The following is a 55092-nucleotide window of genomic DNA, read 5'->3' as shown; positions in this document are numbered from 1 at the left end:
ATCACCAAGCAAATTGATGGCATGTTGCTGCTGGGTTCAAGGCTGCCGTTTGATGCCAGCATAGAGGAGCAACGTAATCTGCCGCCTATGGTGATGGCGAACGAATTTGCGCCGGAGCTGGAGCTGCCGACGGTTCATATCGACAACCTGACCGCGGCATTCGATGCGGTAAATTACCTGTATGAACAGGGACATAAACGGATTGGCTGTATTGCTGGTCCAGAAGAGATGCCGCTGTGTCACTATCGCCTGCAAGGCTACGTTCAGGCGCTGCGTCGCTGCGGAATTATGGTTGATCCGCAATATATCGCCCGAGGCGATTTCACCTTCGAAGCCGGAAGTAAGGCCATGCAACAGTTGCTCGACCTTCCGCAGCCGCCTACTGCCGTCTTCTGTCATAGCGATGTGATGGCGCTCGGCGCACTTTCACAGGCCAAACGTCAGGGGCTGAAAATCCCTGACGACCTTTCCATCATCGGTTTTGATAACATCGACCTGACGCAATTCTGTGATCCGCCGCTGACAACCATTGCGCAGCCGCGTTACGAAATCGGTCGGGAAGCTATGCTGTTATTGCTTGATCAAATGCAAGGGCAAACGGTCGGCAGTGGCTCACGTTTAATGGACTGCGAGCTTATTATCCGGGGATCGACGCGCACATTGACTTAAAGTAAACCTTTAAGACTTCCGTGACTGGTCAAAGGCCCGCCGCTTAAGTAACATGGCGGGCTGACGAACGAATAAATACAGCGAAACGATAGTGGCACAACGAGATTATGTACGCCGCAGCCAACCGGCACCTTCGCGGCGAAAAAAGAGCACCTCACGGAAAAAGCAACGAAATCTGCCTGCGGTTTCTCCCGCAATGGTCGCTATTGCTGCCGCCGTTCTTGTGACCTTTATCGGTGGTCTGTACTTCATTACGCATCACAAGAAAGAAGAGTCCGAGACGCTGCAAAGCCAGAAAGTGACCGGAAATGGACTACCTCCGAAACCGGAAGAACGCTGGCGTTACATAAAAGAGCTGGAAAGTCGCCAGCCTGGTGTGCGTGCGCCAACAGAACCTTCTGCCGGTGGTGAAGTGAAAACGCCGGAACAACTGACACCGGAACAGCGCCAGCTTCTTGAGCAAATGCAGGCCGATATGCGCCAGCAGCCAACGCAGCTAATTGAAGTTCCGTGGAATGAGCAGACGCCGGAACAGCGCCAGCAAACGCTACAACGCCAGCGTCAGGCGCAGCAGTTAGCAGAACAGCAACGTCTGGCCCAGCAGCCACGTGCGACAGAACAAAGCTGGCAGCAACAGACACGTACTGCGCAAGCCGCGCCAGTACAGTCTCAGCCGCGGCAGTCTAAACCTGCGTCCACTCAGCAACCGTACCAGGATCTGCTGCAAACGCCTGCGCATACTGCTGCACAGCCGAAACCGCAGCAGGCTGCGCCCGTTGCTCGTGCCGCAGACGCGCCAAAACCGACGGCAGAGAAAAAAGATGAACGCCGCTGGATGGTACAGTGCGGTTCGTTCAGAGGCGCGGAACAGGCAGAGACGGTGCGTGCTCAACTGGCGTTCGAAGGTTTTGACTCGAAAATTACCACCAACAATGGCTGGAATCGTGTGGTCATTGGCCCGGTGAAAGGCAAAGAAAACGCAGACAACACCCTCAATCGTTTGAAGATGGCGGGTCACACAAACTGTATTCGGCTCGCCACCGGGGGTTGAAACCCTCAAAATCTCCCCCATCTATAATTGCATTATGCCCCGTACTTTTGTACGGGGTTTGTACTCTGTATTCGTAACCAAGGGGTCAGCTCGTGACAACTATAGTAAGCGTACGCCGTAACGGCCATGTGGTCATCGCTGGTGATGGCCAGGCCACGTTGGGCAATACCGTAATGAAAGGCAACGTGAAAAAGGTCCGCCGTCTGTACAACGACAAAGTCATCGCGGGCTTTGCGGGCGGTACTGCGGATGCTTTTACGCTGTTCGAACTGTTTGAACGTAAGCTGGAAATGCATCAGGGCCATCTGGTTAAAGCTGCCGTTGAACTGGCAAAAGACTGGCGTACCGATCGCATGTTGCGCAAACTTGAAGCACTGCTGGCGGTCGCGGACGAAACTGCATCGCTTATCATCACCGGTAACGGTGACGTTGTGCAGCCAGAAAACGATCTTATTGCTATCGGTTCCGGCGGCCCTTACGCCCAAGCGGCGGCGCGCGCGCTGTTAGAAAACACTGAACTTAGCGCCCGTGAAATTGCTGAAAAGGCGTTGGATATTGCAGGCGACATTTGCATCTATACCAACCATTTCCACACCATCGAAGAATTAAGCTACAAAGCGTAAGGATCTCCCATGTCTGAAATGACCCCACGCGAAATCGTCAGCGAACTGGATAAGCACATCATCGGCCAGGATAACGCTAAGCGTTCTGTGGCGATTGCACTGCGTAACCGCTGGCGTCGCATGCAGCTCAACGAAGAGCTGCGCCATGAAGTGACCCCAAAAAACATCCTGATGATCGGCCCGACCGGCGTCGGTAAAACTGAAATCGCCCGTCGTCTGGCGAAGCTGGCGAATGCGCCGTTCATCAAAGTTGAAGCCACCAAATTCACCGAAGTGGGCTATGTCGGTAAGGAAGTGGATTCTATTATTCGCGATCTGACCGATGCCGCCGTGAAAATGGTACGCGTCCAGGCTATCGAGAAAAACCGTTATCGCGCTGAAGAACTGGCAGAAGAGCGCATTCTCGACGTGCTAATCCCTCCGGCCAAAAACAACTGGGGACAGACCGAACAGCAGCAGGAACCGTCTGCAGCACGTCAGGCATTCCGCAAAAAACTGCGTGAAGGCCAGCTCGATGACAAAGAAATCGAGATCGATCTTGCCGCAGCACCGATGGGTGTTGAAATTATGGCACCTCCGGGAATGGAAGAGATGACCAGCCAGTTGCAGTCTATGTTCCAGAACCTGGGTGGTCAGAAGCAAAAAGCGCGTAAGCTGAAAATCAAAGACGCCATGAAGCTGCTGATTGAAGAAGAAGCGGCGAAACTGGTGAACCCGGAAGAGCTGAAGCAAGACGCTATCGATGCCGTTGAACAACACGGGATCGTGTTTATCGACGAAATCGACAAAATCTGTAAGCGCGGCGAATCTTCCGGTCCGGATGTTTCTCGTGAAGGCGTTCAGCGCGACCTGCTACCACTGGTAGAAGGTTGCACCGTTTCCACTAAACACGGGATGGTCAAAACTGACCACATTCTGTTTATCGCTTCTGGTGCGTTCCAGATTGCTAAACCGTCTGACCTGATCCCGGAACTGCAAGGTCGTCTGCCGATCCGCGTTGAGCTGCAGGCACTGACCACCAGCGACTTCGAGCGTATTCTGACCGAACCGAATGCCTCTATCACCGTGCAGTACAAAGCACTGATGGCGACTGAAGGCGTAAACATTGAGTTCACCGACTCCGGTATTAAGCGCATCGCGGAAGCCGCATGGCAGGTGAACGAATCTACCGAAAACATCGGTGCACGTCGTTTACATACCGTTCTGGAGCGTTTGATGGAGGAGATCTCCTACGACGCCAGCGATTTAAGCGGTCAAACTATCATCATTGACGCAGATTATGTGAGCAAACATCTGGATGCGTTGGTGGCAGATGAAGATCTGAGCCGTTTTATCCTATAATCGCGTTCAATCATTTTCATCATTGTTTGATGGGGCTGAAAGGCCCCATTTTTATTGGCGCGTATTATGACTGAACAACAAATTAGCCGAACTCAGGCGTGGCTGGAAAGTTTACGACCTAAAACCCTCCCCCTCGCCTTTGCTGCAATTATCGTCGGGACGGCGCTGGCATGGTGGCAAGGTCACTTCGATCCGCTGGTCGCTCTGCTGGCACTGATTACTGCCGGGCTGTTACAGATCCTCTCTAACCTCGCCAATGATTACGGTGATGCAGTTAAAGGCAGCGACAAACCTGACCGTATCGGACCACTACGCGGGATGCAAAAAGGGGTCATTACCCAGCAAGAGATGAAACGGGCGCTCATTATTACCGTCGTGCTCATCTGTCTCTCCGGGCTGGCACTGGTTGCAGTGGCGTGCCATACGCTGGCCGATTTTGTCGGTTTCCTGATTCTTGGCGGGTTGTCGATCATTGCCGCTATCACCTACACCGTGGGCAATCGTCCTTATGGTTATATTGGCCTTGGCGATATTTCCGTACTGGTGTTCTTTGGTTGGTTAAGCGTGATGGGGAGCTGGTATTTGCAGGCGCATACCCTGATTCCGGCGTTGATCCTTCCGGCTACAGCATGTGGCCTGCTGGCTACTGCGGTACTGAACATTAATAATCTGCGTGATATCAATAGCGACCGCGAGAATGGCAAGAACACGCTGGCTGTACGCTTAGGTGAAGTGAACGCACGCCGTTACCATGCCTGTCTGCTGATGGGGTCACTGGTGTGCCTGGCACTGTTTAATCTCTTTTCGCTGCACAGCCTGTGGGGTTGGCTGTTCCTGCTGGCGGCACCGTTGTTAGTGAAACAAACCCGTTATGTGATGCGTGAAATGGACCCGATGGCGATGCGTCCGATGCTGGAACGCACTGTTAAAGGGGCATTACTGACTAACCTGCTGTTTGTTTTGGGGATATTCCTAAGCCAGTGGGCAGCATAACTGACAAATATCAATTAACAATTGATGATTTTGCCAACAACCCACATAGCGCGATATACTGAAAATTCTCGCAGCAACTGAATGTTAAGCCTATGAAATACGATACTTCCGAGCTTTGTGACATCTATCAAGAAGATGTCAACGTCGTGGAACCGCTGTTCTCCAACTTTGGTGGACGGGCGTCGTTTGGCGGACAAATCATCACGGTAAAATGTTTCGAGGACAACGGGTTGCTGTACGATCTGCTCGAACAGAATGGCCGTGGTCGTGTTCTTGTCGTCGATGGCGGTGGTTCTGTTCGTCGCGCACTGGTCGATGCTGAACTGGCGCGTCTGGCGGTACAAAATGAATGGGAAGGCCTGGTCATTTATGGTGCAGTGCGCCAGGTAGATGATCTGGAAGAGCTGGATATCGGCATCCAGGCGATGGCCGCAATTCCGGTCGGTGCCACTGGCGAAGGCATTGGTGAAAGCGATGTCCGCGTCAATTTTGGCGGCGTCACCTTCTTCTCCGGTGACCATCTCTATGCCGACAATACCGGGATTATTCTTTCAGAAGATCCGCTGGATATTGAATAAGTATCTGCCATGCGTTAAAAGGGGAATTAAATTCCCCTTTTTTATACATGGACGTATTCATGCAGAATATTATTCTTTTATTTATATATTTATTACTTATAGCCGTTAACCATTTCCGCTACAAATTTCCTTTATCTGGCAACGCGGGTGAAATGATTTTATATTTTGCTAACGTATTTTTTAACCCACTTGCCTTATCATTTATTATCGCCACAATCATCTGTATAACGATAAAAAAAAGAAGCAGCCGCAGCTTTATTCGCGGCACTTGTTGGTTAATGGGATTATTTCTTATCTATAGCAGCTATACGGTGTGGGAACGACACAGCATATGGGATTATACTTTCCCGGAGCCAGGTATCACCGTCACGGTTCCGAGCAAACAGTGGGTTGCCAATATAGTAAAACAAGGACCAACCCTGGTGACCCGGGATGCCCATGCTATTTTAGCTATTGTTGCCTTCTCACAAAATGAACTCGGTGTGCATTCAATCGAGGAACTTACCGCGACTCAAAACGGAACTGCAGAAATGCATGTTTGTGATGTTCAGGGATTTGCCTGCGCTTATCAGGAAGGAGTGCAAACAATGAGTGATGGCAAAGTAAGACATGCTATTTTCATGACTCTACTGGATAACACTAATTTGATACAACTGGTCGCAGCTATCGACCCAGATTATTTGGACGAATATCAAGAAGAAGTAATGAAAATGATGCTTTCTGCTCGTCAATGATCTGATGTGCATGTTAATAATAATGGATTGATATGAGATACGTTATCTTATTAATACTATGGATAATAACTGTTTTTCTTAGTCATCTTCAGCACAGTAACTTGCTTACTGGAGATCCTGGGATGGTTGGCGAGTATATCGGTTCAGTACTTCTTGGGCCGTTATTACTTCCCGTGCTTGTGTCAGGTATTCTGTGCACATTCACTAAAAAAACGCGTAACTTCGCCAGTTTTACTCGCGGGTGCTGTTGGGTATTGGGAGTCCTGCTTTTATCCAACGTCGGCAATACGTTTCGTCTGTTCACCCCGTGGCACTATACGTTTGAGAAGGCAGCTATTTCCGTGACTGTCCCAAACCGACACTGGAATACGGTTTCTATTAGTACTGATAAAACCATTGATATAAGAAGTGAAGATAATAGCGTCTTTATTTCTGCTTTCCGCCTGCCCGCAGGACGTAGCGCCGATGACTCGCTGGAAGAGTTAAAGAAGATGCAGCGAGACAATCTCAAGGATCAATACAATGAAGAAACCTTCCAGTTTCATGATTGTAATGCCAAACATTTCACCTGTAAGTATCAGGATGTGTTGATAAATTTTGATGGTCAGCAGAAAAGAACCATCAGTGTTTATCTTGAAGACACCCCCAGGGCTGTGGGGATCATTGCATTAATGGAGCCAGATACGGCAGATAAATATCGCCAACAGGCGATGGAGATTATGTTGTCTGCTAAAAATACAGTGAAGTAAAAAATAAGGCGCCTTGCGGCGCCTCTGCGTGGAAGAGATTAAACCTCTTCCATGCGACCCAGCAGGGCCTGCAGACGTTCCTGCCAGCCGTTCTGCTGTTCTTTCAGATGGTTGTTCTCACGCTCCAGCTCTTCGCGCTGATGCTGGGCATTTTGAACTTCCTGCGACAGTGAGTTGTTTTTTTCTTTCAGCTCTTCGATTTCCATCTGCAACAGAGTGATGGTATCAATCGCCTGCTGTACTTTTGCTTCCAGTTTCTCAAACACTTCTAATGACATTGTCATACCTCTCCTGAATTGCAAGGCGTTGATGGATAAAAAATCCTCGTCCCGATTACCGGTGACGCCTTAATAAATACGAGCGCACTTTAGTTAGCTCCGATTGTATGAAGCCGCGCCATCGCTGTCCAGCGGCACGCCTTGCAGATTACGGTTTGCCACACTTTTCATCCTTCTCCTGGTGACATAATCCACACCAATCGAAAATGTTAATAAATTTGTTGCGCGAATGATCTAACAAACATGCATCATGTACAATCAGATGGAATAAATGGCGCGATAACGCTCATTTTATGACGAAGCACACACATTTTAAGTTCGATATTTCTCGTTTTTGCTCGTTAACGATAAGTTTACAGCATGCCTACAAGCATCGTGGAGGTCCGTGACTTTCACGCATACAACAAACATTAACTCTTCAGGATCCGATTATGAGTCAAACATCAACCTTGAAAGGCCAGTGCATTGCTGAATTCCTCGGTACCGGGTTGTTGATTTTTTTCGGTGTGGGTTGCGTTGCAGCACTAAAAGTCGCTGGTGCGTCTTTTGGTCAGTGGGAAATCAGTGTCATTTGGGGACTGGGGGTGGCAATGGCCATCTACCTGACCGCAGGGGTTTCCGGCGCGCATCTTAATCCCGCTGTTACCATTGCATTGTGGCTGTTTGCCTGTTTCGACAAGCGCAAAGTTATTCCTTTTATCGTTTCACAAGTTGCCGGCGCTTTCTGTGCTGCGGCTTTAGTTTACGGGCTTTACTACAATTTATTTTTCGACTTCGAGCAGACTCATCACATTGTTCGCGGCAGCGTTGAAAGTGTTGATCTGGCAGGCACTTTCTCTACTTACCCTAATCCTCATATCAATTTTGTGCAGGCTTTCGCAGTTGAGATGGTGATTACCGCTATTCTGATGGGGCTGATCCTGGCGTTAACGGACGATGGCAACGGTGTACCACGCGGCCCTTTGGCTCCCTTGCTGATTGGTCTACTGATTGCGGTTATTGGCGCATCTATGGGTCCATTGACGGGCTTTGCCATGAACCCAGCGCGTGACATCGGTCCGAAAGCCTTTGCCTGGCTGGCGGGCTGGGGCAATGTCGCCTTTACCGGCGGCAGAGACATTCCTTACTTCCTGGTGCCGCTTTTTGGCCCTATCGTCGGTGCGATTGTAGGTGCATTTGCCTACCGCAAACTGATTGGCCGCCATTTGCCTTGCGATATCTGTGTTGTGGAAGAAAAGGAGATCACAACTCCTTCAGAACAAAAAGCTTCACTGTAATGTGACTACGGGACAATTAAACATGACTGAAAAAAAATATATCGTTGCACTCGACCAGGGCACAACCAGCTCCCGCGCAGTCGTGATGGATCACGATGCCAATATCATTAGCGTCTCACAGCGCGAATTTGAGCAAATCTACCCAAAACCAGGCTGGGTAGAACACGACCCAATGGAAATCTGGGCCACCCAAAGCTCCACGCTGGTGGAAGTGCTGGCGAAAGCCGATATCAGTTCCGATCAAATTGCAGCTATTGGTATTACTAACCAGCGTGAAACCACTATCGTCTGGGAAAAAGAAACCGGCAAACCGATCTATAACGCCATCGTCTGGCAGTGCCGTCGTACCGCCGAGATCTGCGAGCATCTCAAGCGCGATGGCATGGAAGAGTACATTCGTAATAACACCGGTCTGGTCATTGACCCATACTTCTCCGGCACCAAAGTGAAGTGGATCCTTGACCATGTGGAAGGCTCTCGCGAGCGTGCACGTCGTGGCGAGTTGCTGTTCGGTACGGTTGATACCTGGCTTATCTGGAAAATGACTCAGGGCCGCGTTCACGTGACCGATTACACCAACGCATCCCGTACCATGTTATTCAACATCCATACTCTGGACTGGGACGACAAAATGCTCGACGCGCTGGATATCCCGCGCGAGATGCTGCCAGAAGTGCGTCGCTCTTCTGAAGTGTACGGCCAGACCAACATTGGCGGCAAAGGCGGCACTCGTATTCCGATCGCTGGGATCGCGGGTGATCAGCAGGCGGCGCTATTCGGTCAGTTGTGCGTGAAAGAAGGGATGGCGAAGAATACCTACGGCACCGGCTGCTTTATGCTGATGAACACCGGCGATAAAGCGGTGAAATCAGAAAACGGCCTGCTGACCACCATCGCCTGTGGCCCAGGCGGGGAAGTGAACTATGCGCTGGAAGGTGCGGTGTTTATGGCGGGGGCATCCATTCAGTGGCTGCGTGATGAAATGAAGTTGATTAGCGACGCCGACGATTCCGAATATTTTGCGACCAAAGTACAAAACACCAACGGTGTATATGTCGTTCCGGCCTTTACCGGCTTGGGCGCACCGTACTGGGATCCGTATGCACGCGGGGCGATTTTCGGTTTGACTCGTGGCGTGAACGCTAATCACATTATCCGCGCGACACTGGAATCCATTGCCTATCAGACGCGCGATGTGCTGGAAGCAATGCAGGCTGACTCTGGTATTCGCCTGCACGCCCTGCGCGTGGACGGCGGCGCGGTGGCGAATAACTTCCTGATGCAGTTCCAGTCGGACATTCTTGGCACTCGCGTTGAGCGTCCGGAAGTTCGCGAAGTTACCGCCTTAGGTGCGGCGTATCTCGCCGGTCTGGCGGTTGGCTTCTGGCAAAATCTCGACGAACTGCAAGAGAAAGCGGTGATTGAACGCGAGTTCCGTCCAGGCATCGAAACTACCGAGCGTAATTACCGTTACGCAGGCTGGAAAAAAGCGGTTAAACGTGCGATGGCGTGGGAAGAACACGAGGAGTAATGTCAGGCATCTGACCGATTGCCTGATGCTGATTGCCTGATGCGACGCTGACGCGTCTTATCAGGCCTACGAACCGATGCCATTTTGTGTAGGCCGGATAAGGCGTTCACGCCGCATCCGGCATGTCGCAGACTATGGCTCCGTGCGGGGGCAATCCCCGCACACATCAATAATCCGCCCCCTCCCCTGTGCTACACTTCGCGCCATTCCTTACTGCTTAGAGTTTGCTATGAGACGAGAACTTGCCATCGAATTTTCCCGCGTCACTGAATCTGCGGCGCTGGCTGGCTACAAATGGTTAGGACGCGGCGATAAAAATACCGCTGACGGTGCGGCAGTAAATGCCATGCGTATCATGCTCAACCAGGTCAACATTGACGGCACCATCGTCATTGGTGAAGGTGAAATCGACGAAGCGCCGATGCTCTACATTGGTGAAAAAGTCGGTACTGGTCGCGGTGATGCGGTGGATATTGCTGTGGATCCGCTTGAAGGTACGCGAATGACAGCGATGGGCCAGGCTAACGCGCTGGCAGTGCTGGCTGTAGGCGATAAAGGCTGCTTCCTCAATGCACCGGATATGTATATGGAGAAGTTGATCGTCGGACCTGGTGCCAAAGGCGTCATCGACCTGAATCTGCCGCTGGCGGATAACCTGCGCAATGTTGCAACGGCACTCGGCAAACCGTTAAGCGAACTGACGGTAACGATTCTGGCGAAACCACGCCACGACGCGGTTATCGCAGAAATGCAACAACTCGGCGTGCGCGTGTTTGCTATTCCGGATGGCGACGTCGCCGCCTCCATTCTTACCTGTATGCCGGATAGCGAAGTTGATGTGCTGTACGGCATTGGCGGTGCGCCAGAAGGTGTGGTTTCTGCGGCGGTGATCCGTGCATTAGATGGCGATATGAACGGCCGTCTGCTGGCACGCCATGATGTCAAAGGTGATAACCTGGAAAATCGCCGCATTGGCGAACAGGAACTGGCACGCTGCAAAGCAATGGGTATTGAAGCCGGTAAAGTGCTGCGTCTGGGCGATATGGCGCGTAGCGATAACGTCATCTTCTCTGCCACCGGCATCACCAAAGGCGATCTGCTGGAAGGGATTAGCCGCAAAGGCAATATTGCCACCACTGAAACGCTGCTGATCCGTGGTAAGTCACGTACCATTCGTCGCATTCAGTCGATTCATTATCTGGATCGTAAAGACCCAGAAATGCAGGTGCATATTCTCTGATCGATTTGATCGATTGAGCCTTCCAGTCCTTCGGGACTGGAATTTTTTTGTTCGGAGAACGAAGATAAGGCAAGTCAATCAAAACAGGAGAGAAACATGGCTGATTGGGTAACAGGCAAAGTCACTAAAGTGCAGAACTGGACCGACGCCCTGTTTAGTCTCACCGTTCACGCTCCCGTGCTTCCGTTTACCGCCGGGCAATTCACCAAACTTGGCCTTGAAATTGATGGCGAACGCGTTCAGCGTGCCTACTCCTATGTGAACTCGCCCGACAATCCCGATCTGGAGTTTTATCTGGTCACCGTCCCCGATGGCAAATTAAGCCCGCGACTGGCGGCGCTAAAACCGGGTGACGAAGTGCAGGTCGTTAGCGAGGCGGCAGGGTTCTTTGTGCTGGATGAAGTGCCGGATTGCGAAACACTTTGGATGCTGGCGACCGGTACGGCGATTGGCCCCTATTTATCGATTCTACAATTGGGCAAAGATTTAGATCGCTTCAAAAATCTGGTACTGGTTCACGCCGCACGTTATGCCGCCGACTTAAGCTATTTGCCTCTTATGCAGGAACTGGAAAAACGCTACGAGGGAAAACTGCGCATTCAGACGGTGGTCAGCCGGGAAACGGTAGCGGGTTCACTTACCGGCCGGATACCGGCGTTGATTGAAAGTGGTGAACTGGAAAATGCGGTTGGCCTGCCAATGAACAAAGAGACCAGCCATGTGATGCTGTGTGGCAATCCGCAGATGGTGCGTGATACGCAGCAACTGCTGAAAGAGACCCGGCAGATGACGAAACATTTACGTCGTCGACCGGGCCACATGACAGCGGAGCATTACTGGTAAGCGGTTACTTATCGATAAACGGCACGATGAGTAGATCCGCATTCAACTTATTGATCATTCCGCGATATGCTGGCATCAAACGGTTGATAAACGAGTGGTGATGACCACAGACAAGGAGGTCGCACTGCTCTTTTTGCATAATTTCCAGCAGTGTTTCTGGCATTTCTCCGCGCTCAATGCACAGTTTCGTCTTCGGCCACTGAATATTTTTCGTCAGTTTATACAGTTTGTTATCCGACTTATCTTTCAACAGTTGAAGAATATCTTCTGTTGCCGGAAAGTAGATACCCGGATACAACTCGCTTAAGCCATCATCGATATGAATTAACGTCAGGTGGGCATCGTTATGTCTGGCGAGATCCAGGGCTTTGTTCACCAGTAAGGCATCTTCTTCATTCCCGGAAATTGCCACGCCAATGTGTTTATAAGCCATGTTTAACTCCATTAACCAAGTGAACGCAGTGATAACTCAAAAATAATCATCTCGGCCTGGCATGAGAAGGTGAAGGCCGCATCAAGCTCAACCTGCCCCTCCAGATCTTTAATCTTATAAGCCACGCTGGCCCCTTCATCCGCAGAGGATGCGGCAGCAGCAAGCTCTTTCAGTTTAGTCATAAAGGACTCTGCTTCTTCGCGGGTGGCAAAAAAGCGCGAAAGTTTGCTGGTACAGTTATCGTTATCAATAACCGTACCGATATCAATCGCACATCCTTTAGTACTGCATTTATCTACGACATCTTTCATAGGGCACCTCTGTATATTCGCCTCTCTGTCGATTGCCACTTAAGAATAATGCGCCGTTAAGAGAAGAACAAACAAGTAATGATCTTATGGATTACCATTTTTTTTGATATTGCTTAAGATGAGGAAATGAAGAAGATTTTCCGGGCATCGTCATTTGCAACGTGGAAATAACGATCCCGGATAAAAATAGCAATAAGAGATATATTAAGGACTAATGGCTTGATTTATTCTCGGACTTATACTTTACGTCCTGGGTGTCTTTTCCGTATTTATTTGCGCTTTGCGTGCCGACAAATGCGCCAAGATCAATAAGCATCATCACCAGAATCAACGTCGGAATAAAACGCCCTACCGCCCATTGCCAGACGCCCGGTAAAATCGCCCAGTTACCCGCCAGAAGCATCCACGCTACAATCATCAAAAATGCCCATGCGCCAGAACGGCCGCGATCGTGCAGCCGTTTCACCGTCACTGCCGCTGTCGGCCATAACAGGCACACAAGGCAAAACGCGGCGGTCTGGATATCGAGTAATTTTTTACCTGCCAGTGAGAAAAGCACCAGCATCCCAACGATCCAGAGGCCAATCCAAATCCAGAAATCACGGCGTCCAATACGCCCTTTAAACGAGAATAACCATTGCTGTATGGTCATGTAAGTTCCTTGATGGTTGTCTTTTCCAGGATTCTACCCTTTTGACAAGGGCGACAGATATCGTTTTAATCGAACCCAGTCATAACAAAAGGTACTGCCGATGAAGTCAGGGTGTTCACTGTTTTTTCTCTTATCTGTTGTGTTATCCGTTAGTGCAACGGTGCACGCACAATCGCCTGGCACGGCAACGACAGCGCCCTACCTGCTGGCTGGTGCCCCCACTTTCGATCTCTCCATCAGCCAGTTTCGAGAAGACTTTAACAGCCAGAATCCCAATCTGCCACTGAACGAATTTCGCGCCATCGACAGCAGCCCCGACAAAGCCAACCTGACTCGCGCCGCCAGTAAAATTAACGAGAACTTGTATGCCTCTACGGCGCTGGAGCGCGGCACTTTAAAAATCAAAAGTATTCAAATTACCTGGCTACCAATCCAGGGACCAGAGCAAAAAGCCGCTAAAGCAAAAGCCCAGGAATACATGGCGGCAATGATCCGCACGCTTACCCCGCTGATGACCAAAACACAGAGCCAAAAAAAGCTGCAATCACTCCTTACTGCGGGGAAAAACAAACGTTATTACACCGAGACAGAAGGCGCATTGCGCTATGTTGTCGCGGACAACGGCGAAAAAGGGCTAACCTTCGCTGTTGAACCGATTAAGCTGGCGCTATCTGAATCGCTTGAAGGGTTGAATAAATGACAAAAAGCAAAGCCTTTGTGCCGATGAATCTCTATACTGTTTCACAGACCTGCTGCCCTGCGGGGCGGCCATCTTCCTTTATTCGCTTATAAGCGTGGAGAATTAAAATGCGACATCCTTTAGTGATGGGTAACTGGAAACTGAACGGCAGCCGCCACATGGTTCACGAGCTGGTTTCTAACCTGCGTAAAGAGCTGGCAGGTGTTGCTGGCTGTGCGGTTGCAATCGCACCACCGGAAATGTACATCGATATGGCGAAGCGTGAAGCTGAAGGCAGCCACATCATGCTGGGCGCGCAGAACGTGGATCTGAACCTGTCCGGCGCATTCACCGGTGAAACCTCTGCCGCTATGCTGAAAGACATCGGCGCACAGTACATCATCATCGGTCACTCTGAACGTCGTACTTACCACAAAGAGTCTGACGAACTGATCGCGAAAAAATTCGCTGTGCTGAAAGAGCAGGGTCTGACTCCGGTTCTGTGCATCGGTGAAACCGAAGCTGAAAACGAAGCGGGCAAAACTGAAGAAGTGTGCGCACGTCAGATCGACGCGGTGCTGAAAACTCAGGGTGCTGCTGCATTCGAAGGTGCAGTAATCGCTTACGAACCCGTATGGGCAATCGGTACTGGCAAATCTGCAACTCCAGCGCAGGCTCAGGCTGTTCACAAATTCATCCGTGATCACATCGCTAAAGTTGACGCTAACATCGCTGAACAAGTGATCATCCAGTACGGCGGTTCTGTAAACGCCTCTAACGCCGCCGAACTGTTCGCTCAGCCGGACATCGACGGCGCACTGGTTGGCGGTGCTTCTCTGAAAGCCGACGCCTTCGCAGTGATCGTTAAAGCTGCAGAAGCCGCTAAACAGGCTTAAGTCTGACAGGTGCCGGATATCACATCCGGCACTTAACTCGCCTTAACGCAAAATCTCACACTGATGATCCTGAATTTCCTCGGCTGAAGCACGATTCAGCGTCAGGAGATTTCGTTGCGTCGCCAGCAATACAAACGAGTTATCACTCTGTCGTACCATCGCCAGCCCGTAACTTCCCATATGTTCCCGTGCCCCAGGCACTTCTTCCGCTAACATCATAAACGGACTACGTTGTACTAATTCGCTTTCAGTTACCCGACGCGCCAGGTATTCATGCCCCTGTAATCCGCCCGGCAGCGGCAACCAACGACTACTGATGTTCGCCAGATTGTTATCCAGTTGTTCGCGTACATCTGGACGAATACAAGAAATATGAATATGAAAATGATTTTGCGTGCGCCCGGTGCGGGAGTTAATCGCCAGAGATACCGCACGATCGGGAACCTGCTGACCGTATTTTTGGCTCATAAAATCACGCGCCTGCCAGGCCAACCAAAAGAAGTTAGGCGTTGAAGGATCGGTCAACAAAGGGCTTTCAGTACCGTTAATACGATACGTTGGCATCAACAGATATTGCAGTGGGCCGTTAATGTCTTTTAAAACCACATACCCGGCATTAGGTTTTACCTCCACACATGGCGAAGGGTTTTGGTTTTGCTGCTGATTGGGCAAACATTGCTCAAGGACAATCTTACGTAATACCTCCGAATCACCGGTAAATTTCCAGTAGCCGAAACCCGCAGCAACGGCGATAACTATCATCACCAAAATGAAAATAACCGTTTTTTTCATCGTTTTTTCCCTGTACCTCAAAGAGATGCAAGGGTAACGCAAAATCGTGACAAATAAAAAACCCGGTCGCAAGATGCCTCCGGGCCTGGTTACCTTCAACAAAATTAACGTTTGCTGATTTGGTCGAACGTACCACCGTTAGAAAAATGCTCTTTTTGCGCCTTCGTCCAGCCGCCAAACTCTTCATCGATGGTAAACAATTTCAGCTTCGGAAAAGCGTTTTCATATTTTTTCGCTATCTCCGGATCGCGCGGACGGTAATAGTTTTTGGCTGCAATCTCCTGACCTTCTGGGGTATAGAGATATTTCAGGTAGGCTTCTGCGATCTCTTTGGTGCCTTTTTTCTCCGCCACTTTATCGACAACCGACACCGTCGGTTCCGCGAGAATAGACTCGCTCGGCGTGACGATTTCGAATTTATCTTTCCCCAATTCATTCGTTGCCAGCAGTGCTTCGTTTTCCCAGGCTATCAGCACATCACCAATACCACGTTCGACGAAAGTATTAGTAGAGCCACGCGCGCCGGAATCCAGAACTTCAACGTTTTTATACAACGACCGCACGAAATCCTGTGCTTTCGCTTGATCGTTATTATTGTGATGCAGCGCGTATCCCCACGCTGCCAGGTAGTTCCAGCGTGCGCCACCAGAGCTTTTCGGGTTAGGCGTGATCACTGAAATACCGGGCTTAACCAGGTCGTTCCAGTCATGGATTTGCTTCGGATTACCCTTGCGCACCAGGAAGACAATGGTGGAGGTGTACGGCGCGGAGTTATCCGGCAGACGTTTGATCCAGTTTTTATCAATTCGACCACGTTCAGCAATCGCATCCACGTCGTAAGCCAGCGCCAGCGTCACTACATCAGCATCTATGCCGTTAATCACCGACGTTGCCTGTTTACCTGAGCCGCCGTGCGACTGACGAATCACTACGCTATCGCCCGTTTGCTGCTTCCAGTGGGCACTGAACGCTTTGTTGTATTGTTCGTACAACTCGCGCGTAGGATCATACGAAACGTTAAGAAGCTGAATATCCTTTGCCATAACGCTGGTCGCCGCCAGCAAAAATGTAAACCCTACGCCCCACTTGTTCATCGCCCGGTTCTCTTATGTTGTGTTGTGATAAGCAAAGCGTGCCAGAACGTGAATCAAACATTAAAGAATAAAAAAAGATTGGATATAACCTGAGGGTATATATGGGGGAGTAAAAAAGGCGGAATGAATCCGCCTCAAATTGCTGACAATGTACGCTTGTTCATGCCGGATGCGGCGTGACCGCCTTATCCGGCCTACAAAAATTTGCAAATTCAATAAATTGCAGAATTCATATAGGCCTGATAAACGAAGCGCATCAGGCATTTTTGCTTTTGTCATCGGTTTCAGGCAAAAGAAATCTGCCTTTTCCCGATATCATTAATACAGTTTTTTCGCGCAGTCCAGCCAATCACCTTTGAACGGACGCTTCATGTTTTCGATAGCGTCGATGATGTCATGGTGAACCAGTTGTTCGTTCTGAATACCTACGCAACGACCACCGTAGCCTGCCAGCAGCAGATCAATCGCATATGCGCCCATACGGGAAGCCAGAATACGGTCATAAGGCACCGGAGAACCACCACGCTGGATGTGGCCCAGCACGGTTGCACGAGTTTCACGACCGGTTTCTTTCTCGATGAAATGCGCCAGTTCATCGACATCGCACATGTGTTCAGTGATCGCCACAATCGCGTGTTTCTTACCTTTCGCAATACCCGCTTTGATTTCGTTTACCAGATCTTCACGGCTGAATTCGACTTCCGGTACAACAACAAATTCACAACCACCGGCGATTGCTGCAGCCAGAGTCAGGTCGCCACAGTAACGACCCATTACTTCCACCACTGAAATACGCTGGTGAGAAGAAGATGTATCACGCAGACGGTCGATCGCTTCTACAACAGTGCTCAGTGCAGTGAAGAAACCGATGGTGTAGTCAGTACCTTTGATATCGTTGTCGATGGTGCCCGGCAGACCAATGCATGGGAAACCCATTTCGGTCAGACGCATTGCCCCCATGTAGGAACCGTCACCACCGATAACAACCAGCGCATCGATGCCACGTTTTTTCAGGTTTTCGATAGCCACCGCGCGGATGTTTTCGTCGCGGAATTCAGGGAAGCGCGCAGAACCGAGGAATGTACCACCACGGTTGATCATGTCAGACACACTGTAACGGTCAAGCTGAACCATACGGTCTTCATACAGGCCAAGATAGCCGTCATAAATCCCCATGACTTCCAGACCTTCCGACAGCGCCGCACGTACGACACCACGGATTGCTGCGTTCATGCCAGGCGCATCACCGCCACTTGTCAACACACCGATTTTCTTAATCATGACTACCTCTGAACTTTGGAATGCAAAATGAAATCTGTTGCCGGAAGTCGATTCTGCATATCGAACACCAAACGAATATGCAGATAGTATAACAACCACTGCCTGCTGAATTGATTCAGGTCAGGCCAAATGGCGGTAATTTATACACAAAATGCGGGTCTGGCTCTCTTTTCGCAAGCATTATGATAGCTCAAACCGTTTACCTTCCCTGGGCACGACGGAACAAGGGTCCTGATGAATAATGACATCCGAGCCTGGAAAACGCCGTAAAATAGCCTGCTCTACCTGATCAGCCACCATATGCGCCTGAACCAGAGGCAGAGAGTCTTCCATTTCCAAATGAATCTGAATAAAGCGAGTCGGCCCTGACTGCCGCGTGCGAAGATCGTGAGCGCCGCTTACTCCCGGCCAGGAAGTCACGATATCAATAATTTCCTGCCGCTCCTCATCGGGTAACGCGCGATCCAGCAATGACTGTACCGCCTCATACCCCATGCGTAACGCACTATATAAAATATAGATGCCAATACCCAAAGCAAACAGGGCATCTGCGCTATGCCAGCCGTACCAGGATAATGCAAGTGCCAGCAAAATCGCGCCGTTCATCATAACATCAGACTGATAATGGAGCATATCTGCACGCACCGCCTGACTTTGTGTACGGCGAACCACCCAACGCTGAAACGAGACAAGAACGATGGTGCAAACTAACGCGACAATTGTGACGATAATACCGACACCAGGATCATTCATTGGCGTCGGTGAAATCAGATGTTGGATCCCGGTTAAAAACAAAAACAACGCCGAACCAGAGATAAACATACTTTGCGCCAACGCAGCCAGGGATTCTGCTTTACCATGACCAAAAGTATGTTCGTCATCCGCCGGTTGCAACGAATAACGCACCACCAATAAATTGGTCAGTGACGCACCAATATCCACCAACGAGTCGACAAGCGCGGCGAGAATACTCACCGAACCGGTATACCACCATGCAAAAATTTTAATCAGCAATAGCAGCGAAGCCATCGCCGTCGCAGCAATCGCCGCCCGGCTGACCAGCCGTCCATAAGATTGATTCATAAATACTCCCGCTATCAACTGACGGTAGTATAACGGAAGCAAATCATCTGCAATGCATTAAGCAACAGGCAAATTGAGGATAAAAAAAACCCCCACATCATGTGGGGGAAGACAGGGATGGTGTCACAAAAAAGCACCTAACCTGATGATATAAATGGATTTATATCAAGCACTGTCCACATAGCGTCCACATCGACCATAAATAAGCCCCTCAACTGAGGGGCTATTTTTGTGATCACATCCACATAATTTGCTGTCCTGATGGTAACGGGTGCGGCCTTACGGCGTGGACTTCTCCCGGCTTCACGATGTATCGCTGTACCGACTCATAGGTGATGAACGTGGCGCTGCAATTCACGTTCTGACACTGGTGATAACGCTCTTTTGTCGTGTCAGTGATATAGCGGCTTGTACGCGCATGTGCGGCATGCTGGCATAAAGGACAATGAAACATCGCGAGCACCTCTTCCGGTTTTGTTGACGGTGCCATTTTAGTTAATTTATCCTTATAAAACAAACAGATAAATAAAACACATCACTCATCACCTTCTGTTTCGTACTCCACATCAGAAAGCCTGACCTCAAGCTCTAAGGACGTCGTGAAGCCGCTATTATTCAGAAAATGTGTCACCTTAGTGATTGTCCAGTCCTGCTCGTCTATGACGCGCTTAAAGCCTGACACTTTGACCGGCGTTTCCGTGTAAATATCTGCCCGACCGGTAGCCAGACTGATGGAGAACTCCGCAACGCCCCGTTGCAGCTTATCCCACTTCGCCTGAGCGGCGCGCATGGCCTGCGCTTTCGTGGCATATACCGTGGTCAGGGCAAAAACGTTGTCAGCCTCACCAGCCATGTATTCACCTTCGCGCGCTTCCGGTACTTTTGGCGCTTTCTTCTGCGTGACTGGTTTCGCTTTCGGGTGCTCCAGTGCGCGCAGGTGTTTCTCTTTCTTTTTGCGTTTCAGTTTTACCTTCTGCTTTTGTGGCTTCGGGTCTTTGGTGTGTAACCACTTTGCCGTTACGCCGGTATAGGCTCCACGGTCAGCAATCGCAAAATGATGGCGGTCGCCGTCGCTGCGGGTTATGGTGACCTGCGGGATTTTTTTACCGCTGGCCGTCACCCCCTGCCCCGCTTTGAGAAACAACAGTTTTCCCATTTTTACCGACACCTCACCGCCGTTGCGTTCAGCAAGACGGGTCAGGAATTTCGCATCTGACTCCTGCGACTGGTCAATGTGCGGGATTTTAATTCCGGCCAGTGGCGGAGCGACACTGGCTTCCAGCCTGTTACGGGAGGCTATCGCTTCAACAATCGCACCGAGCGTGGTGTCATGCCAGGAGCCTTCACGGCGGGAATTGAGCGTCCCGCGAAAATCTGCACTCCGGGCGCGGATGGTGACCACATCCGGCGCGCCCCGGTGTTCAACCTCATCAACGGTAAATTTCCCTTTGCACACCAGGGCAAAACCTTTCCAGCCGATATACACCGTCAGGACAGCGCCACGAACCGGCAGCCCGACCTGCCCGTCGGCATCGTTCAGTTCAATATCAAGCTGGTCAGCCTCAAAGCCCCGGTTATCCGTCAGGGTCATGCTCATCAGACGGTCGCTGATATTGCCGGTAATATCCCTGCTGTCGAGCATCAGCATGTAATCCGGCGTCAGCGTACTGCCTGCATCAAATGTCAGCGCATCCAGCATTATCCCGCCCCCGTCATACCCGTGAATTTAGTCGCCATACTGCCAGCCTTACCGATGAGCGATTCCGCCTGTTTACCGATATCGCCATAAAGCGCGGCCAGTGATTCATCAACGCGGGTGAGCGACAGCGTAAAATCAATTTTCCGGGGTGTGCCGTCTGCAAAGAAAATACTCCCTGTTTCACTCACCCTGCTGATGACATACATGCCGTAAATCATGCCGGTGCCATCCAGCAACGGCCACGCCCGGCCTTCCTCTGCCATCAGCCTGAGCGTGGTCATCGTCAGCTTTCCGCCGGTCAGTTCGGGATAAAGCACACCGGCAAGCGTGATGTTTTCCTCGCCAACACCGAGAAACTGAAAGGCATCCCGTTTACCGATACGGGAATTTGACGGCCAGCGATAATCTGATTCACGCTGCATGGTCTGGTGTGGCAGCGTCTGGCGCATAAAAACAAACATACCTAACGCGAGCATCATTTTTCGTCACCTCCTTAACCGTCATGCATCATGCTGGCACGGGCGCGCGCACGTTTATCCCGCTCGTATTTTTCGAGCGCATCCTGTAACTGGCGGTCAAGCTGTGTCCCCGGCGCAGTACCACCCGTCAGGCTGATGTGATATTCGTTTTTACTCTGGTCTACATAAGAGCGGCCAGCCGGTGCCGTGACCGGCTGATAAGCCTGATAACCTGCATAAGAGCTGGTCGCCGGAATATAACCACCGCTGCCATACGTGGCGGCTTGAGTTCTGGCGGCGGTCTGGTCAAGTGTGTCTGACTCTTTGTTGATAACACCGAGTTTTTCCAGTACCCAGTCAATACCACTGCGCAGTTTGTTGAACGCATTAAGCGGCAGCATCAGCGCGTCAGCCAGTGCCTGCCCGAACATGACGCCCGTGTCACGGCAACGGTTCAGGGTGTCCTGGGTGGCTTTGACCGGGGCAATCAGGTTTTTAAACCACTGCCACGCGGCCTGTAACTTTTCACCCAGCCAGTCAAACACCGGTTTAAGTGGCGTGAACAGTTCCCCCACTGGCGCAAATGCCGCTTTCAGCCCTTCCACCACACCGCCAAAGAATGCGCTGACAGGCTCCCAGTATTTACGGATAAGCAACGCCCCGGCGACAATGGCGGCCACCACGGCCACAACCGGCCAGCTAATCGCCCCGATGGCGGTCATAACAGCACTGCCAACCGTCGTGAAGATTGCCCCCATTGCGCCTGCTGCCGCGATGATGGCATTGATGCCGGTGATAACCGGCCAGGCTACAAGACCAATGGCACCGATGATGCCAATAAGCGCCAGCGCGCCACCGACAATGAGGCCGATGGTTGACGCCAGTGATTTGTTTTTCTGGATCCAGCCGTCGAGTTTTAACACATACTTCGTGGCCGTCTGAGTGAGCTTACGCAGTGCGCCTTCCTGCTGGTCAAACAGGTCAGTCCCCACCGCCTCATAAGCGGACTGAAACTCCTTAAAGTCACCGCCGAGGTTATCCTGCATGATATTTACCAGCTCTGCGGTCTTCCCGTCTGAGGCTTTCAGCGTAGCGGTCAGCGTATCCAGTTTTCCGCTTGCTGCCGCTGCCAGTAAAACGTTCGCTGATTTCAGGGCTTCCTCACCAAAAATGGTTTTAAGGTATTCCCCCTTCTGAGACGTTCCCAGCTTGTGTTTATCAAAGCTGACCTGAATCTCTTTCAGAATGGTGAACAACGGACGCATATTTCCCTTTTTGTCCGAGGTTTTAACGCCAAGCTCTTTTAGTGCTTCCCATGCTTTCCCTGTCGGAGCCTGTAATCGGGTGACAACGGCACTACTCCCCGTACCCGCCATTGACCCCCTGATGTTATTGTCATGCAGCACACCTGTCATGGCCGCTGCCTGCTCAAGACTTACACCTGCCGTCCTCGCAACCGGACCGAGGTAAGTCAGTGCATCACTGAGTCCCTGAAAATCAGCCGCCGACTTATTCATCGTTGCCGACAACACGTCGCCCACATGGCTGACATCATCATTTGACAGTTGAAAGGATGCCTTAGTCCCCAGCAACAGTTGCGCGTTTTCTTCCATCGACCGCTGATTCGCCAGTGCCATATTCAGCGTGACCGGCGTTGCCGCCTGAATAGCCGCAGCATCTCCACCCGCTTTCGCAATGATAATCTGCGCACCGGCCGCATCATCCGCCGAGGCGGCTGTGTTGTCGCCGAGCTGGCGCGCCTGTTTGCGTAGCGCGGCCATTTCGGCGGAATCTTTTGCCACACCGAGCACGGCCTGCAATTCTGAGTTTTTCTGCGCAAACTCATAACCGGGCATCAGCAGCTTAACTCCGGCCATCGTTCCCGCCGCCGCAATCCCCACACCAGAAGCGCCCACCGAGGCCATATTTCCGGCCAGTTCCTTTCCGGCCTGATAACGCTGTTTTACTGCATTAAGTTTTGCCTGTTGTGCACTGACACGCGCCAGCGCGTCACGCTGCCGGTTAAGCTGTGCGGTGGTTTCACTGATACGGTTTTTCAGCCCTCGTTCATCATGCGCCAGATTACGGGTATTAATACCCGCCTGACTCAATTCCTGACGCTGGCGCTGTACCGACAATCTCAGGCTGTTATATTTCGCCTGTAACTCAGACGCATTTTTACGCGCGGCTTCCATTGCCTTTGCCTGTGCATTTGTCGGTCGTTCAGTATTTTTAAACTGGACAGCCAGAGCTGCGGCTTCCTGTCTGGCTTTTTTCAGTTCCTGACCAGTCACGGCGAGCTGTGCGCTGGTCTTGCGAAATCCCTCAATACGGGATGCCTGACCGTTCAGCTCGCGCAGTGATTTTTGTGTTTCCCGGATATCCCCCGACAGCGACTTGCTCGCTGTGCGGATGGATTTAAACGGGCGGGATGCCTGGTCAACAGCCCTGAGCAATACCTGTAATTTTACATTGTTACTCATTCGTGTTTCCGCTTCGCCGGAGCGCCTTTTCGCGCCATGTGATGAGTTCGGTCAGGCTCATGGGATACAGTTCTGATGGCGGCCAGTGAAATATCACTGCCACATCCGCCATCAGGTCATCGACCGAGAGATTTTTCGGGAACGTCACTGCACCGAGTTCGGCGACAAAAAACCGACCACCTTACCGGCCAGCGCCACAAGGTCAGGCAGTTCCAGCGCGGCAACTTCCTGCTCGGTCAGCATCGGTGCCGTCATGCGCGGCAGCACCTTAATCAGTGCATCGACTTCGGAGTTCGCGACCGCAGCCAGACTGACACCGCGCAGCGTCCCGGCATTGGGTTTCATCAGCGTGACCTGTTCGATGACCTGCTCACCACGCTTGACCGGATTGTCCAGGGTAATCACATTTTCTTTGTTCATGGTTTTCTCACTTCTGAATCGGGGGTTAACCGGTCAGCCTGGCTGACCGGATGAAAATCACAGGCCGATATTGCGGCGGTGTTGCTCCAGACGGTCGACGCCGTTCACCTTCTCAATCATGTTGATGGTGTCGATTTCGACCAGCTCCTTACCGTCCATCGTCAACTTGAAATAAGTACAAATCACCGGGAGTTTCGATTCGGTATCCTCTCCCTGTTTACCCTCTCCGGTGTCGACTTCTTTCTGACGCCCACGCATGACCACTTCGACGGCCACCGTTTCGCCGGTATCGTCGCGCTGGTAAGAACCAGCAAAACGAATCGGTACGGCATCAACACTGGTTGCAGCGTAAAGTTCCCAGATAACCGAATCCGGGAACCCCCCGAGCGACCACTCCATTGACAGCGCATCGTCATCAAGGCCGAGGTCTACCGGTGCGCTGCCGTTCATCCCCGCACCGCGATAATTTTCGAGCTTACGGGTCAGTTTTGGCAGCGTGACGGACGTTGCAACGCCCTGATAGCTGTAGCCGTTCAGAAAGACATTCATGTATTTGAGTTTGCGCGGCATTGCCATCGGTCAGGCTCCTTAATTGCTGTTAACCGAGGTGACCAGATTTGCCAGGTATTTATCAGTAATACGCTGGCGCAGGGTCAGGTTTTCAAGAGGAGGCACCGGGGTATAGTCGTAGTCGATATACAGTTTTCCGGCCTTGAGGGTTTCCGCATCGTTGGATTCTTCGCTGAACCAGCAGGTCGCATCCACGATATAGCCGTTTGTTTTCAGCTCACGGAATTTGGCATTGATGCCGTCAACGATGTCGCGAATCAGCGTTGCGGTGATGGGTTTGTCCACCGCCCACATGTGCGCCTCAGCCATCGTGTCGGCCAACACCTGCGCGGTGCGGGTGTAGTTTTCAAAGAGGAACAGCGGGTCATCAGAGCAGGTACGGTTACCCCAGAAGCGGAAACCGTCACGGCGAATCAGCGTAGTGACGCCTGACTCGTTAAGCAGGTCAGCATCGGTGCCGGACTCCTGCAAATCCCAGAATACAGATGCGCTGATGCCGGTAACACCGTTCACCCCGACATTGGACAGCGTTTTATGCCAGCCCTGCTCCTGGTCGATTTTAGCGCGCAGGCCCAGTGCACGGGCGGTGGCATACGCGGTGGCGGTGGTACTGGTGACCGTATCCCATGCGAGGAAATCCGGCCAGATGACCATCAGCTCACGCTGACTGAAATTCTGGCGATAGGCTTTCACCTCGGAAATGGTCTTACAGCCCCATGCGCTGATATATCCGAAAGCGCGCAGCTTCTGACAGACTGATGCCAGTGCAACAGCCACCTCTTTGGTATCCAGCCCCGGCACACCAAGAATACGCGGTTTAACACCGGTTACCGACTCCGCCGCCAGCAGGGCTTTCAGTCCGGTGTACTGACCGTTTTCGTCAGTGGTGCCGATGATATTGGAAACGGTCTGCGCGAGTTTCGTTTCCTCGTCGTCGCCGGTGCCGTCTTCCACACGTACGACAACGGTGACCGGTTTTGACTGGTCGGAGATGGCCTGCAACGATGCCGCCAGCGTGCCTTTTTTACCGGCCTTTGCAATTGCGCTCTGCACATTGGTAATCAGTACCGGTTTATTGAGGGGGAAGGTTTCGACATCCGCATCGCTGGCCGTACAGACCATGCCGACAATGGCGGTGGATACGGTGGAAATGACGCGGGTGCCGTCGTTAATCTCCAGCACCTGCACACCGTGATGATAATCACTCATCCGTTTAACTCCGTGGTTAATGGGTGAGTGGTATTTTCAGTTGTACAGGGCGTGAGACGCTATTTGTCCTGACTGGTCAGGGGATGAAACAACAGATAAAGAAAAGGCGGGCAATCCGCCCGCCTGTATTTATTGTGGTAGTTCCGGCCATTCAGGATTTGCAGGATCCACACGACTGACCAGAACGCTGTAGCGTTCCCATGCCTCCAGTCGGCTGCGCTCCTCATCTGTTGCCATATTCAGCCTGACCGCACGCTCCAGCGGCTGAATCAATGCCTCAGCTTCTGCAAGCAAGGTTGACTTTCGGACTTCGGCTTGCTGCTGCCGTTCTGCATCCGTATATACACGTTTAATTACAGTGTCATCTTTGAACATCCAGTTACCTGAAATATCAGCGCGACGGTTGGCGGTTATATTCGGTAACTCAACAACACTCAAGCCATCAGGGTTGAGCATTGACACATCTTTCTCAATGCAACGAATAATACCGTTCTCGTCGTAGGCCATTTTTAAAGTGTCTGGCTGGAAATTCTTTTGTTCCTCATACCAGTTTTTACCATCATCTGACCATAGCCAGACAATATTAAATCGTTTGGTTAATTCATATTGTTCAATAGTTTTTGGATTCCCTGCCTTAATATTTTTTAAATGCATCATCATTAAATACTCCCTGCGTTATACCATGTGCCATTAATACAATACTGAACAGGTCTTGCCTGCGCGATATCAATTAATTCATCAGTATTACTATTGACAACACCAGTAAGAACATGCCCTGACCTGTCATGCCAGCCAGTACCATTCCACGTTGGAAGGGATGACAAACCACCTAAGCGAATACCTGTAATAAAACGTGAATTACATTCCGCCTTGGTATAAGCGCCAATATCACCTGGCGATGGTTTATGAGCTGTCGTATAAATTTGCGCCCATCCAGACCATTGAGCATCATCTGTATCCCGCCTTGAACGGATATATGCTGGCGCGTAACCTCCACTGGTGCCGCTCCAGCCGATAAGTAATTCACCTTCTCCAACTGCGGACACCCCCGTAAGATGAAGCACATTGCCATAGGTGTAAGGGTAGCCATTGTTATATGCCTCATACATCTGAATACCAGGCGTCCCCTTTGCACTCCCGCTTAATGCTGTGACGCGATTCCGGGATACCAGCGTATTAATATTTATATCGCCGGTGCCATCAAATTTGACACCATTAATATTTCGTGCCGTTTTCAGCTTTGTAGCTGTAGCAGCATTGCCGGACAGTTCGCCTGAAAGACCGGCGCTGAAGGTTTGTTTCGCCGCCCATGTCTGAGCTTCGTCGATAATTGGCACACGTCTTGTCGTGATCGTGCGGCTTCCCGGATTTCCTGAAATACGCACCATAAAAAAGCGGTAGTTCGCTTTACTTACAGTGCTGCGCCACACATGCATTGAGCGCCCCGTACCGGAATCATCACTCGGACCGACTGAGATGTTTATCAGGTTGCCATCAATGACGCCCCAGTCCATACCGTCGGGAATATTGGCCATGTTATCAAGCCGAACGGTTATCAGACTACCCGGCACAAAGTCGTAGGTCTGCCAGTCCAGACTGGATAATTTTGCCACTGCGCCACCGATGCCCAGATTCAGAGGCAACGAAAAGGAGTTATATACTTCTCGCCATTCGGTCCATTTGCTCCCGGCGTAGACGCGCTCAAAAGTGCGCCCCTGTGTGGTTTCTGATTTCCCTGTGGTTGTGTAACGCTGCCAGACAGACACACCATCAAAACGTCTGATTACTTCCAGTATCCCAAGTAGTGTCGCGCCAACGGTGTCCAGCATCGGACCGTTTGTTGCCTTTCCTGTAACACTGTAAATACCGGGGTCGGTTAGAACATTTAAATCACCTTCGTAATAACGACTCTCTGACTGATGACCGACTCTTAACCACGGTTCCCACTGCGGATTTGATGCATCCCAGCTTGCCGCAAGGCAGCGGACATACATATTTCCACGGCGAGTGGTATAACGTTGCGTTCTTCCATAATTCCCGCCTTCGAGGATCTCAAGCATCCCCTGAGCAAAGCCGCCTTCCTCTGGATAATTGCGTTCATAGGAAGCTATAGCCGAGCTACTGTTACGCCATAAACCAAGATGTTCGGCGGCTCCAAGCGTATTCAGGTCTATAGTCGTACTCAAAGGGCGGGTAGCTGATTGAGTGTGACGCCATACGCCCCACGGACCATCAGTGCCATTCCACTTATTGGCGAGTTTACGCATGTATACATTGCCGTCTCTTGTGGTAAAGCGTTGCGTGCCTGCAAAATTGCCGGCAGCAAAAACCTCAAGCACACCGACAGCATTATCTTCCGGGAAATTTTTCTCCAGTGTTGCGTTAGTTGAAGTAGCTTTAGACCAGATCCCCAGATAAGCCTTAACGGGACCAAATGTATTCAGATCAGCATCAACCGGCATTTCGCCGTTGTTTTTCATAAACGTCAGGCTGGTAACGCCAACATTGTCCAGAAAAGCTGATTTATCCTGGATATCTGCACCATTCTGATTTTTCGCCAGACGTGAATTTGCGTTGTCATTTGCTGCCTTGACCGCTTTTGGCGTTGCCGCCAGCTTTTCACTGGTGCTGTTTGTTGCACTGCTTAACTGAGTAAAGCCTTTTTCCGTCAGCGTGGCGTCAGGATGGCGGCGGGACTGCTCATGCTCTGCGATTTTGTCATCGACGTAATCCTGCGTCGCCATCACTGTGCTGGCATCAATACTCAGCTCAACGGACGCCACGTTGCTGAGAATAATAACCATGCGGCAGGTCTGCGCACGTCCGGAGCCTTCAGCCAGTTCTGGCTTATAGCTTTCTGCCATGTTGGATACCGCAATCAGTGTTCCGGCATCGTCATACAGACCAAGCTCACGCATCCAGAAGCCGCCCACTTCGGGCGGTACAACCAGTTCAGCCACGATATAGTTTTTATTCTTGTTATCCACGCTGACTTTATTCAGAGCGTGACGCCAGACCTCATGCACCAGTTTCGTCTGACCGGCATCCGGCACCGGTAATTTGCCATTACCGTCACCCACGGCCATTGCAGACAGGTTTACTTTTTTCCCGCCGGGGACAGTGGCGGCTGCCAGCTTCGCGGCTCCGGCAGTAGTGATAACGGTTTTAAATTTCGTGCTCATTGTTTCTCACTTATCCGGGATAAACAGTAATAACATCACCATCACAGACCACACCGCCTGTATACAGATAGCCGGGAATGTCCTGGATAATGTTCAGGCCGATAAGGTGACGACTTGCGGGTTTGGCATCAGCAATCAGCCGTTCCATTTCCAGATACATCTCCTCCGTGATGCCGCTTTCCAGCACACCGATATCAAGGCGAAAGGTTCCGGGCGGGTCGTTTGTCTCCCACCATTCCTTTACGTTAATGAGATAGCCGAGCGGCTCCACCACGCGTCGGATTGCGCCGATAGTGCCTTTATGACAGTGGATGAAATAGGCATCGCGGATAACGGCGCGTTTTGTTGCTTCCGGCCACTTTTCATCCCACCTGTCGACCGAAAACGCCCACGCCAGCCACGGCAGCAGATTTGCCGGACAGGTATCCGGGTTCCACAGCTCACGAATACTGACCGGCGTTTTTTCAATTTCCGCACAGGCTTTTGCAGCGGCGACCTCAAGTGGTGATGAGCCGGTCGGCAGCAGTCGCGAATCACTCATCCGAGCCTCCGGTCACGACGCGGTATTCGGTACAGAAAGACGCCTGCGTATTGTTGAGCACGATGTCGGCCAGCGGTGCAGCCAGTTCGACACGCTGCACGCCTTCCACATGCAAAGCGGCATAAATGGCAGACAGACGGATGTCACGCCCCAGCCGGTGCTGTGCCGTGATATACGCTTCCAGTTTTTTCACGGCGGCAGCGCGGATGGGTTCGCTTTCGGGACCAGGGTAAAGGTAAAGCGTGGCGTTTATCTGGTATTCAACGATGGCGGCAGACTGCACGGTCACGCGGTCGGCCACCGGCCTGACGTCCTCGCCATTAAGGGCGTTACGCACCACAGCCAGCAGGTCTTCGGATGCGACGCCGTTATTTTCACGTGACAGCACAGAGATGGTGACACAGGCCGGAGACGGACTGGTGACAGAGATATCCGCGACACGCCCGTCCGCACTGCGACCATGATACTGATAGGCACCTACCGACCCGGCGACGCTTAAACCTTCAAACGCCTGCTGAATACGCAGACGATAATCGGTGTCAGATTCCATCACTGCCGGTGTCGGCGGGATGGTCGAATCATCTGCCGGGGTGATAATCAGGCGCGTGGTGTTGTAATTGGCACCAATCACATCAAGGTCATTACCGGTGGCACAGGCCAGCATCACCGCCCGTGCGGCCTCATTCACACGCTGACGCCAGATAAGCTCACGATAAGCATTTTCCTCCAGCAGTTTGACGAGAGGCTCGGATTCCAGCGTCAGGGTACGGGCGACCGCCTCCTGCTGATCTTCCGGGTAAAGGGAAATCAGTGTCGCCTTGCGTTCGGCGAGAATGGTTTCAAAGTCCAGCTCCTCGACCACATCCGGTGCGGGTAGCTGGTTCAGGTCGATAATCGGCATGGTTTCAACTCACAGGGATGGTTAACGAAAGTGGCTGACCGGTGTCGTTGTGCTGACCGGTTAACGTGACCGTCATTCGCCCGTCAAAACTGCGCGCCGTGGTGACGGATGACAGGGTGACGCGGGGTTCCCATTTCAGCACTGCCATGTAACAGGCGACCTTAATCTGCAACTCAAGCGCCGGGGTCTGCGGCTGGTCAATCATTGACGCCAGCAACGAGCCGTAATCACGACGCATCACCCGTGAGCCGACCGGCGTGCGCAGGATATCGCCGATACTCTGGCTGATATGTTCAAGGTCAGTGACAGTCAGGCCATCACTGCGATTCATTCCGAGATAACGCGCTGTCATTTTGTCCCCTGCGTCCAGTTGTCTCCTGACTTAACACCACCGTGACCGTGGTCATCCACCTGAACGCCGTTAGACGTGAATTTCCCGTCGGTATGCTCGATGTTGCCGTGCATCTTTCCGCCCTTCTGCACTTCCAGCGTGCCGGTAGTCAGTTTGTTAGTGCAGACCACTTCCGGTGTGTCCAGGGTGATGCGGGTTGACGCTTTCACCATGACCACCGGCACCGTGGCAGTAACAGAATCAGAAGCCGTCACGCTGGCCGTTTTAATTCCGCTTACCGTGAGTGCACTGGTTTCGGGTTCATACTCAATCACCGCCCCGTCAGGGAAACGGATATGCAGGGCATCCGCCGACGCAGACGGCGCAGGGTTATCGCTGGAATAAATCCCCGGCAGAACAAACGCCGTGTCAAGTTCACCGCCCACGGCCAGAATCAGCACCTGTTCCCCCACGGAAGGTGCCCACCATGTGCGCGAACGCCCGGCACGATGAGTCAGCCACTGCAGCCAGTCGGTGCACATGCCGCCGGTCTGCACACGGCAGCGACCGGCGTTAAGGTCGGTTTCGACGATAACGCCGGTGCGGATCATGTTGCGCAGTGCGCGCGCGAGTTCCTGAATATTTGCGAGAGTGTTCATAACGAGAAGGATGCCGCCGGGTCATACCGGCGGCAATGTGACGATGAGGTGTCGGGAATGGCACAACTAACGGTCGAGATGAGCCAGGATAATCTCTTCAATCATCTGCACATCCTCACCGGTAAAGCCGAGCAGAGGACGCGCCGGATAATCAATTTTCTTACCGTCTTTCCGGGTTTCTTCCGACAGACCGAACTGATGCACACTGGCGATTTTCGGTGACTTTCCGCCGTAAAACTCCATTGATGCCTGTTCCGGGCTGGCGCGGATATGCAAAAAACGACTGGTGATAAGTTTCGCAAACATTTTTCGCTTAACACGACCGGTCTTTTTTCTGGCGCTCTGCTGCTGGCGTGGCGCGTAGGGTGTGCCGTCCGGGGCTTTCTGTGCCATCACCCGACGCTGCTGACTCTGCCGCAGACGCTTCGCCAGTTCGGCACTCAGCCGCCGACGCCCTGACGGTGACAGCGACTCAATAAGTCCGGTCAGCCGGTCTTCAAAACGCTTAAACTCATTCATCCCACTTGCTCACCAGTTCGCCATTGATATACAGCTCCATCGGGCGGGTGACCGGCTCCGGCGGCGGAGGTTCCGGGATATTCTTCACATGCAGCGCACCGTCAACCTCACTGACCAGCGTGCGCTCGGTCAGCATCAGGCTGATACTGATATCAAAGCTGCTGTCATTGTTGATGTCTGCATAAAATGTGAAGCCTTTTTTCTGGCCTTCGTCAGTGGTCATGATGTCGGGCTGATTTTCCCGCAGCCACGCCAGCACCGGCACGATGAGCAGGTCAAAATCACCGGTAAAGTCGGTCACAATCACATTGAGCGTGTAACGCTTTTCGAATGACAACGACGCCGCCAGTGTGGAGGCAATACTCCCGTTATCCACGAATATCCGCAGCATATCGGGGTTAGTTTTCAGCACCGTGACGGCATCAGTCAGCGCCCTGCGCAGGCTGTCGGGTTTGAGCATCGTTTTCGTCCTGGCAGTGTTTAATCATTTTTACCTGGCTGGCACAGCGTGCCAGCGCGTTCTCAAGCTGCCGGATATCGGCACTTAAATCGCCGTTCGTCTGCGGGTCACTGCCCGGCATCGGGCAAAGGCTCACTTTCGGGCAGGCGTTGTGGACAATCACTGGCGTCGGCGCAGGCCGGGCGCTGGTGCAACCGACGCACAGCATCAGGCAGGTCAGCACCGTACCAGCGGCGAAAATCTTCGTTTTCATTCAGTAACCTCGTGATGGTTTTCTCGCGCTGTGCTTCACGCTTCGCGGCGTTCTCCAGTTCCTGACGCAGTGCCACCTGCGCCAGCTCGTTTTTATCTGCTCTGGTGATGGCAACATGAAGCTGATTTTTCAGCATGGTGATGGTCGTCTGCTGTTCACTGGCGACGTTATTCGCCCTGTCCAGCGAGGTGCGCAGGCTGGCGTTTTCATGCTTCGCCAGAAACAGACCGACCACCGCCAGTGATAACAACACAACCAGCACAATCATCAGCTTTGACATGGTTCCCGCCCCTCAAAACGCTGACGGCAGGCCGTACGTATCAGCCGGAAGAACACCGATACCACGAGATAAATCAGCGCGGTAAAAATCCACCCGGCAGCGACCAGCGAGATAAACGTCGCCACCATCACTACCAGAGCCACCGCCCGTCTGCACCACGGCACCGGCTGCAAAAACAGCGACGTGACAATCTTCACGGCCAGCGATTCCGGCGGCAGCTCCCGCCCGTAGCGTTCCAGCACATACTCAGTGGCATACACGCCGACACCACCGGCAACCATACAGATAACCGTCGCCAGAATCGCCCAGGCGGCGACAAAACTGACGGCCACGCTCTGCGGGTAAATCAGGGACAGTGCCAGCATCAGCGCCAGCGACACGTTCAGCATCAGTGAAAGGGATAATTTCTTCATGGTGTTTACTCCGTTTAAGCCGGTACGCCGCCAGCGGTACGCCAGACGGTGACCAGTTTTTCCAGTGAATGCTCACGCTGACCGTAACCGGCACCCGGCAGGGACGCCCAGATATTGCGACAGCGTGAAATGGCGCGCTCAATGCGTCCCGCCCGGATGTCATCCAGTGCACCGCGTTCGCGGATCAACTGAATGGCGAGTCTGTCCTGTGACAACGGACTGAAATCCGGCAGGGCAAGCTGTTTGCGGTAGTGCGGCCAGAACAGGTAAAGCTGCTGATAGCGACCGGAGGCCGTGGACTTTTCACCGCGACGGTTAAACACCTTCGCCGGTCGGCCATGCGCGAACGGGTGGTCACTGTAGTCGGTGAAAATTTCCGGCTTCCCGTCCAGTCCGGTGACTATCACGTCATAGCCCCGGTTTTTCGTCAGCGGATGGTTCGCCGTCCCTTCGGACACGGCCAGCATGTCGAGAAAGGCGGCGATATTCTGATGCGTGTTAATTACCGGCATTACTGTTTCCCCCTGCCCTTAAAGCGGCGCTGAATGGCAATCTCAATCACCTGATAACCGGCGATACCCAGCATGGAGCCGATGCCGCACACCGCAGGGAGTGACAGGTCAGGAAACTGCACCAGAACAACACCGGCAACCATCGAGACAAAACCACCGAGCAACATGCGCCCGATAAACAGACGCGGGGTGATGGGTTCACCACCGGCAAGCACCTTGCCGACAACAATCAGCACCCCAATCATGAAAAGCGACAGGACGCTTTTTTCTTCTGCTGTCATGCGTTACTCCCACAGATTGACAGTTTCAGCCACGGGCGCGGTCTGAACGTCGGGCAGTTCGACGGCGGTGCCGTGTGGCAGCACCGCCCCCAGTTCAGCCAGTCCCGGATTTGCGGCGAGCACGGCCTCGACCACGCCCTCAGTGCGCCCGTAATAGCGGACACAAATGGCGTCGAGCGTGTCGCCCTGTAGCGCAAAGGTCTTCATCAGATTTGACTCACGATGCAGCGCGGCTTGTCCTGGATGCGCGCCACCGCCCAGCGCATATCCCGCCACAGCTCATCAATGGTGCTGTCAATGCTGTCGGCCTTCTTGTCGCCTTTCGCACTGGCATCCACGCCGCGATAACGCTCATAAAGCGATGCGGTCGCCATCGCACACACGGCGCGCTCGTAGTAAAAAACTTTGATGCTTTCACCGTCGATGTCGTCCGCCGGAACGTCCGCCAGACGCGTAAAACCGGCGGCAATTTTCTGTTCGCGGTACTCGTACAGCTCCGCATTCGTTTCAGCCATGCCTGACTTGATGGCCTCACGCAGACGGGCAGGGGCGACGGTCTGCTCAAGGCGCATACGTTCCCGGACGCGCTTCGGGTCGATATCGGGAAAAAAGAACGTGTTTTTAATCACCGGCTCGTCGCCTGCCGGTTGCGGGATGACCACCGTACCCTCACCGGATACGGGAGCCTCCTTTCGCGGAATAATCAGCGTCATCATGACTACCTCTGAAAAGTCGGGCGGTGGACGCCGGTGCAGTGTCAGGTGATTCACCCTCAATGACCGGCGTGCCGCCCTGGCGCGGGGCGCATTCGGTTGTTAACTGGCTTTCTTTTTCGGGCGTCCACGTTTTGCCGGTGTCACGCTCCGGGTCTTACGTGGGGCGCGGGTGGCCGCTTTGGGCTGCGGCTCCGGCTTCGGTTTCAGCTCCCGCTCCAGTCGTTCAATCTCTTTTTTGACGCCTGCCTGACAGTCGAGCTGTGTCGCACGTTGCAGGTGAGCCAGCGCACCGGCGGCATCACCAGCGTCACGCAGAAACAGACCGGTGATTTTGTGCAGCTTTGCGCGCACTTCATCAGGCATGTCAGCCGTGGCGGTCAGTTCAAGGGTCTCCGTCAGCAGGCGGGGATCCACAGACTCACCGGCAGCGTGAGCGCGCATGGCCGCAAGCGCCACCTCCTCGGTGAACATGTACGGCGGGGTGCGGCGGTGTTTACCCGGCATGGTCAGACCGTACTTCAGGGCATAACGGGCAATCTCCAGCGCACCGGCAATATCGCCGGTATCCAGACGCCACAGCATGACCGTCATCAGAATGTCATCCTGTGCACCTTTGCCCTGCTCCAGCACGCCGTTCACCCACGGCAACCAGAACGGCAGCAGTTCGCGCTTTTTCGCGGCCTTCAGCTCTTTTGAATAAATCGCTTTCAGTGTGCGCTGGTCTGCGGCCAGCTTGACCAGCATCTGCTCATAGACAGTTGCATGTCGCAGCGGGGCGGCTTCCCGCTGCGCGGTCATCGCTGCCGAGACCCGCATCATGTGGCGCTGTGCGGGACTCGTCATCGGTTACGCTCCCGGCTCTGCGGTCGCCTTAGCCGGTGTGGAGAAATCACCGACCTTAATTTTTTCCACCAGACAACCGGCGGCGTAGTCTTCCACCACGTAATCAATGTTCATTGACTCGTAGTTCTCCACGCGGTCGAGTTTCGGGTTTTCCTCAATCACGCGACGATGGCTGTCATCCATGTAGTAGATGGACAGGTTTTCCAGCTTCGTGATGAGCATCGCATCCGCCGGGAAGTACGGGACGCGTACCGCCGGCAGGTTACCGATGCGTTTCTGGCTGATGATGACGTCAGCGGCCAGCATTTCGCTGTTGTCCTGCTCTTTGTTAACGATGGGAAAATACTTGTCCGCCAGTAGCTGACGCCCCACAATCACCACAAGGTCAGGGTCTTCCTGATACCACGGCTCAATCAGGTTGTTGGTCGCATCCATCACCAGTGCATCGAGGCTGGCATAATCACCGCCCTTACCCACGCGGATGACTTCAGAGGTGGTGCGGCCTTCCTCGTCAGTGACCTTGCTCATCACGCGCGCCGGGGCTTCATTGCGGTATTTCTGCAGCCAGCCGACCGCCACATCCTGCAACATCGGATTACTGTTGCGGTCAGAGGTTTCGGCACGCTTCACGCCGTTAAAACCGGCCATGATGAAATCAAGGGACTGGCGTTTGATAATGGCGTTACGGATACGGAGCTGGAAATCCTGATAACGCGCCCACAGGTCCAGCGTTTTGTAGCGGATATAAAAATCGAAGTTAATCTGGTCGCATTCGTACTTGTTTGACGCCAGCTTCGAGAAGTCCTTCGGCTGACGCTCGGTGCCACCGGCGGTGTCGGTGGTGCTGGCGATGGAGCCGGTGACACCGATGCCAATTTTTTCCCCTTTCATTTCGCTGACCGGCACAATGTTGATGCGGGTCAGAAAGTCAGAGGACTCCTGCATGGTGTTCATCAGGGTCTGGGTGACCGACGGTTCAACGGTGAATTTTTTCGACACATCACCGGCGTCGATGCCGTTCAGTTCGGCAACACGGGACAGGTAGGCATTAAATTTAAAGCGGGTTTCCTGGCGCATAGTTTTTCCTGAAATTAAGGGTTAATCGTGAAGGTTTTCCCGGACTGACTGACGCCGGTCAGCAGTTCGTCATCAGGGCGTCACCGCCACCGCCGGTGGCCTTGCTGCGGCGCTGCTGGGTCAGACTTTCGGTGTGGTCGAGACTGTTTTTCAGGCGGGTGAATGCCTGGCTGGTTTCATCCGCCCTGTCAGTCACATCCTGCTTAAGTGCGGAAAAGGCGTTTTCCATCTCAGCGAGGCGCTGCTCAGTGGCGCTCAGTTTTTCCTGCACATGCTCAGCGACAGCGGTCACCGCTTCATGCACGTCATTCAGACGGGCGTCATCGCTGGCCTGTTTGCGGCCAAAAATGGATTTCACCTTTTCGGTCAGGGCGGTGAACACGGTTTCAGGCAGGTCTTCAAATTCCAGCTCAACAGGCGTTGCCACTGAAATCAGGTTTTCAGGGCTTAATTTGAAGCGGTTCAGAGGGTTGTGTTTTGCCGTGCGGCAGAATTCCAGGTATTCCGTGCCGAGGCTTGCCGGGTCATCGGTGACGGCCAGACCCACCAGATAACATTTGCCTGTATTGGCAAAGTTCGGCTGAATTTCCATTGAGGTATAGACCTTCTGCGCGGCCTTGTTCATCGCGATAAGGTCATCGGTCGGGGTGATTTTCGCAAACAGCGCCCATTTGCCTTTCAGCGCCGAATCATCGTCAATCTTTTCGGCCTTCAGTTCGACCACATCGCCATAACGCTTAAAAATACCGTCAGGCAGGATGCCGCGCAGATGTTCCAGGTTAATGCGGCAACCATAGACACGCGGGTCAAAGGTTTCGGCCATTTCCTGAATATCCTGCGCACTGATGACACGCCCGTCACAGGTGTCACCCTCAACGCCGATACGAAAGAATTTTGAGACTTTTTTTGCCATTGTCAGGAGTCCTGAATAGTGATTAGAGGAGTCACATGTCGGCATCAGTTTCCCGACGATGCGCATCCTCCGCCATCAGTCCCGGATGGCTTATCACTGACACAACAGCACCTTAGCGAATCGCGGGGCGCGACTCAGTAGCCTTGCCGTGTATTCATCACGGCGAGGTATTCATGACCATCACCACAGACACCACTCTTTTACACGACCCGCGTCGTCAGGCGGCGCTGCTGTACTGGCAGGGGTTTTCCGTGCCGCAGATTGCCGCCATGTTGCAGATGAAACGCCCGACGGTGCAGAGCTGGAAACAGCGCGACGGCTGGGACAGTGTTGCCCCCATCAGCCGTGTCGAAATGAGTCTGGAAGCGCGGCTGACCCAGCTCATCATCAAACCGCAGAAAACCGGCGGTGACTTCAAGGAAATTGACCTGCTGGGACGCCAGATTGAACGACTGGCACGGGTCAACCGCTACAGCCAGACCGGCAACGAGGCAGACCTTAATCCGAACGTCGCTAACCGCAACAAAGGCGGGCGGCGCAAACCGAAAAAGAATTTTTTCAGTGACGAGGCCATCGAAAAGCTGGAGCAGATTTTCTTTGAGCAGTCTTTCGACTATCAGTTGCACTGGTATCGTGCCGGGCTTGAGCACCGCATCCGCGATATCCTGAAATCCCGCCAGATTGGCGCAACGTTTTATTTTTCCCGCGAGGCGCTGCTGCGCGCCCTGAAAACCGGCCATAACCAGATTTTTCTGTCGGCCAGTAAAACGCAGGCGTATGTGTTCCGCGAATACATCATCGCCTTTGCCCGGCTGGTTGACGTTGACCTGACCGGTGACCCGATTGTCCTGGGCAATAACGGCGCAAAACTGATTTTTCTCGGCACCAACTCCAACACCGCGCAGAGCCATAATGGCGACCTGTACGTCGACGAGATTTTCTGGATCCCGAATTTTCAGGTACTGCGTAAGGTGGCATCAGGTATGGCCTCACAGAGTCACCTGCGCTCGACCTATTTCTCCACCCCGTCCACGCTGGCGCACGACGCCTACCCGTTCTGGTCGGGTGAACTGTTCAACCGGGGACGCGCCAGCGCCGCCGAACGCGTGGAAATCGACGTCAGTCATAACGCCCTTGCCGGTGGGCTTCTCTGTGCGGACGGTCAGTGGCGGCAGATTGTCACCATTGAGGATGCGCTGAAAGGCGGCTGCACGCTGTTCGACATTGAGCAGCTCAAACGCGAAAACAGCGCCGATGATTTTAAAAATCTGTTCATGTGTGAATTTGTTGACGACAAGGCGTCGGTGTTCCCGTTCGAGGAGCTGCAACGCTGCATGGTCGACACGCTGGAAGAATGGGAAGACTATGCGCCGTTTGCCGCCAATCCGTTCGGCTCCCGCCCGGTATGGATTGGCTACGACCCGTCACACCGTGGCGACAGTGCCGGATGCGTGGTGCTGGCACCGCCGGTGGTGGCCGGTGGCAAATTCAGAATACTTGAGCGTCACCAGTGGAAAGGCATGGACTTTGCCACCCAGGCTGAATCCATCCGCAAACTCACCGAAAAATACAACGTCGAATACATCGGTATTGATGCCACCGGCCTCGGTGTCGGCGTATTCCAGCTCGTGCGCTCGTTCTATCCCGCCGCGCGCGATATCCGCTACACGCCGGAAATGAAAACCGCAATGGTGCTCAAGGCAAAAGACGTTATCCGCCGTGGCTGTCTGGAATATGACGTCAGCGCCACCGACATCACCAGCTCGTTCATGGCTATCCGCAAGACCATGACCAGCAGCGGACGCAGCGCCACCTATGAGGCCAGCCGCAGCGAGGAAGCCAGCCACGCCGACCTCGCCTGGGCGACCATGCACGCCCTGTTAAATGAGCCACTCACCGCCGGTATCAGCACTCCGCTGACATCCACCATTCTGGAGTTTTACTGATGAGCAAGAAAAAAGGGAAAACACCGCAACCTGCGACAAAAACAATGACCGCCAGCGCCCCGAAAATGGAGGCATTCACCTTTGGTGAGCCGGTGCCGGTACTCGACCGCCGTGACATTCTGGATTACGTCGAGTGCATCAGTAACGGCAGATGGTATGAGCCACCGGTCAGCTTTACCGGTCTGGCAAAAAGCCTGCGTGCTGCCGTGCATCACAGCTCACCGATTTACGTCAAACGCAATATTCTGGCTTCAACGTTTATCCCGCACCCGTGGCTTTCCCAGCAGGATTTCAGCCGCTTTGTGCTGGATTTTCTGGTGTTCGGTAATGCGTTTCTGGAAAAGCGTTACAGCACCACCGGTAAGGTCATCAGACTGGAAACCTCACCGGCAAAATATACCCGCCGTGGCGTGGAAGAGGATGTTTACTGGTGGGTGCCGTCCTTCCATGAGCCGACAGCCTTCGCGCCCGGCTCCGTGTTTCACCTGCTGGAGCCGGATATTAATCAGGAGCTGTACGGCCTGCCGGAATATCTCAGCGCCCTTAACTCTGCCTGGCTGAATGAGTCAGCCACGCTGTTCCGCCGCAAGTATTACGAAAACGGCGCACATGCCGGATACATCATGTACGTCACTGATGCCGTGCAGGATCGCAATGATATCGAAATGCTCCGCGAAAACATGGTGAAGTCGAAAGGCCGCAACAACTTTAAAAATCTGTTTCTCTATGCCCCGCAGGGGAAAGCCGACGGCATTAAAATTATCCCGCTCAGTGAAGTGGCAACGAAGGACGATTTTTTTAATATCAAAAAAGCCAGCGCCGCTGACCTGCTGGACGCGCACCGTATCCCCTTTCAGTTGATGGGCGGCAAGCCGGAGAACGTCGGGTCGCTGGGTGATATTGAAAAAGTGGCAAAGGTCTTTGTCCGCAATGAGCTTATCCCGCTACAGGACAGGATTCGGGAAATAAACGGCTGGCTCGGCCAGGAGGTCATCCGCTTTAAAAACTACTCACTGGAGACTGACAACGGCTGAACATCGCCGCCTGCGGGCGGCTTTTTTACACCCCGCCATCACGCCCTCACACGCTCATCACCGCACAAAAAATCCCGCAGACACACCAACGCCCCGGCGCACAATCTAAACGCCATCACGACGCGCTCAGACGCTGAAAAAATAAAATCAGCACCACCGCCAGCGCGCAGTGCTTTCCCCGCCTCGCCCGCCCGCTTCGTAGGGCGGTTTTAATGCAAATGCATTCTGGTTCCATGCATTTTGATGGCAATAATATACGCACAAAATTTATCGGACATAACGTATGCATTTTCATGCACCGTCATGCCCCCCTTGACAATCCCATGATTTTTTAGAGCAAGCTTGCATTCCATACTGTCAAAACACATTATATACTTGGGCTTTTTATACAAGGACTTAAACATGTTAACAAAATTCTCAGGAAAAAATTACAAAGCATTTAAGGATTTCTCGTTCGAGATTAAGCCTATAACGGTGTTATTAGGAGCAAATAGCTGTGGAAAAAGCGCACTTATCAATTCACTTTTGATGTTTTCACAAACAGCAGAAACAATAAACATTTCCGAATCAGCACTAAGATTAAATGGAAATAAGGTTGGCATGGGGGAATCTCTGAATATCATCAGAGAAAAAAACCCCAAAAACACCTTAAGTTTTTCATTTGAAATATCAAACCAACAATCCTTGCGATACGACATTCACAAAAGCAAGCGAGATTTTATTGACTTCTATTTTTCACTTGCCAGATATTTGGGACAAGTATTAAAAAGTGCGGCATCAACAACACCCAGCAGTGATTTGATGAACAATAGTTTTAATGACACGTTAAAAACTATTGATAAAATCGAATCAAACTATATGTTTAGAGACACTTACAACTCTGCACAACTTAAAGCCATTTCTGATGGTGTTTGCGAATTATTATCAAAATACAGACAACTACCTGAGGATGTTGCAAAAAAATCCCGTCCACATCTCGATCGACTAGCAGAGTTTGTTAATATTGTTTCTTTCGAAAACATTCAAAGCAGCTTAATGTCATTAGCATCTCTTAGTGCAAAAAAAATATCCCCCAAACGAATTGATTATGATTTTTGCTTTGATAAAAAATCAAACCAACTAAAAATAACCGGGTGCGCTTTTCATAATCACTTAGGCGAATGCATCACCAGCTTGGGTATATCTAAAGGGAAATTCTTTTTACGCTCTGACGTTATTAAAAGAACTCACTTAAGCAAATCCCGAGAAGAGATATCGAAACTAATCAATTTCAATTCACTATCCCTTATAGATGAAATTCAAAACGTTAATTTCATTGACAAACACATTGTGTCCCTTGACCCATTCGCTAGTTTATTCTGCAACTATCTTGAGAAGCTAACAAAAGCATTTATCTCTGAGTTTAATGGTGTAAAAATAAATCATGTCAGCCCATTAAGGGCATTCCCTCAACGCTACTATCTTTTAGACAAGTCTATACAGCATACTTTTCTTAATGTTCTGGAAGGTAATGAACTGGCTGAGGTGTTAAAGAAAAATCCAGAAATAAAAAATAAAATTAATATTTTACTGGCAAAGTTCAATCTTGAAGTAGATGTCGTCATGGTTAATGACATCATTCATAAGATCAACATCACCCAAGATTCCATCTCTCTAGAGTTAACAGATGTAGGTTTTGGCATATCTCAGGTTTTACCTATTTTGGTTCAAGCTTATTTGTCCCCTAAAAATTCCATCACTATTATAGAACAACCAGAAATTCACTTACACCCCAAAATGCAAGCATGGCTCACTGATGCTTTAATTCACATTGCATTAAAAGAGAAAAAAAGATTTATTATTGAAACTCACAGTGACGCTCTAATCAGAAGAATCAGATTGCGTATTGTTGATACTAAATCGAGCCTTACACCAAATGATGTAATGCTTTGCAATCTTGAAAGAAAATCTGAAGATAATGTCACTAGTTTAAAAGTGATTCCTATTACCGAGGATGGAGATATAACTTGGCCTGCGGATTTTTTAGACATTGAAATTCAAGACACACTTCAAATCCAGAATTTTAAAGTTAAAAAACATCTTAAAAATAAAGGTCTGTTATAAATGTTTTACACTCATTGTATAAGCCCTGAATTCATGGGGCTTCACATCAAAAATATGGACACTTTTATTTCGATTTTTATGGGTGTTTTAATGAATCCGCAGAACCAGATCGTTTTAGATGAGGCAGGAATAATTGAACAACAATATTTATTAAGTCTTAATAACGACAAATCAGCTTTTTTGCTCTACCAAACTTGGGAGAAAGCCATAAAATCAGACAGTTGCCAAGGTAAACTATTACTTTCTTCTCCCAATATATCATCTTCAATACATGATTATGTAGTTTCAGCTATTTCATGTGCTATAACCACAAACGACAAAACAATATTAACTGCTGATAACAATTTGTACAGCGCGGCTTTACCTATTTTATCCAGACAAAAAATTCACTTACTGGGAATAAGTCATCTAACCCCTCAATCATCAGCAAGCATTATAGGTAAACATATGTCTTTTACAAAACTTGATTATGATATTGCCTGGTCTCTAGAGAGATTGGTTCGGCTTCATCGAAAAGGGAACACAGAGGATGACTTAAATGACTTACTCCGTGAATACTTGCTTGCGAAGGAATACGAGATAAAAGACCAAACTCGTGAAGGCATATCTACAAGTGGAAAGAGCGCCGGAGAACTTGATATTATTGTTGAGCACAACTCAAACATGTTTGCAATATTAGAAGCAATGAAGCTTAGTCAGATAAACAAGGAGTATATCACCATTCATTACAAAAAAATGCTTGTCAATTACAACCCTCTGGACGTAAAGAGATTATTCCTCATTACTTATTACGATGGAAAAAAATTCGATACCTGGTGGGATAACTACGTTGAATTTGTAAAAAGTATAGACTACACCACATTAAACCCTGAAGTCGAAAACACAACATTTGTTAACACAGAAAAGATTAACACGAACTTTGGGAATGTAAAAAAAATGCTACACCACGGCCTGGCTAATGGTGAACAATTTTCCGTCATACATTATGCAGTAAAACTGTAACTTTTATAACGTGGTGATTGACATCACCACGTTTTTATCCTAAAACAAAATAACAGAAGTTTAGTTAAAACCGCCTTTCAATTCTTTTAGATATATGGTCTATATACCAGAATTATTATTTCAGGTAATCGTCCGCATGATGAGTTCATTGCTATCCATTGCTCTATAGTTTCGGCTATCAACATATCGAACAACCTGACCTGTACTCACCAATTTGCATAAAACTGTCACACCCCAAGGTTTTTACCAACACTGAAAATAACACCAATCAGATAATTATTTATTTAGATTAACTTGGTTATCATAAATTCCATTCGGATACTGTTGAATAACCAAGCCACTCATCAGCGACCGGATACGTGAATTTTTTCCCGTCATAATTTACGGTCGCGCCACGCGCCAGCGCCTCAAGCTCCCATCGCTGCGGCCTGATACCGTTCTGAGCAAGGTCAACGCGGATACGGGTAATTTGCAATCGTTCCGACCGGGTCAGCCTGGCTGATGGCGCTATTTCATGCGGTTTTAACGGGCTTCCGTTTCTTTGCTGACGATTTGGTGTTCTCAGTCCGTGTTTTAATGCACCTCTGAGCGCCCTCATAACCTCCGGATCATTCCATTCGATAACACCGTCATCAACCAGATTAAGCACTGCTGCGGCGTGCTCAGAAGGTGTGGGAGCCGGTAACGAAGCATCACCGCCGGTGAGCTTTCCACAGTTATTGACAGGACTCCGAGGCGCGGCGATGCCGCTTTTTAAAGTCAAAGGCTCAACGACCGGAACTTTCGGCACAATGCGCCAGTCCGTCGTTCTGGTGATATGAATATGACGCGCGCCGAGATGCGGCGCGTAAATGCCGACCACTCTCTCGACTTCTTCCTCGTACTCGTTAACTTCATCCGACGGACTACGGGCAACCCTGACAGTCTGACAATCGCGCGGAACATTTGCCCCACCCTGCGCGCTGATATACAACGCAAAATCACCACTGTCTGCGGCAGCGCGTGCAGCCTCGACGCGTTCGTCAAACTCATCAGCAATGCTGACGCCGCGAGGCAATTTGCGTAGTTCACGGTAAGCCCCCATTGTCGGCAGGCCAACCGTTTTAAATTGCGGAATGCGCCACGTTGACGCCCATGCGGTAACAGCCGCGGCAGTGTCTTTCAGCGGCCTGCCGGTATCGTTATCGAGCTGACCATCCAGTGCATAGCCGTCGATATTTTTCGAAATGTATTTCGCGATATATCCCGCAGCACCGCCCCGGTTAAGGTGTTTTGCCTGAAAACGGTTTCGCGCGGCTCCTCTTTCGTCGCCATCCTCTTTGAGCGCATAGCGACGCATGATTTCGATAATCTGGTTACGCTGGCGTGGATTACAAAAAAGCATCATATGCCAGTGCGGCGTTCCGTCGTGGTGTGGCTCGACGACTCGCAAACCGTAGACCTGTAAATCATTATCCTTGAATGCCGTGCGCATCAGGCTCCAGATACGGCAGAGATAACGCTGCGCATCCTTTGGATTAAATGCCTCATCGTTCCAGCCGTGATTTAGCTGGACGGTTTTACTTTCGCCTTTTCTGACCTGACGTGTCGGGTGATACTTTGACGGCGCGGTCAGCGTGATAAACATCCCCACATCACCCTCTGCGGCGGCGTAACGCTCAATACCGGCGATGGTGTTCATCAGCTCCATCCGGCGAATTTCTGGATTAGAAATACTGCCCATCACCTTACTGATAAGGTCGATGCGCTCGCCGGTTTCCCTGTTCTCAAGGTCACACGATTTAAGAAATTCCAGATTTGCCTGGCGGCGCGCACGCACATCACGAATGGCATGTTTACTGGCATAAGGAGAACGGTCTTTATTGACCTCCCCGACAGCAATCAGTAACGCCTCATGCCAGCGCATACGCTGGCCTTTAAGCTGATGAGTCCACCACTCATCGTTAAACAGGCGGGCAATGGCAGAATATGCCTGCCTCGTGGTCATCTGCCCTTTACGGTATTTTTTCCAGTAAAGCGGGGAAATATTGAAAGCACGTGCAGCGCCAGCAACATGACCATACAGATGTGCCTGCGCCTCATCCGTAAACAGCGATTCTTTTTCGCCATGCGCATCCACCCAGGCATCGCAGAGTTCCTCATACATCATGAAAAGCTGCGATGAGATACGGGCAGCAAACTTTTTCAGCTCCTTGTCATTCATTCCCGGCAGGCGCGCATAGTGGTCACGCTCTGCCAGAAACAGCAACGACGCGTCGGTGTTCATTTCATGGCGCTGATTCACACGCTCAATGCGCGGCCATAAACGACGCTGAAAAGTGGATGTGAGGAAATAAACCCCGTGCACCGGGCTTTTATTGCGCCGGATGTAGTCATAGCGTGAAGTAAACAGCGAGCGCAAAAAGTAAGGCAGGCGGTTAATCGTGGATAAAACACCTTGCACCTGACGCATCTCGTCACGTGTAAGGGGTCTTTCGCGCCCGACAGCCTCGCGTGGCGCGTTCCATGCATAAGCACCGGTAAACGCCTTACCGGTGCCTGTGGCAAATGCTGACGGAGGGACAAAACGCCCGGAGGCTTTAACGGTCATGTGAGCCAAAAGCCTCTGAACAACGCTTGCTGAGTTGCTCAACCTGCGCGTTTAAATCAGCAAAAGATTTTGCGCTTCCGGTCAGAATATCGTGATGCATCATGCCGGAAACGAGCTGGCTTAATTTCGGGTAATAACCAACCACCGCCAGCCATTCCTGGCCGGCGTTTTTACCGCTTTCCGCTCTCTTTTTCTCGTGGAGAATAAACTGAAAGCTGTCACTGGTAACGACATAACGTTCGCCAATTTCGATACGAATACTCATGCCATTCTCCGGTAATGCTTGTTTTTTGCTTCAAAGACTGACTGGCAGGAAACACAACGCGTGGCTGACGGATAAGCCGCACGACGGGCAGCAGGTATTGGCGCGTCACACTCTTCGCAAACCAGCGCAGAAGCACCGCAATGTTTTACCCTTGCCGCGTTAATCTGGCGCTCCAGTAATTCAGCTTGTTGTTCCTGAATAAAATCTACGTTGTCCGGCATTACCAGTTCCTTTTGTCGTTCAGTTTCTTAAATTCATCAGCGCAATAGCTGGTGACTTCTGTCGTTAATTTTGTCAGTTCATCCACGGAGGAAATTTGCTTATGAAATACAGCGCGTTTAACAAGTAAATTGACCACATCAGACAGGAGATTTAATTTATCCGCATAAATGGCTATAGTTGATTCAACCATATCCCCAGTGTTTTTATCGCGTTTAATATCAGCTAGAGACAAATCACCATTTTTCATAACTGAAATCTTCAGCCAGTTATTAAGCAATATATTTTTCATTCGCTATATGCCCTCTCCGCAGAATCAATCATTTCCCGGCCATTATCGGTAATACAGAAACCTTCTCTTGATTTGGTCACAAGCCCCCATTTCCCCATTGCTATAAATGCTTTTTCCACACGACTAGGCCAGGAGCGGAAGACATCGCTTGATGGATGTAGTGGAGTCTTGTCATCTAATTTTTTAAGTAATGAAAGTTGATAATCTGTTAAGCGTTTCCTGAACCATTTTGTATTTGTCATCTCCAACTTTCCTGTTATTTATTGAGTCCTAGATTATGGAATTTGGCAGACTCCTGACTGAGCAACTCGACTATCTCCACGCGGGATAACTCCGCCTTTGTGATGTGGCGAATCATGGCATCAAGATGAGACGAAAAGCGCGTTGCTGCGTCGGCCTGTGCTTCGGTTCTGGCCTGTTGCAGCATTAATGCGTATTTACCGCACTGATTTTCAGAAACTGTATGCATGACTTTCTCCAGGCAAAAAGAAGCCCGCACAATTAAGTGCGTTAAAAACTCTGGTTAATTACTTAATGCAGATATTGCTCTGGTTTTACCGACGTCAGAATTGTCGGTGCATACTCAAACAGACTGAATAATTCACGTAATGCACGGAATAAAGCATCACGCCAGTAACATGATTCTTCATTAATTCGCCAGTACGGCTGGTTAAATTCTTTTTCTGTCAGTCGTGCGTGCATAAATAAAGTGCGACGCTGACTTACTGTTAAAAAACTAATATATGCATACTCACTTGCGCCAACCTGACGGCGTTTTGAGAATGCCCCACGCAATTCATCAATTGCACAAACCAGCCGTTCACGTTCGACGTCGTTCATTTCTTCAAAACGCATCGTTGCGTGACGCTGTTTTAACTGCGCATGGAAGCAAACCGTTAGCCGTTCGCGTTCCATCATCTGATTATAATAATCGCATGTCTCCTGCCAGCGAGGGACGGCCAGATGCTTACCAATTATCCGGCGCATAGCTGCTGGCTGTTTTTCAACGAGATTGAGCGTCATCACTGTCATTTCCAGACCCTCCGGCTTTTCAGAAAGGTCAGAGCCTTTTTTAACGGACTCTGTTTTTTGGTGCGGATAATGATTCCCTTACGCCCCTTACCATGGGTGATGGTGAAGTCAATCGCCCTGGGGCTTTCGTTACGCAATAACTGAGCAATACAACGCGGCTCATTCATAATCACAACCCCATCCACAAAAGCCATGCATCACGCTGTTCAACCGGTCGGTTATAAAACGCCTCATGCACACCGCGATTGAACTCAGGAATGAAAACCAGCTTGTCGCCTGCGCGAGCATTTGGTTTGTTTGGATCACGAAACTCAACAACCGGCAGCTTATTAGCTTTAATCATTTCAACAACCGCAGTACGCGGTTTTCCGAGCAATTCTGCGAACTTATCAGGATGTACCGCGTCAATCGGATACTGAATTACATAGTTGTTTGCGTCCATAAAACACACCTGTCGTGCTAATCTTATTTGTTCCAGCCCTTTCAAAACCGCTCAGGAACGCTCCTGACTGGCTGGACTCACGCCCCAAAAGGTTTCCAAACAAGTACCTTTTGAGGGGAATATAGTCTCCATAAGGGAACCATGTCAAATGAAAATATCGGAGAAACTTCGCGCAATCCGCAAAGCAGAGGGATTAACGCAAAAAAAATTTTGCGAACTTAGCGGATTAGCACTTAGCTCATTGAAAAATTACGAAGGGGGACATAAAGAGCCTGGACTACAAATCGTAAAGCAAGTGGTAAACACGCCTCTGTTTAAAAAATATACACTGTGGATTATGACAGATGAGGTTGCGCCAGAAGCCGGGCAGATTTCCCCGGTCGTCGCACACTCTGGGCAAGAAGAAACAACCTCGTCACACTCAGACCGCAAAACTGGCTAACTATTTACCGAAATTACATGCACATAAAATGCATGTTACTGGTAAAAAAATATTCACCACACAACCATAAAGGGTCAAACAACAAGAAAACACGTGCTCATCGGAGGGCTTTATGAGTATCAGAAAGCTCGATGATGGACGTTATGAAGTGGATATTAGGCCTCGCGGTCGCGATGGAAAGCGCATCCGCAGGAAATTTGAAAGAAAAGCTGAAGCACTAGCATTTGAGCGATACACAATCGCCAATGCCAGTCAGAAAGAATGGGGAGGCCAGCGAGCAGACCGCCGAACTTTGACAGAATTGCTCGACATCTGGTGGAAATACCACGGGCAAAACCACGAGCATGGGACAAAAGAGTTTAATCATCTGCTCAAAACCATCAGCGGCATAGGTGATATACCAGTGAGTCGGATGAACAAAAGGGCTTTGATGGATTATCGCTCCATGCGACTACGTGATGGCATCAGTGCTGCAACGATAAACCGCGACATGTACCGATTATCCGGCATGTTCACAAAATTAATTCAATTAGATGAATTTTCCGGGCAACACCCAATTCACGGACTGCCGCCACTGACGGAGGCTAACCCTGAAATGACGTTCCTGGAAAAAGCAGAAATCGAAAAACTGCTAAATGTTTTGACTGGTGATGACTTACTTGTCGCGCTTTTATGTCTGAGCACTGGAGGAAGATGGACGGAAGTTGCCACGCTAAAACCAGCACAGATTACAAGTTGCAGGGTTACCTTCCTGAAAACCAAAAACGGTAAAAAGCGAACAGTGCCGATATCTGAGGAACTGGAGAAAAAAGTTAAAGAGGAGGCCAGCGCCAAATTGTTCAAGGTCGATTATGAGAAGTTTTGCGGGATTTTACGCAGAGTAAAACCTGACATACCTCCCAATCAGGCAACCCACATTCTGCGGCATACATTCGCAAGCCATTTCATGATGAATGGGGGCAATATAATTGCACTGCAACAGATTCTGGGGCATGCGAGCATTCAGCAGACAATGACCTATGCGCATCTTGCGCCTGACTACCTGCAGAACGCCGTCGCTCTGAATCCACTAAAAGGCGGAGTGACGTTATAAATTTCCCCTCTGAGTGTCCACATAGTGTCCACACTCAAGAAATTTTGAAACCGCTCCAGACCCTTACAGCTTTCGATAAATGACTGTTTTTACTATTGATTGCATGTAAGTGATTGATAAAAAAAACCCCCACATCATGTGGGGGAAGACAGGGATGGTGTCTATGGCAAGGAAAACAGGGTTTACTACTGGGAACGTGAGTTGCTACTACTCAATAGCTTCAACGATGAACTTTTTTGCCATTGCGTCACGTCGCGCAACTGCTCCATTCGCTGTTGATGTTTCTCGTTTAAAACCGCTTGCTGCTCCGGCGTTAACAGGTGATACATTTGGTTGCGGACTTTAGCCATCTCAACCTGGCGAGCGATCTGCTCTTTCGCCATTTTTTCTGCCTGAGCGCGCACAGCGTTTTCATCAAAATTTTCTGCGGTGACAAGGCGATGCATTGTCTCCACTTCGCTAACATTAACAGGAGGCTGTTCGTGCCGGGCCTGTTGCATAAGATCTCGCATCTGCTGACGCTGATGTTCAGTTAAACTTATGCCGTCGAACATATGGCTCTGCGTACTGCGCTGCGCAAGTTCTTCGCCCGGATGCCAGTTATCGCCTGAACCGACTTCAGCAGCGTGGCTTAGTGAACTGACTGCCAGCGTTGAGGCCATGACGGCAACGGTAACTATGCGCATCATTTGCTCCCAAAATCTTTCTGTCGCGATTCAACGATAGAGAGTTTACGATTCAGGCTGCAAACATGCGTCAGGGGGTGTAAAACAACGTAAAGTCATGGATTAGCGACGTCTGATGACGTAATTTCTGCCTCGGAGGTAATTAAAGAATGAATAAAATCTTGTTAGTTGATGATGACCGAGAGCTAACGTCCCTGTTAAAGGAACTGCTCGAGATGGAAGGTTTCGACGTGATTGTTGCCCATGATGGAGAACAGGCGCTTGATCTTCTGGACGACAGCATTGATTTACTTTTGCTTGATGTGATGATGCCGAAGAAAAATGGTATCGATACATTGAAGGCACTTCGCCAGACACACCAGACGCCTGTCATTATGTTAACAGCGCGCGGCAGTGAACTTGATCGCGTTCTTGGCCTTGAGCTGGGCGCGGATGACTATCTCCCGAAACCGTTTAATGATCGTGAGCTGGTTGCACGTATTCGCGCGATCCTGCGCCGTTCGCACTGGAGCGAGCAACAGCAAAATAGCGACAACGGTTCACCGACGCTGGAAGTAGATGCGTTAGTGCTGAATCCAGGTCGTCAGGAAGCCAGCTTCGACGGACAAACGCTGGAGTTAACCGGTACTGAATTTACCCTGCTCTATTTGCTGGCGCAGCATCTGGGCCAGGTAGTTTCTCGTGAGCATTTAAGCCAGGAAGTGCTGGGCAAACGCCTGACGCCTTTCGACCGTGCTATCGATATGCACATCTCCAACCTGCGCCGTAAGCTGCCGGATCGCAAAGACGGGCATCCGTGGTTTAAAACGTTGCGTGGTCGCGGCTATCTGATGGTTTCTGCTTCATGATAGGCAGTTTAACCGCGCGCATCTTCGCCATCTTCTGGCTGACGCTGGCGCTGGTGTTGATGCTGGTTTTGATGTTACCCAAGCTCGATTCACGCCAGATGACCGAGCTTCTGGATAGCGAACAGCGTCAGGGGCTGATGATTGAGCAGCATGTCGAAGCGGAACTGGCGAACGATCCCCCCAACGATTTAATGTGGTGGCGTCGCCTGTTCCGTGCCATTGATAAATGGGCACCACCTGGTCAGCGTTTATTGCTGGTAACCACCGAAGGCCGCGTGATCGGTGCTGAACGCAGCGAAATGCAGATCATTCGCAACTTTATTGGTCAGGCGGATAACGCCGATCACCCGCAGAAGAAAAAGTATGGTCGCGTGGAACTGGTCGGGCCGTTCTCTGTGCGCGACGGTGAAGATAATTACCAACTTTATCTGATTCGCCCGGCCAGCAGTTCTCAATCCGATTTCATCAACTTACTGTTTGACCGCCCGCTATTACTGTTAATTGTCACCATGTTGGTCAGTACTCCGTTGCTGTTGTGGTTGGCCTGGAGTCTGGCAAAACCGGCGCGCAAGCTGAAAAACGCTGCCGATGAAGTCGCTCAGGGGAACTTACGTCAGCACCCGGAACTGGAAGCGGGGCCACAAGAATTTCTTGCCGCAGGTGCCAGTTTTAACCAGATGGTGACTGCGCTGGAACGCATGATGACCTCCCAGCAGCGCCTGCTTTCTGATATCTCTCACGAGCTGCGCACGCCGCTGACGCGTCTGCAACTGGGTACGGCGTTACTACGCCGTCGTAGTGGCGAAAGTAAGGAACTGGAGCGCATTGAAACCGAAGCACAACGTCTGGACAGCATGATCAACGACCTGTTGGTGATGTCACGTAATCAGCAGAAAAACGCGCTGGTAAGCGAGACCATCAAAGCCAACCAGTTGTGGAGCGAAGTGCTGGATAACGCAGCGTTCGAAGCGGAGCAGATGGGCAAGTCGTTTACCGTTAACTTCCCGCCAGGGCCGTGGCCGCTGTACGGCAACCCAAATGCCCTGGAAAGTGCGCTGGAAAACATTGTCCGTAATGCCCTGCGTTATTCCCATACGAAGATTGAAGTGGGCTTCGCGGTAGATAAAGACGGTATCACCATTACGGTGGATGACGATGGTCCTGGCGTTAGCCCGGAAGATCGCGAACAGATTTTCCGTCCGTTTTATCGCACCGATGAAGCGCGCGATCGTGAATCTGGCGGTACGGGTCTGGGGCTGGCGATTGTCGAAACCGCCATCCAGCAGCACCGTGGTTGGGTGAAAGCTGAAGACAGTCCGCTGGGCGGTTTACGGCTGGTAATTTGGCTGCCGCTGTATAAGCGGAGCTAAACACCGCGCAGACAGCTTTTATAAGCCGGATAAGGCGTTTACGCCGCATCCGGCATTTGAGCGGATGCCTGATGCGACGCTGGTTGCGTCTTATCAGGCCTACTCTCCGCTTTTTATTTTCCCCACAAACGCCGCGAAAAATCTTCAATCTTGCCGCTAAGTCGGCGCTTCTGCATCGTCCGCGTCCAGCTTTTCGACAGCCCGGCAGCGGAGAGTAAACGGTGATACTGCTCATCATCAAACGGCATATGCCACGCAATGGCTATTGCCTCCTGCACGGTGACATCACTGACGCGGGAAACCAACTCCAGCGGCGCATCTGCAGATATCAACCCCGGCGCAATCACGCTATATAACCAGCCAGTTTTTCCGGCATTTTGCATCAACTGCGCCATATCGCTGATGTCAAAATGATAATTGAGTTTAAAGCACGGTGACCGCGGTTGGGTAACCTGAATCAAAGCCTCGCCCCAGCGGAAAATATCGCCAATATAAACATTGCTTTCCGTCAGACCGTCGGTTGAGAGGTTTTCACCAAACGCAGGCGCAACAAACAAATCCGCCTGTTCCGGAAATTCCCGCGCCCAATAAAGATAATGTTCACGAGGATAGTGACACAGCGCCCTGTCTGGTCCGCCATGAATTTTCTTCTCTGCCTGCTCGTCACCTTCCAGCCCCAGCTCTGTCAACATCAACTCGCCATCGACCTGGATTTTCGCAATCGCACTTGGACGGCTTTCCGGATATTCCCGAACCTTGCCTGCGTATACATCAACTGGATATCGCATCTGTTCCCTCTCCACCGAGAAATTTCCCCATTAGACCATATTTATTTTACGTCAGGCGCGCAAAATGAGAGCACGGTTCACATGATGACGCCTTAGAAATGTTATCAATGAGATGAATTTGAAACGCCATTTCATTATAAGGAGTGTTCAACGTGACCGAGCAAACACAGTTTTCTGGCGTCTGGTGTCCTTCCATTACGCCAATGGATAAAGACGGTAATGTGGATCTTAACGGGCTGAAGCGACATCTGCAGCGATTAACGGAAGCCAACATTGATGTGATATTGCTGATGGGCAGCATTGGTGAATTTGCCTCTTTCACCCTCGAAGAGAGACTCATGCTTATCCGCGAGGCGCGTACCATGAGCACATTAAAAATGGTCGCTAACGTTTCTTCCACCTGCACTCACGATGTACTGGTGATGGCACAAGAAGCGTATCGCACAGGCTATGATGCAGTGATGATCCTGCCGCCTTACTACTACGGCCAGACGGCGAAGCAATTATTAAGCTATTTCCGCCATCTGGGTCGCGAGTTACGGGGAAAATGGTTCGCATATAACTTCCCGGCGCGGACCGGTTGTGATTTAACCCCAGACCTGGTCGCCACGCTGGCGAGTGAATTTCCTCACTTTGCCGGGATTAAAGACACTGTCGATTGCCAGTCACACACCCGCAGCATGATTCAGGCAACACAGTCTGTTCGTTCTGATTTTGCTGTACTTTCGGGCTATGACGAGTATTACATTCCTAATCTGCTAGCCGGTGGCGCGGGGATAATATCCGGCCTGAACAACGTTATGCCGGAACTGTTTGTCGAAGCCCGTGAAGCCTTCAAACGCGGCGACCTGGCGGCTTTACAAGAGATTCAGCAACAGATTGGCACTTATATGTCCATCTACGCCATTGGTGAGGATTTTGTCACTACTATCAAGACGGTGGTATCGCGTAAGTTTGGTTATTGCACTGGAGTATCACGCAATGCGGGTGGCGAGTTAAGCGAAAGTGAATGTCGAACAATTGACGAGGTCTTTGTCAGATAACGCAAGAAGCCGGATGACGACAAACCATCCGGCCCCTTGATTTAAATGG

Annotated in this window: 67 protein-coding genes (1 of these 67 cut by a window edge); 23 read left to right on the top strand and 44 right to left on the bottom strand. The window is 51.1% G+C overall.

Annotated elements, in window-relative coordinates:
* The 8 genes from cytR to C0K55_RS13925 all read left to right on the top strand — a co-directional run.
* Positions 1–669: the 3' portion of a DNA-binding transcriptional regulator CytR gene (gene cytR, locus C0K55_RS13960; RefSeq protein ID WP_194245949.1), read on the top strand. It extends 324 nt beyond the left edge of the window; the window shows 669 of its 993 coding nt (coding positions 325–993); the start codon falls outside the window, past its left edge; its stop codon occupies positions 667–669.
* 91 nt (positions 670–760) lie between these two features.
* Positions 761–1720 carry a cell division protein FtsN gene (ftsN, locus tag C0K55_RS13955; RefSeq protein WP_000068823.1) on the top strand — a complete coding sequence of 320 codons (960 nt, stop codon included), beginning with the start codon at positions 761–763 and terminating at the stop codon, positions 1718–1720.
* Between the two features lie 92 nt (positions 1721–1812).
* Positions 1813–2343, top strand: coding sequence for an ATP-dependent protease subunit HslV (gene hslV / locus C0K55_RS13950; protein WP_000208242.1), 531 nt, complete (start codon positions 1813–1815; stop codon positions 2341–2343).
* Between the two features lie 9 nt (positions 2344–2352).
* The gene (hslU, locus tag C0K55_RS13945) at positions 2353–3684 is read left to right on the top strand and encodes an HslU--HslV peptidase ATPase subunit (protein WP_001293343.1); all 1332 of its coding nucleotides are present in this window, start codon (positions 2353–2355) and stop codon (positions 3682–3684) included.
* A 66-nt stretch (positions 3685–3750) separates the two neighbouring features.
* The gene (gene menA / locus C0K55_RS13940; protein WP_016249371.1) at positions 3751–4677 is read left to right on the top strand and encodes a 1,4-dihydroxy-2-naphthoate polyprenyltransferase; all 927 of its coding nucleotides are present in this window, start codon (positions 3751–3753) and stop codon (positions 4675–4677) included.
* Between the two features lie 92 nt (positions 4678–4769).
* Positions 4770–5255, top strand: coding sequence for a ribonuclease E activity regulator RraA (rraA, locus tag C0K55_RS13935; protein ID WP_016249372.1), 486 nt, complete (start codon positions 4770–4772; stop codon positions 5253–5255).
* A gap of 59 nt (positions 5256–5314) precedes the next feature.
* Complete coding sequence (locus C0K55_RS13930; protein ID WP_105266125.1) at positions 5315–5989, top strand: hypothetical protein; 675 nt, start codon at positions 5315–5317, stop codon at positions 5987–5989.
* Positions 5990–6111: 122 nt separating this feature from the next.
* A complete protein-coding gene (locus C0K55_RS13925) occupies positions 6112–6738 on the top strand; it encodes a hypothetical protein (protein ID WP_000232687.1) in 627 nt (208 codons plus the stop codon).
* Between the two features lie 38 nt (positions 6739–6776).
* On the opposite strand, the gene zapB is transcribed toward C0K55_RS13925, so the two are convergent.
* Positions 6777–7022 (bottom strand): septal ring assembly protein ZapB, encoded by a 246-nt coding sequence (gene zapB, locus C0K55_RS13920; RefSeq protein ID WP_001296623.1) that lies wholly within the window; start codon positions 7020–7022, stop codon positions 6777–6779.
* Positions 7023–7447: 425 nt separating this feature from the next.
* Between zapB and glpF the strand changes: the two genes are divergently transcribed.
* From glpF to fpr, 4 genes are all read left to right on the top strand, one after another.
* Complete coding sequence (gene glpF / locus C0K55_RS13915) at positions 7448–8293, top strand: glycerol uptake facilitator protein GlpF (RefSeq protein ID WP_038355001.1); 846 nt, start codon at positions 7448–7450, stop codon at positions 8291–8293.
* Positions 8294–8315: 22 nt separating this feature from the next.
* Positions 8316–9824: a glycerol kinase GlpK gene (gene glpK, locus C0K55_RS13910; RefSeq protein ID WP_001517514.1), complete on the top strand. Its 1509-nt coding sequence runs from the start codon at positions 8316–8318 to the stop codon at positions 9822–9824.
* A 229-nt stretch (positions 9825–10053) separates the two neighbouring features.
* Entirely contained in the window at positions 10054–11064 is a 1011-nt protein-coding gene (gene glpX, locus C0K55_RS13905) for a class II fructose-bisphosphatase (protein WP_105266109.1), read from the top strand.
* Between the two features lie 96 nt (positions 11065–11160).
* Positions 11161–11907 (top strand): ferredoxin--NADP(+) reductase, encoded by a 747-nt coding sequence (fpr, locus tag C0K55_RS13900; RefSeq protein ID WP_000796325.1) that lies wholly within the window; start codon positions 11161–11163, stop codon positions 11905–11907.
* 4 nt (positions 11908–11911) lie between these two features.
* On the opposite strand, the gene uspD is transcribed toward fpr, so the two are convergent.
* The 3 genes from uspD to C0K55_RS13885 form a co-directional block, all read right to left on the bottom strand.
* Complete coding sequence (uspD, locus tag C0K55_RS13895) at positions 11912–12340, bottom strand: universal stress protein UspD (RefSeq protein WP_016249374.1); 429 nt, start codon at positions 12338–12340, stop codon at positions 11912–11914.
* 11 nt (positions 12341–12351) lie between these two features.
* The gene (locus C0K55_RS13890) at positions 12352–12651 is read right to left on the bottom strand and encodes a DUF406 domain-containing protein (protein ID WP_000655993.1); all 300 of its coding nucleotides are present in this window, start codon (positions 12649–12651) and stop codon (positions 12352–12354) included.
* A 211-nt stretch (positions 12652–12862) separates the two neighbouring features.
* Positions 12863–13303, bottom strand: a complete 441-nt coding sequence (locus tag C0K55_RS13885) for a DUF805 domain-containing protein (protein ID WP_000155271.1) — start codon at positions 13301–13303, stop codon at positions 12863–12865.
* 100 nt (positions 13304–13403) lie between these two features.
* On the opposite strand from C0K55_RS13885, the gene C0K55_RS13880 reads away from it, so the two are divergent.
* Entirely contained in the window at positions 13404–14003 is a 600-nt protein-coding gene (locus C0K55_RS13880) for a YiiQ family protein (protein WP_000834907.1), read from the top strand.
* 107 nt (positions 14004–14110) lie between these two features.
* Entirely contained in the window at positions 14111–14878 is a 768-nt protein-coding gene (tpiA, locus tag C0K55_RS13875; RefSeq protein ID WP_001216325.1) for a triose-phosphate isomerase, read from the top strand.
* A gap of 42 nt (positions 14879–14920) precedes the next feature.
* Here the strand turns inward: tpiA and cdh are convergent, their stop codons facing one another.
* The 30 genes from cdh to C0K55_RS13725 form a co-directional block, all read right to left on the bottom strand.
* Complete coding sequence (gene cdh / locus C0K55_RS13870; protein WP_038355004.1) at positions 14921–15670, bottom strand: CDP-diacylglycerol diphosphatase; 750 nt, start codon at positions 15668–15670, stop codon at positions 14921–14923.
* Positions 15671–15774: 104 nt separating this feature from the next.
* Positions 15775–16764 (bottom strand): sulfate/thiosulfate ABC transporter substrate-binding protein Sbp, encoded by a 990-nt coding sequence (gene sbp / locus C0K55_RS13865; RefSeq protein ID WP_001045669.1) that lies wholly within the window; start codon positions 16762–16764, stop codon positions 15775–15777.
* 318 nt (positions 16765–17082) lie between these two features.
* Entirely contained in the window at positions 17083–18045 is a 963-nt protein-coding gene (gene pfkA, locus C0K55_RS13860; RefSeq protein ID WP_001517511.1) for a 6-phosphofructokinase, read from the bottom strand.
* Positions 18046–18225: 180 nt separating this feature from the next.
* A complete protein-coding gene (fieF, locus tag C0K55_RS13855; protein ID WP_001076732.1) occupies positions 18226–19128 on the bottom strand; it encodes a CDF family cation-efflux transporter FieF in 903 nt (300 codons plus the stop codon).
* 235 nt (positions 19129–19363) lie between these two features.
* The gene (ogrK, locus tag C0K55_RS13850) at positions 19364–19582 is read right to left on the bottom strand and encodes a prophage transcriptional regulator OgrK (RefSeq protein ID WP_000468308.1); all 219 of its coding nucleotides are present in this window, start codon (positions 19580–19582) and stop codon (positions 19364–19366) included.
* Between the two features lie 81 nt (positions 19583–19663).
* Positions 19664–20827 (bottom strand): phage late control D family protein, encoded by a 1164-nt coding sequence (locus C0K55_RS13845; RefSeq protein ID WP_105266110.1) that lies wholly within the window; start codon positions 20825–20827, stop codon positions 19664–19666.
* On the bottom strand, positions 20827–21306 hold the full coding sequence (locus C0K55_RS13840) for a phage tail protein (protein ID WP_000978896.1): 480 nt from the start codon (positions 21304–21306) through the stop codon (positions 20827–20829). Before C0K55_RS13840 ends, C0K55_RS13845 begins: the two co-directional genes overlap by 1 nt.
* Positions 21307–21320: 14 nt before the next feature.
* Positions 21321–23768, bottom strand: coding sequence for a phage tail tape measure protein (locus C0K55_RS13835; RefSeq protein WP_105266111.1), 2448 nt, complete (start codon positions 23766–23768; stop codon positions 21321–21323).
* Positions 23761–23916 carry a GpE family phage tail protein gene (locus C0K55_RS13830; protein WP_000143830.1) on the bottom strand — a complete coding sequence of 52 codons (156 nt, stop codon included), beginning with the start codon at positions 23914–23916 and terminating at the stop codon, positions 23761–23763. The genes C0K55_RS13835 and C0K55_RS13830 overlap by 8 nt, the downstream gene beginning before the upstream one ends.
* Entirely contained in the window at positions 23913–24188 is a 276-nt protein-coding gene (locus C0K55_RS13825; RefSeq protein ID WP_001031303.1) for a phage tail assembly protein, read from the bottom strand. The genes C0K55_RS13830 and C0K55_RS13825 overlap by 4 nt, the downstream gene beginning before the upstream one ends.
* A 57-nt stretch (positions 24189–24245) precedes the next feature.
* Positions 24246–24764 (bottom strand): phage major tail tube protein, encoded by a 519-nt coding sequence (locus C0K55_RS13820; protein WP_105266112.1) that lies wholly within the window; start codon positions 24762–24764, stop codon positions 24246–24248.
* Between the two features lie 12 nt (positions 24765–24776).
* Positions 24777–25967: a phage tail sheath protein gene (locus C0K55_RS13815; protein ID WP_105266113.1), complete on the bottom strand. Its 1191-nt coding sequence runs from the start codon at positions 25965–25967 to the stop codon at positions 24777–24779.
* 129 nt (positions 25968–26096) lie between these two features.
* Positions 26097–26624, bottom strand: a complete 528-nt coding sequence (locus tag C0K55_RS13810; protein ID WP_024188561.1) for a tail fiber assembly protein — start codon at positions 26622–26624, stop codon at positions 26097–26099.
* A gap of 2 nt (positions 26625–26626) precedes the next feature.
* Positions 26627–29149 carry a phage tail-collar fiber domain-containing protein gene (locus tag C0K55_RS13805; RefSeq protein WP_105266114.1) on the bottom strand — a complete coding sequence of 841 codons (2523 nt, stop codon included), beginning with the start codon at positions 29147–29149 and terminating at the stop codon, positions 26627–26629.
* 10 nt (positions 29150–29159) lie between these two features.
* A complete protein-coding gene (locus tag C0K55_RS13800) occupies positions 29160–29690 on the bottom strand; it encodes a phage tail protein I (RefSeq protein ID WP_001285323.1) in 531 nt (176 codons plus the stop codon).
* Positions 29683–30591, bottom strand: a complete 909-nt coding sequence (locus C0K55_RS13795) for a baseplate assembly protein (RefSeq protein WP_063118409.1) — start codon at positions 30589–30591, stop codon at positions 29683–29685. Before C0K55_RS13795 ends, C0K55_RS13800 begins: the two co-directional genes overlap by 8 nt.
* 4 nt (positions 30592–30595) lie before the next feature.
* The gene (locus C0K55_RS13790; RefSeq protein WP_000127163.1) at positions 30596–30943 is read right to left on the bottom strand and encodes a GPW/gp25 family protein; all 348 of its coding nucleotides are present in this window, start codon (positions 30941–30943) and stop codon (positions 30596–30598) included.
* Entirely contained in the window at positions 30940–31581 is a 642-nt protein-coding gene (locus C0K55_RS13785) for a phage baseplate assembly protein V (protein WP_105266115.1), read from the bottom strand. Before C0K55_RS13785 ends, C0K55_RS13790 begins: the two co-directional genes overlap by 4 nt.
* 66 nt (positions 31582–31647) lie before the next feature.
* Positions 31648–32100, bottom strand: coding sequence for a phage virion morphogenesis protein (locus C0K55_RS13780; RefSeq protein ID WP_001001786.1), 453 nt, complete (start codon positions 32098–32100; stop codon positions 31648–31650).
* Complete coding sequence (locus C0K55_RS13775) at positions 32093–32560, bottom strand: phage tail protein (protein ID WP_000917145.1); 468 nt, start codon at positions 32558–32560, stop codon at positions 32093–32095. Before C0K55_RS13775 ends, C0K55_RS13780 begins: the two co-directional genes overlap by 8 nt.
* The gene (gene lysC / locus C0K55_RS26605; RefSeq protein WP_236942605.1) at positions 32523–32768 is read right to left on the bottom strand and encodes an Rz1-like lysis system protein LysC; all 246 of its coding nucleotides are present in this window, start codon (positions 32766–32768) and stop codon (positions 32523–32525) included. Before lysC ends, C0K55_RS13775 begins: the two co-directional genes overlap by 38 nt.
* Positions 32668–33093 (bottom strand): Rz-like lysis system protein LysB, encoded by a 426-nt coding sequence (gene lysB / locus C0K55_RS13765; protein ID WP_105266116.1) that lies wholly within the window; start codon positions 33091–33093, stop codon positions 32668–32670. Before lysB ends, lysC begins: the two co-directional genes overlap by 101 nt.
* Positions 33081–33506, bottom strand: a complete 426-nt coding sequence (locus C0K55_RS13760) for a DNZ54_00345 family protein (protein ID WP_105266117.1) — start codon at positions 33504–33506, stop codon at positions 33081–33083. The genes lysB and C0K55_RS13760 overlap by 13 nt, the downstream gene beginning before the upstream one ends.
* Positions 33507–33520: 14 nt before the next feature.
* Positions 33521–34018 (bottom strand): glycoside hydrolase family 24 protein, encoded by a 498-nt coding sequence (locus C0K55_RS13755; protein WP_001144101.1) that lies wholly within the window; start codon positions 34016–34018, stop codon positions 33521–33523.
* The gene (locus tag C0K55_RS13750; protein WP_000123124.1) at positions 34018–34299 is read right to left on the bottom strand and encodes a phage holin family protein; all 282 of its coding nucleotides are present in this window, start codon (positions 34297–34299) and stop codon (positions 34018–34020) included. Before C0K55_RS13750 ends, C0K55_RS13755 begins: the two co-directional genes overlap by 1 nt.
* A 3-nt stretch (positions 34300–34302) precedes the next feature.
* Positions 34303–34506, bottom strand: a complete 204-nt coding sequence (locus C0K55_RS13745; protein WP_000846399.1) for a tail protein X — start codon at positions 34504–34506, stop codon at positions 34303–34305.
* Positions 34506–35015, bottom strand: a complete 510-nt coding sequence (locus tag C0K55_RS13740; RefSeq protein WP_000988633.1) for a head completion/stabilization protein — start codon at positions 35013–35015, stop codon at positions 34506–34508. Before C0K55_RS13740 ends, C0K55_RS13745 begins: the two co-directional genes overlap by 1 nt.
* Positions 35016–35114: 99 nt before the next feature.
* Positions 35115–35858 carry a phage terminase small subunit gene (locus C0K55_RS13735; RefSeq protein WP_001564790.1) on the bottom strand — a complete coding sequence of 248 codons (744 nt, stop codon included), beginning with the start codon at positions 35856–35858 and terminating at the stop codon, positions 35115–35117.
* A gap of 3 nt (positions 35859–35861) precedes the next feature.
* Entirely contained in the window at positions 35862–36935 is a 1074-nt protein-coding gene (locus tag C0K55_RS13730) for a phage major capsid protein, P2 family (RefSeq protein WP_001248551.1), read from the bottom strand.
* A gap of 58 nt (positions 36936–36993) precedes the next feature.
* Positions 36994–37848 (bottom strand): GPO family capsid scaffolding protein, encoded by an 855-nt coding sequence (locus tag C0K55_RS13725; RefSeq protein WP_001085969.1) that lies wholly within the window; start codon positions 37846–37848, stop codon positions 36994–36996.
* 173 nt (positions 37849–38021) lie between these two features.
* Between C0K55_RS13725 and C0K55_RS13720 the strand changes: the two genes are divergently transcribed.
* The 4 genes from C0K55_RS13720 to C0K55_RS13705 all read left to right on the top strand — a co-directional run bounded on the left by C0K55_RS13720 (position 38022) and on the right by C0K55_RS13705 (position 43933).
* A complete protein-coding gene (locus C0K55_RS13720; protein ID WP_000156861.1) occupies positions 38022–39794 on the top strand; it encodes a terminase ATPase subunit family protein in 1773 nt (590 codons plus the stop codon).
* Positions 39794–40828, top strand: coding sequence for a phage portal protein (locus C0K55_RS13715; protein WP_105266118.1), 1035 nt, complete (start codon positions 39794–39796; stop codon positions 40826–40828). The genes C0K55_RS13720 and C0K55_RS13715 overlap by 1 nt, the downstream gene beginning before the upstream one ends.
* Before the next feature lie 402 nt (positions 40829–41230).
* On the top strand, positions 41231–42931 hold the full coding sequence (locus C0K55_RS13710; RefSeq protein WP_069914504.1) for an AAA family ATPase: 1701 nt from the start codon (positions 41231–41233) through the stop codon (positions 42929–42931).
* 90 nt (positions 42932–43021) lie between these two features.
* Positions 43022–43933 (top strand): hypothetical protein, encoded by a 912-nt coding sequence (locus C0K55_RS13705; protein WP_236942604.1) that lies wholly within the window; start codon positions 43022–43024, stop codon positions 43931–43933.
* Between the two features lie 301 nt (positions 43934–44234).
* Here the strand turns inward: C0K55_RS13705 and C0K55_RS13700 are convergent, their stop codons facing one another.
* The 8 genes from C0K55_RS13700 to C0K55_RS13665 form a co-directional block, all read right to left on the bottom strand.
* Entirely contained in the window at positions 44235–46523 is a 2289-nt protein-coding gene (locus C0K55_RS13700) for a replication endonuclease (protein WP_105266120.1), read from the bottom strand.
* Complete coding sequence (locus C0K55_RS13695; protein ID WP_105266121.1) at positions 46513–46788, bottom strand: DUF5405 family protein; 276 nt, start codon at positions 46786–46788, stop codon at positions 46513–46515. Before C0K55_RS13695 ends, C0K55_RS13700 begins: the two co-directional genes overlap by 11 nt.
* Positions 46785–47009 (bottom strand): TraR/DksA family transcriptional regulator, encoded by a 225-nt coding sequence (locus C0K55_RS13690; protein WP_001113263.1) that lies wholly within the window; start codon positions 47007–47009, stop codon positions 46785–46787. The genes C0K55_RS13695 and C0K55_RS13690 overlap by 4 nt, the downstream gene beginning before the upstream one ends.
* Complete coding sequence (locus tag C0K55_RS13685) at positions 47009–47299, bottom strand: DUF5405 family protein (RefSeq protein ID WP_000789846.1); 291 nt, start codon at positions 47297–47299, stop codon at positions 47009–47011. Before C0K55_RS13685 ends, C0K55_RS13690 begins: the two co-directional genes overlap by 1 nt.
* Positions 47296–47541 carry a hypothetical protein gene (locus C0K55_RS13680; RefSeq protein WP_000185626.1) on the bottom strand — a complete coding sequence of 82 codons (246 nt, stop codon included), beginning with the start codon at positions 47539–47541 and terminating at the stop codon, positions 47296–47298. Before C0K55_RS13680 ends, C0K55_RS13685 begins: the two co-directional genes overlap by 4 nt.
* A 14-nt stretch (positions 47542–47555) precedes the next feature.
* Positions 47556–47768 carry a DUF2732 family protein gene (locus C0K55_RS13675; RefSeq protein WP_000557709.1) on the bottom strand — a complete coding sequence of 71 codons (213 nt, stop codon included), beginning with the start codon at positions 47766–47768 and terminating at the stop codon, positions 47556–47558.
* A 62-nt stretch (positions 47769–47830) separates the two neighbouring features.
* Positions 47831–48331 carry a hypothetical protein gene (locus tag C0K55_RS13670; RefSeq protein WP_000217679.1) on the bottom strand — a complete coding sequence of 167 codons (501 nt, stop codon included), beginning with the start codon at positions 48329–48331 and terminating at the stop codon, positions 47831–47833.
* A 169-nt stretch (positions 48332–48500) separates the two neighbouring features.
* Entirely contained in the window at positions 48501–48773 is a 273-nt protein-coding gene (locus C0K55_RS13665) for a Cox family DNA-binding protein (RefSeq protein WP_001503212.1), read from the bottom strand.
* A gap of 148 nt (positions 48774–48921) precedes the next feature.
* Here C0K55_RS13665 and C0K55_RS13660 point away from each other — a divergent pair, with 148 nt between their 5' ends.
* The gene (locus C0K55_RS13660; RefSeq protein WP_001554338.1) at positions 48922–49215 is read left to right on the top strand and encodes a helix-turn-helix domain-containing protein; all 294 of its coding nucleotides are present in this window, start codon (positions 48922–48924) and stop codon (positions 49213–49215) included.
* 112 nt (positions 49216–49327) lie between these two features.
* Positions 49328–50308: a phage integrase gene (locus C0K55_RS13655; RefSeq protein WP_001503211.1), complete on the top strand. Its 981-nt coding sequence runs from the start codon at positions 49328–49330 to the stop codon at positions 50306–50308.
* A 185-nt stretch (positions 50309–50493) separates the two neighbouring features.
* Here C0K55_RS13655 and cpxP read toward each other — a convergent pair whose 3' ends face one another.
* Positions 50494–50994 (bottom strand): cell-envelope stress modulator CpxP, encoded by a 501-nt coding sequence (gene cpxP, locus C0K55_RS13650; protein WP_001517491.1) that lies wholly within the window; start codon positions 50992–50994, stop codon positions 50494–50496.
* 149 nt (positions 50995–51143) lie between these two features.
* On the opposite strand from cpxP, the gene cpxR reads away from it, so the two are divergent.
* Positions 51144–51842 carry an envelope stress response regulator transcription factor CpxR gene (gene cpxR / locus C0K55_RS13645; protein ID WP_001033718.1) on the top strand — a complete coding sequence of 233 codons (699 nt, stop codon included), beginning with the start codon at positions 51144–51146 and terminating at the stop codon, positions 51840–51842.
* Complete coding sequence (gene cpxA, locus C0K55_RS13640) at positions 51839–53212, top strand: envelope stress sensor histidine kinase CpxA (protein ID WP_000580416.1); 1374 nt, start codon at positions 51839–51841, stop codon at positions 53210–53212. The genes cpxR and cpxA overlap by 4 nt, the downstream gene beginning before the upstream one ends.
* A gap of 113 nt (positions 53213–53325) precedes the next feature.
* Here the strand turns inward: cpxA and yiiM are convergent, their stop codons facing one another.
* Positions 53326–54000: a 6-hydroxyaminopurine reductase gene (yiiM, locus tag C0K55_RS13635; protein ID WP_001270231.1), complete on the bottom strand. Its 675-nt coding sequence runs from the start codon at positions 53998–54000 to the stop codon at positions 53326–53328.
* 152 nt (positions 54001–54152) lie between these two features.
* On the opposite strand from yiiM, the gene C0K55_RS13630 reads away from it, so the two are divergent.
* Positions 54153–55043, top strand: a complete 891-nt coding sequence (locus C0K55_RS13630) for a dihydrodipicolinate synthase family protein (protein WP_000139749.1) — start codon at positions 54153–54155, stop codon at positions 55041–55043.
* Positions 55044–55092 lie beyond the last annotated feature (49 nt).

This window comes from Escherichia sp. MOD1-EC6098 (assembly GCF_002965865.1).
GTDB lineage: Bacteria > Pseudomonadota > Gammaproteobacteria > Enterobacterales > Enterobacteriaceae > Escherichia > Escherichia marmotae.
Note: the sequence above shows the minus strand (reverse complement) of the source record. Positions and strands in the feature narration are given on the sequence as shown.

Excerpts from the sequence above, each read along its gene's own strand:
- uspD (WP_016249374.1), bottom strand. The coding sequence starts at position 12,340 with ATGGCTTATAAACACATTGGCGTGGCAATTTCCGGGAATGAAGAAGAT.
- fieF (WP_001076732.1), bottom strand. The coding sequence starts at position 19,128 with ATGAATCAATCTTATGGACGGCTGGTCAGCCGGGCGGCGATTGCTGCG.
- C0K55_RS13750 (WP_000123124.1), bottom strand. The coding sequence starts at position 34,299 with ATGACAGCAGAAGAAAAAAGCGTCCTGTCGCTTTTCATGATTGGGGTG.
- C0K55_RS13740 (WP_000988633.1), bottom strand. The coding sequence starts at position 35,015 with ATGATGACGCTGATTATTCCGCGAAAGGAGGCTCCCGTATCCGGTGAG.
- C0K55_RS13775 (WP_000917145.1), bottom strand. The coding sequence starts at position 32,560 with ATGCTCAAACCCGACAGCCTGCGCAGGGCGCTGACTGATGCCGTCACG.
- C0K55_RS13790 (WP_000127163.1), bottom strand. The coding sequence starts at position 30,943 with ATGACAGCGCGTTATCTCGGAATGAATCGCAGTGATGGCCTGACTGTC.
- C0K55_RS13700 (WP_105266120.1), bottom strand. The coding sequence starts at position 46,523 with ATGACCGTTAAAGCCTCCGGGCGTTTTGTCCCTCCGTCAGCATTTGCC.
- glpK (WP_001517514.1), top strand. The coding sequence starts at position 8,316 with ATGACTGAAAAAAAATATATCGTTGCACTCGACCAGGGCACAACCAGC.
- C0K55_RS13685 (WP_000789846.1), bottom strand. The coding sequence starts at position 47,299 with ATGAAAAATATATTGCTTAATAACTGGCTGAAGATTTCAGTTATGAAA.
- C0K55_RS13925 (WP_000232687.1), top strand. The coding sequence starts at position 6,112 with ATGGTTGGCGAGTATATCGGTTCAGTACTTCTTGGGCCGTTATTACTT.
- C0K55_RS13845 (WP_105266110.1), bottom strand. The coding sequence starts at position 20,827 with ATGCTGGATGCGCTGACATTTGATGCAGGCAGTACGCTGACGCCGGAT.
- C0K55_RS13760 (WP_105266117.1), bottom strand. The coding sequence starts at position 33,506 with ATGAAGAAATTATCCCTTTCACTGATGCTGAACGTGTCGCTGGCGCTG.
- lysB (WP_105266116.1), bottom strand. The coding sequence starts at position 33,093 with ATGTCAAAGCTGATGATTGTGCTGGTTGTGTTGTTATCACTGGCGGTG.
- cpxR (WP_001033718.1), top strand. The coding sequence starts at position 51,144 with ATGAATAAAATCTTGTTAGTTGATGATGACCGAGAGCTAACGTCCCTG.
- sbp (WP_001045669.1), bottom strand. The coding sequence starts at position 16,764 with ATGAACAAGTGGGGCGTAGGGTTTACATTTTTGCTGGCGGCGACCAGC.
- C0K55_RS13810 (WP_024188561.1), bottom strand. The coding sequence starts at position 26,624 with ATGATGCATTTAAAAAATATTAAGGCAGGGAATCCAAAAACTATTGAA.
- cdh (WP_038355004.1), bottom strand. The coding sequence starts at position 15,670 with ATGAAAAAAACGGTTATTTTCATTTTGGTGATGATAGTTATCGCCGTT.
- cpxP (WP_001517491.1), bottom strand. The coding sequence starts at position 50,994 with ATGCGCATAGTTACCGTTGCCGTCATGGCCTCAACGCTGGCAGTCAGT.
- C0K55_RS13695 (WP_105266121.1), bottom strand. The coding sequence starts at position 46,788 with ATGAGTATTCGTATCGAAATTGGCGAACGTTATGTCGTTACCAGTGAC.
- glpF (WP_038355001.1), top strand. The coding sequence starts at position 7,448 with ATGAGTCAAACATCAACCTTGAAAGGCCAGTGCATTGCTGAATTCCTC.
- C0K55_RS13675 (WP_000557709.1), bottom strand. The coding sequence starts at position 47,768 with ATGCATACAGTTTCTGAAAATCAGTGCGGTAAATACGCATTAATGCTG.
- C0K55_RS13665 (WP_001503212.1), bottom strand. The coding sequence starts at position 48,773 with ATGGACGCAAACAACTATGTAATTCAGTATCCGATTGACGCGGTACAT.
- C0K55_RS13890 (WP_000655993.1), bottom strand. The coding sequence starts at position 12,651 with ATGAAAGATGTCGTAGATAAATGCAGTACTAAAGGATGTGCGATTGAT.
- C0K55_RS13815 (WP_105266113.1), bottom strand. The coding sequence starts at position 25,967 with ATGAGTGATTATCATCACGGTGTGCAGGTGCTGGAGATTAACGACGGC.
- C0K55_RS13880 (WP_000834907.1), top strand. The coding sequence starts at position 13,404 with ATGAAGTCAGGGTGTTCACTGTTTTTTCTCTTATCTGTTGTGTTATCC.
- C0K55_RS13730 (WP_001248551.1), bottom strand. The coding sequence starts at position 36,935 with ATGCGCCAGGAAACCCGCTTTAAATTTAATGCCTACCTGTCCCGTGTT.
- yiiM (WP_001270231.1), bottom strand. The coding sequence starts at position 54,000 with ATGCGATATCCAGTTGATGTATACGCAGGCAAGGTTCGGGAATATCCG.
- C0K55_RS13720 (WP_000156861.1), top strand. The coding sequence starts at position 38,022 with ATGACCATCACCACAGACACCACTCTTTTACACGACCCGCGTCGTCAG.
- C0K55_RS13710 (WP_069914504.1), top strand. The coding sequence starts at position 41,231 with ATGTTAACAAAATTCTCAGGAAAAAATTACAAAGCATTTAAGGATTTC.
- C0K55_RS13705 (WP_236942604.1), top strand. The coding sequence starts at position 43,022 with ATGAATCCGCAGAACCAGATCGTTTTAGATGAGGCAGGAATAATTGAA.
- C0K55_RS13840 (WP_000978896.1), bottom strand. The coding sequence starts at position 21,306 with ATGATGCTCGCGTTAGGTATGTTTGTTTTTATGCGCCAGACGCTGCCA.
- C0K55_RS13785 (WP_105266115.1), bottom strand. The coding sequence starts at position 31,581 with ATGAACACTCTCGCAAATATTCAGGAACTCGCGCGCGCACTGCGCAAC.
- C0K55_RS13820 (WP_105266112.1), bottom strand. The coding sequence starts at position 24,764 with ATGGCAATGCCGCGCAAACTCAAATACATGAATGTCTTTCTGAACGGC.
- C0K55_RS13680 (WP_000185626.1), bottom strand. The coding sequence starts at position 47,541 with ATGACAAATACAAAATGGTTCAGGAAACGCTTAACAGATTATCAACTT.
- C0K55_RS13795 (WP_063118409.1), bottom strand. The coding sequence starts at position 30,591 with ATGCCGATTATCGACCTGAACCAGCTACCCGCACCGGATGTGGTCGAG.
- C0K55_RS13885 (WP_000155271.1), bottom strand. The coding sequence starts at position 13,303 with ATGACCATACAGCAATGGTTATTCTCGTTTAAAGGGCGTATTGGACGC.
- C0K55_RS13930 (WP_105266125.1), top strand. The coding sequence starts at position 5,315 with ATGCAGAATATTATTCTTTTATTTATATATTTATTACTTATAGCCGTT.
- lysC (WP_236942605.1), bottom strand. The coding sequence starts at position 32,768 with ATGCTGTGCGTCGGTTGCACCAGCGCCCGGCCTGCGCCGACGCCAGTG.
- C0K55_RS13735 (WP_001564790.1), bottom strand. The coding sequence starts at position 35,858 with ATGACGAGTCCCGCACAGCGCCACATGATGCGGGTCTCGGCAGCGATG.
- C0K55_RS13780 (WP_001001786.1), bottom strand. The coding sequence starts at position 32,100 with ATGAATGAGTTTAAGCGTTTTGAAGACCGGCTGACCGGACTTATTGAG.
- C0K55_RS13690 (WP_001113263.1), bottom strand. The coding sequence starts at position 47,009 with ATGCCGGACAACGTAGATTTTATTCAGGAACAACAAGCTGAATTACTG.
- menA (WP_016249371.1), top strand. The coding sequence starts at position 3,751 with ATGACTGAACAACAAATTAGCCGAACTCAGGCGTGGCTGGAAAGTTTA.
- zapB (WP_001296623.1), bottom strand. The coding sequence starts at position 7,022 with ATGACAATGTCATTAGAAGTGTTTGAGAAACTGGAAGCAAAAGTACAG.
- C0K55_RS13670 (WP_000217679.1), bottom strand. The coding sequence starts at position 48,331 with ATGACAGTGATGACGCTCAATCTCGTTGAAAAACAGCCAGCAGCTATG.
- C0K55_RS13805 (WP_105266114.1), bottom strand. The coding sequence starts at position 29,149 with ATGAGCACGAAATTTAAAACCGTTATCACTACTGCCGGAGCCGCGAAG.
- C0K55_RS13725 (WP_001085969.1), bottom strand. The coding sequence starts at position 37,848 with ATGGCAAAAAAAGTCTCAAAATTCTTTCGTATCGGCGTTGAGGGTGAC.
- rraA (WP_016249372.1), top strand. The coding sequence starts at position 4,770 with ATGAAATACGATACTTCCGAGCTTTGTGACATCTATCAAGAAGATGTC.
- C0K55_RS13755 (WP_001144101.1), bottom strand. The coding sequence starts at position 34,018 with ATGCCGGTAATTAACACGCATCAGAATATCGCCGCCTTTCTCGACATG.
- C0K55_RS13825 (WP_001031303.1), bottom strand. The coding sequence starts at position 24,188 with ATGAACAAAGAAAATGTGATTACCCTGGACAATCCGGTCAAGCGTGGT.
- C0K55_RS13800 (WP_001285323.1), bottom strand. The coding sequence starts at position 29,690 with ATGAGTGATTCGCGACTGCTGCCGACCGGCTCATCACCACTTGAGGTC.
- C0K55_RS13745 (WP_000846399.1), bottom strand. The coding sequence starts at position 34,506 with ATGAAGACCTTTGCGCTACAGGGCGACACGCTCGACGCCATTTGTGTC.
- pfkA (WP_001517511.1), bottom strand. The coding sequence starts at position 18,045 with ATGATTAAGAAAATCGGTGTGTTGACAAGTGGCGGTGATGCGCCTGGC.
- C0K55_RS13655 (WP_001503211.1), top strand. The coding sequence starts at position 49,328 with ATGAGTATCAGAAAGCTCGATGATGGACGTTATGAAGTGGATATTAGG.
- cpxA (WP_000580416.1), top strand. The coding sequence starts at position 51,839 with ATGATAGGCAGTTTAACCGCGCGCATCTTCGCCATCTTCTGGCTGACG.
- C0K55_RS13835 (WP_105266111.1), bottom strand. The coding sequence starts at position 23,768 with ATGAGTAACAATGTAAAATTACAGGTATTGCTCAGGGCTGTTGACCAG.
- glpX (WP_105266109.1), top strand. The coding sequence starts at position 10,054 with ATGAGACGAGAACTTGCCATCGAATTTTCCCGCGTCACTGAATCTGCG.
- ogrK (WP_000468308.1), bottom strand. The coding sequence starts at position 19,582 with ATGTTTCATTGTCCTTTATGCCAGCATGCCGCACATGCGCGTACAAGC.
- tpiA (WP_001216325.1), top strand. The coding sequence starts at position 14,111 with ATGCGACATCCTTTAGTGATGGGTAACTGGAAACTGAACGGCAGCCGC.
- C0K55_RS13660 (WP_001554338.1), top strand. The coding sequence starts at position 48,922 with ATGAAAATATCGGAGAAACTTCGCGCAATCCGCAAAGCAGAGGGATTA.
- hslU (WP_001293343.1), top strand. The coding sequence starts at position 2,353 with ATGTCTGAAATGACCCCACGCGAAATCGTCAGCGAACTGGATAAGCAC.
- C0K55_RS13715 (WP_105266118.1), top strand. The coding sequence starts at position 39,794 with ATGAGCAAGAAAAAAGGGAAAACACCGCAACCTGCGACAAAAACAATG.
- fpr (WP_000796325.1), top strand. The coding sequence starts at position 11,161 with ATGGCTGATTGGGTAACAGGCAAAGTCACTAAAGTGCAGAACTGGACC.